Here is a 57,671-nt window from a genome sequence, read left to right on the forward strand (position 1 = left end):
CGCTGGCGGAATCGCTCGGCCTTGGTGTCCGAACCGATCAGACCGATGGAAGCGGCGTTGCCCGCTTCCAGGAGGGTCCGGCACAGGTCGAAGTCCAGTTGATGGTTGTGGGTGAGTATCACCACATGGGCACCGTCGCAAAGTTTTGCGGCATCGCCCACCGGATCGTCCGTGTGATGGCGGAGCACATTGGCGGGCATCTCGGCCGGGAAGCTGTCTGCCCGGCTGTCCACCCAGGTAATCTGCCAGGGCAGCTCGCCCATGATGGTGATCAGCGACTTGGCGACGTGGCCGGCACCGAAGACTACCAGGCGACCGTCACCGCCGGCGTAGCCTTCCATCATGACGGCAACACTGCCCCCACAGCATTGGCCCAGGCTGGCGCCCAGGGGGAAGTGGCCCATTTCGTAAGTGTAGTCGCGGGCGGCCAGGCGTTCCCGGGCGCGGGCGATGATGCGGTATTCCAGGTGACCGCCGCCGATGGTGTCGTGACTATGCTCGCCGGTGACGACCATCTTGCTGGCGGGCTCCCGCGGGACCGAACCGGTCACACCCAGCACGGTCACCAGCACATAGGGCTCGCCGCGCTGCTCGCAATCGGCCACGGCTTCATACCAGGTCATGCGCTTTTGCATGCGTCACCTCCCGTCTTACCGGCCTTCGCCGCCCATTCGCGGGTAGCGGTGACGGCGCCAAGCACCCGTTCGGGCGTCGCTGGCGTATCCAGCGGCGGGCTGTAGGCATAATCCGCCAGGCTGGCCACTGCATCACGCAGCGCACTCCACACCGAGATGCCGAGCATCAGCGGCGGCTCGCCCACGGCCTTGGAGCGGAACACCGTGGCTTCCCGGTTGGGGCTATGGGCCAGCAGCGACACACGAAAATCCGGTGGTGCGTCGGATACGGCAGGGATCTTGTAAGTGGCCGGGCCGGTAGTCATCAACTGACCCTGGTCGCTGTACACCAGCTCCTCCATTGTCAGCCAACCCATGCCCTGGATGAAACCGCCCTCGATCTGGCCGATATCGATGGCCGGATTCAGGGACTGACCCACGTCATGCAGGATGTCGGTGCGCATCACACGGTATTCACCGGTGAGCGTGTCCACTACGACTTCCGAGCAGGCGGCGCCGTTGGCGTAGTAGAGGAACGGCCGACCGTTGCCATTCTCATGATCGTAGTAGATCTTGGGTGTCGCGTAAAAGCCGGTGGACGACAGGGAAACGCGGCTCATGTAGGCCTGCTGGACGAACTCCGCCCAGTCGAAGGTCTGGCCACCTACACGCACCTGGTTATTGGCGAACTCCACGTCACCGGCGTTCACGCCATAGGTGGTTACGGCGAAATCCACCAGCCGCTGCTTGATTTTTTCGCAGGCATCCAGCGCCGCCATGCCGTTCAGGTCCGTGCCGGACGAGGCTGCGGTGGGTGAGGTGTTGGGCACCTTGTCGGTCCGGGTGGCGGACACCTTGATGCGATCCAGATCCACCTGAAAAGCTGCCGCCACGACCTGGGCGACCTTGATGTATAGCCCCTGGCCCATTTCCGTGCCGCCGTGGTTCAGATGAATGCTACCGTCGGTGTATACATGCACCAGCGCGCCGGCCTGGTTCAGGTGTTTGGCGGTGAAGGAAATGCCGAATTTCACCGGCGTCAGCGCCAGGCCGCGCTTCACCACCGGGCTTTTCCGGTTGTACTCGGCAATCTCCTCGCGCCGCTGACGATAGTCGGACGTGGCCTCGAGCTGCTCGATCAGCTCCGGTAGCACGTGCTGCTCGACGGTCTGGCCGTAGTGGGTCGTATCCCGGCCCGGGCCGTAGACATTGCGCTTACGGACGTCCAGCGGGTCCAGGCCCAGATGGCGGGCAATATCGTCCATGGCCCGTTCGATGATCATCATGCCCTGGGGGCCGCCAAAGCCGCGGAAAGCGGTATTGGATACCGTATGGGTCTTGCACCGATGGCCGACAACCCGGGCCTGATTCAGATAGTAGGCGTTGTCCGAGTGGAACATGGCGCGGTCGACAATGGCGTCGGACAGGTCCGGCGAGAAACCGCAGCGGCCGGCGACCATGATATCGGCGCCCTTGAGAGTGCCGTCATCGTCGAAGCCGATGTCGTAGGTGTTGTAGAAGTCGTGGCGCTTGCCGGTGCCGACCATGTCGTCGGGACGCGCCATACGGTACTTGACCGGGTATCCAGTGGCGCGGGCCAGCAGCGCGGAAATACAGGCCAGTGGCGCGGCTTGGGTTTCCTTACCGCCAAAACCGCCGCCCATCCGACGCACTTCCACCTGCACCTCGTGAATTTGCAGGCCAAGTACTTCCGCGACGAGTTTCTGAACTTCGGACGGGTGCTGGCTGGAGGTGTGGACAAATACCCCGGCGTCTTCCGTCGGTTCGACCAAACATACCTGGCCTTCCAGATAGAAATGCTCTTGGCCGCCCACATGCATCTCGGCTTGCAACCGGTGCGGGGCCTCGGCCAGGGCCTTGTCCGGTTCGCCGCGCAACTGCGTATGGGATGGGCGCACGAACAACTGTTTTTCCAGAGCGGCTTCGGCGGTGAAAACGCCTTCCAGCGGCTCGTAGTCGACCCGTGCCAGCTTGGCGGCCTGGCGGGCGGCACGCAGGGAAGTGGCCGCGACGGCGAAAATCGGCTGACCCACGTATTCCACCAGCTCGCCGGCCAGTACCGGGTCGCCGGGGAAGACCGGGCCGATATCGGTGTGGCCGGGTACATCGTCCACGGTGATCACCGCAACGACGCCGGGGAAATCCCGGACCGCGCTCAGGTCCATGGACTTGATGCGGGCATGAGCGACCGTGCTTTGGCCGACCGCCGCATGCAGCAGACCTTCCGATTCGATCAGATCGTCGATATAGCGGGCCTGACCGCTGACGTGTTTCCAGGCGCTGTCATGGGCAATGCCCAGGCCTGCCGTGCCACGTACGGTGGCGGGCGGTTTGAGCGGATTGTCGGGGAGTTTACGCATAGTCGGTCACCGTAAGCGGATAAGTGGACGGGGTCGGCGTTGCGGTGGCGGTTTCCAGCAGGGCGCGTTGCAGCAGATTGCCTGCGACTTGCAGACGATAGCTGGCGGATGCCCGCACATCGGAGAGGGGCTGGAAATCCTGGCTCAGGGCTGCGACGGCGGCCTCGATTGTAGCCTGATTCCATGGCTGGCCACGCAGGGCCTTCTCGGTAGCTGCGGCGCGTTTGGGGATAGCGGCCATGCCACCGAAAGCCAGGCGGCAATCCTCGACCTGGCCGTCGTTGAGTTTGATCCAGAAGGCGCCCAGGACGGCAGAGATGTCATCGTCCAGACGTTTGGAAATTTTGTACAGCAACAGGTGCTCGTCCGATTGCGGCAGCGGTACACGCACGCCGCGAACGAATTCGTGAGGAGCCAGCGCCGTCTGTTTGTAGTTCAGGAAGAAGTCTTCCAGCGGCAACGTGCGCACGCCGTCGACGCTATCCAGCTCGACTTCGGCGCCGAGCGCGATCAGCGCCGGCGGCATGTCCCCGATGGGAGAAGCGTTGCCGATATTGCCACCCAGAGTGCCGCGGTTGCGGATCTGCAAGGAACCCAGACGGTCCAGCATGGGTCTGAAATGCGGCCAGTACTCGGGCAACAGAGCGTTGAGCTGACGGTAGGTCATGCCTGCGCCGAGATACAGTTCGCCGTCGCCGGTTTCATGGTGTTGTAACTCCGTCACCCGGTCGAGCTGGATCAAGTGCTCCAGGTCTTTCAGTTGCTGGGTGATCTCCAGTACCAGATCGGTGCCGCCAGCAATCAAACGGGCCTCGGGGAAGTCGGCTTTGAGCGTGCGCAATTCCTCCAGGGTGGAGGGGGCATCGCTGCGCCGGGTCTGGTCATTCAGACCGGCGGCCTGTTCATTGATCGTCTTGAGTGCAGTCAGCATCTCCGGATGCTGCAACCACTCCGGGCCCGCCCGGTGGCTTTGCGGGCCGGACAGCGGCGCACCGGCGTCGCTCGGGGACCAGCTCTCGACACAGGCCTGGCGGCCAGCCTCGACGATGGGCCGGTAGCCGGTGCAGCGGCATAGGTTGCCCGCCAGAGCTTCGAGAATTTCGTGGTCACTGGGTGGTTTCTTGAGCCGTTCCGGATCACCGTAGCGCTCGGTGTGGAGGGTAAATAGCGACATGATAAAGCCAGGCGTGCAGAAGCCGCATTGGGCGCCATGGCACTCGATCATCGCTTTCTGGACCGGATGGACAGGCGCCTCTTCCTTCAGGGCGTCCACCGTAACCAAATGTTTGCCGTGCAGGCTGCCGATCAGGGCGATACAGCCGTTGACGCTTTCGTAGCGCAGGCGTGTCTCATCGTCGTCCAGCACGCCGATACTCACTGTGCAGGCCCCGCAATCGCCGGACGCACACCCTTCCTTGGTGCCGGTAAGGCGTTTTTTAGTGCGCAACCATTCTAGGATGCTCAGGTTCGGGTCGATTTGCTCCAGCGCCTGGGGGCTGCCGTTTAGAAAGAACTCGATCACAGGTCTCACCACAGTTGTTGTTGTGTTTCCGGTCCAAATGACGCCGACGCTCCCGTGGTCTCGATAGAACGCCGTTGACGGACGGGCCAGGGTAATCGGGTTGATAAAGCCTTTGTCTCTCACGTGACTCGTTGCCGTCAAGATTCTTTTACAATTTTCTGACCAGTTAGTCCAGTTTTTGGTTGGGTTAGTAATGTAACGTATTTAACTAACAGTCGCGCATATTATAATAATTGATTATTTGGTCAGCTTATTTCGAGTCAGTCGGCCTGTGCGGCGGGTATGAGCCAGGCGGCGCGGCGGGAATATCCGCGACGGAGATCCAAGGTCGCGTTCAGCCTTATGATCGAATGGCGTTCTGCCTTTGATCAGGTCAGGGTGTTCGGCTACTGTTGACGTTTGCCAACCATAGAATCGTCGGAAACCATGACCCTTCAGTCAGAAATCAAGATAAGTCGGACAGCGGAAGCGCCCGCCAAAGGCCGGGCACGCCGATACCGCCCGGGCCGGATTCGCGCGCGCAACCGGGAGCGTATCGTCGCCGCCGCCGAGCAGGAGTTTGCCCAGCACGGGTTTCGTGGCGCGACGATCCAGAACATTGCCGAGCGCGCGGAGCTGCCCAAGTCCAACGTGCTGTACTACTTCAGCAACAAGAAGCGCATCTATCACGCGCTGCTGGACGAGATCATGGTGCGCTGGAATGCCGTGTTCTCCGAGATCAAGCCCGAAGACGACCCGGCTCAGGCGCTGGAGGCGTTCATCCGCACCAAGGTAGAGTTATCCCGCCGCTACCCGGTGGCTTCACGGCTGTTCGCCCAGGAAGTGATTCAGGGCGCGCCTTTTCTCAAGGATCACCTGCGCACCGACATGCGTGAATGGGTGCGGGACCGGGCCGGCGTGATCCAGCATTGGGTCGATGAAGGCCGCATGGCACAGGTTGATCCCGTCAAGCTGATTTTCCTGATCTGGTCCTCGACGCAGCATTATGCGGACTTCGAGACCCAAATTTTGATGGTCGAGAACAAGGCGGAATACGAACAGCGCGATTTCGATCACGCGGCGGATTTCCTCTCCGGGGTGATCTTGCGCGGCTGTGGATTGGAGCCCAGCAAACCATGACTATCGGTAACGACTATTCTGGTAACGACTATTCTGGTAACGACTATCCTCGCGATCTGATCGGCTACGGCGCATCGGCACCCCAGGCCAACTGGCCGGGCAAGGCGCGCATTGCCGTTCAGTTCGTGCTGAACTACGAGGAGGGGGCCGAGAACAATGTTCTGCACGGGGACAGCCACTCCGAGATTTTCCTGTCCGAGATTGCCGGCGCCGAGCCCTATCCCGACCGGCACATGAGCATTGAGTCGATCTACGAATACGGCTCCCGCGCAGGGGTCTGGCGCGTGCTGCGGGAATTCCGCAAGCGGGAGCTGCCGCTGACCGTCTTCGGCGTCGCCATGGCGCTGCAGCGTAATCCGGAGGTGACCCAGGCCTTTCTGGAAGATCGGCACGAAATCGCCTGTCACGGTCTGCGCTGGATTCATTACCAGGCCATGGACGAAGCCCGCGAACGCGAGCACATGGAAAAGGCCATCGCCATCCAGACCGAATTGACCGGCAGCCGTCCGCTGGGCTGGTACACCGGCCGCGACAGCCCCAACACCCGCCGGCTGGTGGTGGAAACCGGGGGCTTCGAGTACGACAGTGACTACTACGGCGACGACCTGCCGTTCTGGAGCACCGTGGAAACCCGCGACGGCGAGCGCAAGCCCCATCTGGTGGTGCCCTACACCCTGGATACCAACGATATGCGCTTCGCCAGCAGTCAGGGCTTCAATTCCGGCGAGCAGTTCTTCCAGTACCTGAAGGATGCCTTCGACGTGCTTTACGAGGAGGGTGCCGAGACGCCCAAGATGCTGTCCATCGGACTGCACGGCCGGCTGGTTGGGCGTCCGGGACGTTTCCGGGCGTTGCAGCGGTTCCTCGACTATATCGAACAGCATGACCGGGTTTGGGTGTGCCGCAGGCTGGATATCGCACGCCACTGGAAAGCAGAACATCCGTATAAATCCGGCTGAGCCCGAGAGGGGTTAGTCAACCAGAGGGCCAAACCAACATGAGTGATGTCCAAGTCGCCCCACCGGTCGAAGGGCCGGCCTTCACCCGCGACTACCTCAACCTGGCGGATGGCAGCCTGGGCGCTGAAGTCACCTGGGTGACCGACGAGTTCTTTGCGCCCCGGGCACGAATGCTCGACCCGGAGCCGGCGCGCTTCTACCCCGACAAGTACGATGACCACGGCAAGTGGATGGACGGCTGGGAAACCCACCGCCGCCGGGATACCGGCCACGACTGGTGTATCCTGCGTCTGGCCATGCCCGGTGTGCTGCACGGGGTGGATTTCGATACCAGTTTCTTCACCGGCAACTTTGCCCCGGCCGCCTCGCTGGAGGCCTGCTGGTCGCCCGACGGCGACCCGGACAACGACGCCGAGTGGCAGGAAATCCTGCCCGCGGTGTCCCTCTCCGGCAACACCCATCGCTTCGAGGCGCTGGCCGCCTCCGGCCCCTGGACTCACCTTCGTCTGCATATCTGGCCGGACGGCGGCATGGCCCGCCTGCGAGTTTACGGCCAGCCGTTCCGCGATTGGGATAGCCCTGACCTCAATGAGCGTCTGGATCTGGCTGCGCTGGCTAACGGTGGCGACCAGGTGGCCTGGAGCGACGCGCACTATGGCGAGCCGCGCAAGCTGCTGCGCCCAGGCCGTGGCTTCAATATGGGCGATGGCTGGGAAACCCGCCGGCGCCGTGAACCGGGTAATGAATGGTGCATCCTGCGCCTGGGACACAAAGGCGTGGTGGACGAGATCGAAATCGACACCGCCCACTTCAAGGGTAATTTCCCGGCGCGCTTTTCCATCCAGGCGGCCTGCGTGGAGAAAGGCACGACCCAGTCCGTCATTACCCAGAGCATGTTCTGGAAGACGCTGATCGACGAGCAGCCGCTGACGGCCGATGCGATCCACACCTTTACTGAGCTGAACGACCTTGGTGGGATCACCCATATCCGGCTCAACAGCATCCCCGACGGCGGGATCAGCCGGGTTCGCCTGCGGGGTACACCGGTCAAATGAGTACGCCCCGGATTATCGAAAGCCAGCCGCTAACCCGCGAGGCCTTTGCACCGTTCGGCGATGTGATCTGCACCGAGGGCGCGGCCTCTTTCCCCATAAATGCCGGCCGCACAGAGCGCTTTCATGCGCTGGCAGCAGTGGAAACGCTGGGTCAGGGTGCGGATGCGATCATCTCCATCTTCCGCGGGCAGCCGCTGGAACCGTTGATCGTCGAGTTGATGGAGCGGCATCCCCAGGGTAGTCAGGCGTTTATGCCGTTAGGAGAGGTGGCGTACTGGGTGGTGGTCGCGCCCGCTGGGGCGTTCGATCCCGCGCTCATTCAGGTCTTTCGGGCCGGCCCGGGCCAGGGCGTGAACTACCACGCCGGCACCTGGCATGCGCCGTTGCTGCCCATTGGCCGTGACGCGGATTTCCTGGTGGTAGACCGTCGTGGCCCCGGTGACAACTGCGACACCGTTAACCTCGATCCCCCGGTTCAGCTGGCGTGATTTTACTAGGGGGCTGATCTGCGAATTAGCCCTAAAGTCGCGGTCGGGTGCGATCTTCGAGTACCGGGCGGCGAGACAGCTTAACGCACTTCACAGGCAGGGCCGCCGTGAGGCGGCCTAACCCCTTGTCTTAGCCGTTCTTCTTCCAGGCAAACGGTTTGGCCGCATCGTCTAGCGGCGTATCCGCGATGTGGTTGATGTAATTACTCAACACTTTCTGCGATAGACCAAGAATCACCTCCAGCACGTGCCGCTTTTCGTAGCCGGCGTCGAAGAACGCGGACAGATCCTCGTCGTTCACATTCCCGCGCTTGCGTACCACCGCAAGGGTAAAGGTGCGCAGGGCTTCGAGCTTGCTGTCCGGCAGCGCCGTCTCGTCGCGAAGTGCGTTGCTAATGTCGTCCGATACGTTCATTTTTTTGGCGATACCGGTGTGCGCCGGAACGCAGTAGTGGCAGGCATGCTCAACGTTGATCGTCTGCCAGATCACCGTCTTCTCGTCGTTATCGAAGCTGGTCTCAAGGAATAACTGGTGCAGCTGCTGGTAGCCGTCCAACACGCCCGGCGCCTCGGCCATAATGGCATGCAGGCCGGGAATCCTGCCAAATCCTTTCTCGGACTTCTCCAGAAGCGACTTTGAAGCTTCCGGTGCGGATTGCTTGTCGTGCATCTTGAAGTCAGTCATGCAGTGCTCCCTTATCGTTGCAATTTGAAGATCGTAAAGCTCAAAGTGCAGTGTCGTTTGGTTGAGTGATCGCTCAACTATGAGTTGAATCTATCTGTTATTGAGCGATCATTCAAGTTAAAATTGAGCGAACGATCAATAATGGTTTCCTATATAGCTGGAGGTCGCTTATGCCCCGTAAAGCTCGCTACAGTCGAGAAGAGGCTCTGGATAGGGCTGTGATCCTGTTCTGGTCGCGGGGCTACCACGCGTCTTCGCTGAAGGACATCGAGCAGGCACTGGATATGCGCCCAGGGAGTCTATATGCCACTTTCGGGTCCAAACAGGGGTTGTTCATCGAAGCCCTTGAGGTTTATTCCCGGCGGATGAGCGACGACCTTGAGACGGCGATGACCGGCGCCAGCGGCCCACTGGATGGTCTATGCCGCTACCTGAAAAACCTTGCCAGCGCGTGTATCGACATGGATAGCCACGGCATGGCTGCGCCCGCCTGCATGATCGTCAAGACATTGCTGGAGTCGACCGGGCAGGACACAGAACTCTCCGTGGTGGCGAACCGGCTGCTGGATAACGTGGAAAACCGGCTGGCCCGGCTACTGGAAGACGCCCGCGATGCGGGAGAACTGCGGCCAGAGACTAACTGCGTCCGGCTGGCTCGTTTGCTTCAAGCCCAGATGATGGGGATGCGGGTCTTCGCACAGCGCCAGGTGGACGCCGATAAGGTTGCCGACTTGGCCGACGACGTGGTGGCGATGCTCGACGCCTATCGCGCGGGCGAGGTATCGGCGATACGGTAGGTTGGAGGTCGGGGGATCTGGCGCTACCTCGACAGCTTTCTCTGTAAAATACGCGGACTCTTTGAAGCACTCGTACTCTACCAAGCACTCCTGCCAAGTACTCGTAGAAGCGCTCTTGGTGAGTGGTTTGCTCATGGGGTACGGCATGGACCACAGGCTCCGCTCGGTTGAGCGGAGCCTGTGTTTGATGGGCCTATATCGTCAATGTCCCAGCAATGGGTCATCTGCGTCTGGCTTATCATGCACGCCAAACCGGTCAACGATGGTTGCGCTGGCTTCGTTTAGCCCAATCACTTCCACCTGCGACCCCTCCCGGCGGAACTTGATCACGGCCTTGTCCAGTGAGCCCACCGCAGTGATGTCCCAGAAATGAGCCCGGCTGAGGTCGATGACGACGTGGTCGACGACTTCCCTGAAATCGAAGGACGCCAGGAATTTCTCCGATGAGCTAAAGAACACCTGGCCCAGTACGCGGTAAGTGCGGGTGCTGGTTGCTTCATCCAGTTCCGAATCCACCCGCATGTAGTGTCCGACTTTATTGGCGAAGAATAGCGCCGCCAGCAGCACACCGGCGAGCACGCCGAAGGCTAGGTTGTGGGTGGCGACGACGACCACCACGGTCACCAGCATGACGATGTTGGTGGAGAGCGGGTGATGTTTCAGGTTACGGATGGAGTCCCAGCTGAAGGTGCCGATGGACACCATGATCATGACCGCTACCAGCGCCGCCATGGGAATTTGCACCAGCCAGGCATCGAGCACCAGGACCATGATCAACAGGAATACACCGGCGGTTAGGGTAGACAGGCGCGTACGTCCGCCGGACTTCACGTTGATGATGGACTGGCCGATCATGGCGCAGCCCGCCATGCCGCCGAGCAAACCCGAGCCGATGTTGGCGATACCCTGGCCACGACATTCACGATTACGGTCGCTGGGGGTGTCGGTCAATTCATCGACGATGGTGGCGGTCATCATCGATTCCAGCAGGCCCACGACGGCCAGGCCTAAGGAATACGGCAGGATGATCAGCAGGGTTTCCAGGTTCAGCGGCACATCCGGCCAAAGGAAGATCGGCAGGGTATCCGGCAGCTCGCCCATATCGCCGACGGTGCGGATATCCAGACCCAGGATAATCGACACGATGGTCAGTGAGACGATACAGACCAGCGGTGACGGAAGCAGGCGCCCCACCACCGGAAGCAATGGAAACAGGTAGATGATGCCCAGACCGGCCGCGGTCATCGCGTAGACATGCCAGGTGACGTTAGTCAGCTCCGGCAATTGCGCCATAAAGATCAAAATGGCCAGGGCGTTGACGAAGCCGGTGACCACCGAGCGGGAGACAAAGCGCATCAGCCCGCCCAGCCTCAGATAGCCAGCGATGATCTGGAGCACGCCGGTCAGCAACGTGGCCGCCAGCAGATACTGGAGGCCGTGATCTTTAACCAGCGTCACCATTAACAGCGCCATGGCGCCAGTCGCTGCCGAGATCATCCCGGGTCGACCACCGACGAAGGCGATAATCACCGCGATACAGAAAGAGGCGTAAAGGCCGATTTTGGGGTCGACACCCGCAATGATCGAGAAGGCGATGGCCTCGGGGATCAGGGCCAGGGCGACCACGACGCCGGACAGTAAATCGCCCCGTAGGTTCGAGAACCAATTGGCTTTGATTGAATTCAGCATGTTATTCCAGTGAGTCGAGAGTGTTCCAGTCAGTCGAGCGCTTGTCGTGCCCATTTCCGCCTTTGAAAAGGCCTCGTTGCTGGGCGTTCTGACGAGGGGATTGGGGATGATCGCGGTTACGCGTTAAACGGCGGTGTAACCCGGGCGTCCCGGTGATACAGCGATCCTCAGGCCGAACTCGGCTAGGGTGGAGTCATCGTCAACGTACTTTGAAAGGCAGGCATGGAAATGCTTCTGGGCTGCAACGTTATCGGGGCGGCGGAGCTTAGCAGAAATAGCGGATAAACGTAAGGCGACTGCGGCAATTCCCAGCCCGGAGGGCGCGACGCCTCCGGGTTGGGAAGAGTATTAACGGGGTCGGGAAAAAGTATCGACGATGGCTGTATCTACCAGGACGGCCCGCTCGTGAGACTCGGCAGCCACAACACGGCCGGCTCGTAGAACAGCACCACCGCCAGAATCACCAGTTGAATCACGATAAACGGAACGACCCCCAAGTACATATGTTTGAGCGTGATTTCCGGCGGTGTGATCGCCCGCAGGTAGAAGATGGACGGCGCCAGGGGAGGTGTGAGGTAGCTGGTTTGCAGTACCACCAGGAAAGCGACGCAGAACCAGACGTCATCGAAGCCGAGCGAACGCACCACAGGCATGGCGACCGGGATAACAATCAGCACGACCGACATCATATCCAGCACGAAGCCGGCCAGGAACGCGATGAGCAGGATCAGGCCGATAATGGCCCAGGGTTCGAGTCCCGTGGCCATGAGCATGGACTGCACCGTGGCCATGCCACCGGCAGCGAAGAACACACCGGCAAACATGTGTCCACCGAGTAGAATCAGCAGAATCATGGCGGTGATGTTGACCGTGCGGCCACAGGAATCCCAGAACACCTTCAGATTCAGGTTGCGGTACAGCGCTGACAAAACCAGAGCACCGGCGGCGCCGCAGGCGGCTGCTTCGGTTGGCGTGGCCAGACCCAGCAGGATGGTACCCAATACGGTAAAGATCAGAGCCGCCGTGGGCAGCAGGGCGTACAGCGTCACCTTGAGCTTCTGGCTTAGGGAGTAATGCACGGCTTCGTCTTCCACGCGTGGAGCCATCGCCGGTTTGAGGTAGGACACACCGATCACGTAGATGATGAACAGTACGGCCATCAGCAAGCCTGGAATCAGCAGGCCGCTAAATAGCGAACCTACGGACACGCTGGCCACAGGCCCCAGCACCACAACGGTGATCGAGGGCGGTATCGCCGTGCCCAACGAGCCGGAGGCACAGATGACACCGGACATCAGGCTTTTGTCGTAGGCGTGCTTCATCATTACCGGAATGGCCAGCATACCGATCACGGCTTCAGTGGCGCCGACAACGCCGCTAGAGGCGGCGAAGATGGTGCCTAGAATAATGGCGCCGACACCCAGCCCGCCGGGCAGGCGAACGGTCCACATGTGAACGGCCTTGAACAGGCGCTCGGCAATGCCGGATTTTTCCAGCATGGCGCCCATGAAGATAAACAGGGGCACTGCCGCGAGGATAGCGTTGGAGGCCGTATCCTCGATCTTGGTCAGCAACTGGTAGGGCGCGGTGCCGCCAAACAGCATCAGGCCGAAAACGGCCGCCACCAGAATCATCGAGAAAGCAATCTGGAATCCCGCAAAGATCAGCAGCATCAACAGCGGGAACATCAGCAACGACAGGTAATCACTCATACCAGCGGCTCCTCGTGGCGTGCGTCTACGTTCTCACCCCGGATCAGGGTCTTGACGGACTTGAGGAGCTCTGCCAGCAATTGCAGGCACAGCAGGGAGAAACCGACACACCAGACGAGGTACACAGGCCACACGATCGGATTCCAGGCGGATCGGCCGGATCGCTCACCGCTTTCCAGGGCATCGTGGAAGTATTTGAACACTTCCCAAGTGAGCCAGACGATCAGCGGCAAGAAGAACAGGTAGCAGAGGGTGCGGATAGCCGCGTTGGCGCGCGGTGGCAGCTTTAGGGTAATCACGTCGACACTAACATGCTGGCCGATCCGCAAGGCGTTAGACATACCCAGCATGAAGATGGCGCCCATGACCATATAACTTGTTTCAAACGCCCAGAGCGTGGGTGAGCCGAGTACATAACGACTAAAGACTTCGTAAACCAGGGCGGCAATCAGCGGCAGTATCAGCACGGCTGCCAAATGCCCGGCATACCGGGTGAGTGTTTCAATCAGTGCGATCAGTTTCATGAGAATGTTCCGGACAAATAAAAAGCCGGGATAGCCGCCCGTAGGTAGCTATCCCGGTTGCAAGCGGGAAGATCAGCGTTCAGATTTGCCGATGTTCAGGCGGTACTGAGGCCAGCTTTCCATGTCCTTCTTGAACTGACGCTGGGATTCGAGAACCTTGGCGAACCACTCGTTATCCTTTGCCTTTTCGTCTTCCCAGGCTGCGGTTTCCTCGTAGATTTTCTCGATGAAGGCCGGGTCCAGGCGAACGATTTCGTTCGGGCCATTCTCCAGTTCGCGGTAGGCTTCCAGGTCGGCGTAGGTTGCGGCCAGCCAGGAGTCGAAGAGTGCGAGTTTGGCGGAGTCACGGATGAGGGTCTTTTCCTGATCGTCCAGCTTGCTCCACACGTCCTTGTTGACCTGGCACTCCAGCACGCCGCCGGACTGATGCACGCCTGGAACGATGACGTACTGGGCCACATTCTGGAAGCCGGTAGGCTTGTTCATTTCCGGGCTGCCCCACTCGGCGGCATCGATAACGCCGCGTTCCAGCGCCGTGTAAATATCGGAACCGGCCATGACCACGGTAGATGCCCCCAGGCGGGAAGCGATTTCAGCCCAAGCGCCGGAGGTGCGCAGACGCAGCCCCTTGAAGTCTTCCAGAGTCTGGACCTTCTTGTTCGAGTGGAGGAAGATTTCCGTGCCCAGGATGGAACAGGGGAAAGCCACTACGCCGAATTCTTCCATACGGAACTGCTCGTACAGATCGGCACCGCCGCCCTGGTACATCCACAGCATGAATTCTTCCGGGGTCAGACCACTGGAATGACCGGCCAGCAGTGCGGCGGTGGGATCCTTACCGTAGTCGTAGGCGAGGTAGTTGTGGCTCACCTGCGCCACGCCGCTTTCCACGGTTTCGGTCACTTTTAGCGCGCTGCCCAGGGTGCCGCCGGGGAAAACCTGAATGCTAATTTCGCCGTCGCTGAGTTCCTTGACGTGGTCGGCGAAGTCTTGGGCGTCCCGCTCGAGCCATGGGCCGCCGCTCCAGGGTGTTGCCATACGCCAGGATTTCTCCTCGGCCTGGGCGGTAGTAATACTGCTACTAATAGCTGCGGTAAGGAGCGCTGCAGAAGCCAGCTTGTACATTGATTTCATCTGAGATACCTGTCTTTTTTTTGGTTGGGGAAGAGCCCACGAAAAGCCTCACGGCTGTTCGTCAGGTTGAGAACTCGAGTTGCATCTGGCGCGCGCGTTCGGCGCAAGCGGTCATGGCCTGTTTGAAAATGTCGTTGAAGCCAGCGTTCTCAAAGCTGGCGATAGCTCGCTCGGTGGAGCCTTTGGGCGACATCACGTTGCGCTTGAGCTGACCTGGCGCATACTCGCTGGCCAGGGCCATACAGGCCGCGCCAAAGCCGGTTTGCAACGCCAGGCGGCGGGCTGTGCCGCGAGGCAGGCCAAGCTCGACGCCGGCGTCCTCCATCGCCTCGAAGATCTGAAAGAAATAGGCTGGCCCGCTGCCGGATACGGCGGTGGCCGCGTCCATCAGGTTTTCCTCGGCAATCCATTCCACTTGGCCGACGGCGGCGAGCAGATCCTGTGCGACAGCGCGCTGGGCTTCGGAAACGCGACCGTTGGGCCAGAGTACCGAGGCGCCGGCCCGGACCAGCGCCGGAGTATTGGGCATACAGCGAACGATAGGCATGTTGCCGCCCAGCCAGCTGTCGATGTTGTCTGCCAGCACTCCAGCCGCAACGGAGATCATCAGCGGCTTATCGGTACGGGCTTGGAGTGTCTCGGCCATGGGACGGCAGACATCGGCCAGGATCTGGGGTTTAACCGCCAGGACAATGACGTCCGCCCGGGCTGCGGCGTCGTTATTGTCTGCCGAAGTGTGGATGCCGTATTTTTCGCGAACAGCGGCCTGTGCTTCGGAATCCGGTGTGGTAGCGATAATGCTGGCGGCGGGCAGCCCGCTGTCGATCAGCCCGCCGATGATGGCGCTGGCCATGTTGCCCGCGCCAATGAAGGCGACAGTCTGGTTCATGTCGTTGGTTCTCTTTTGTAAGAGCCTGCTTTCACCGGTGGCTTATACCTGTGAATAGGTTGAGGCTTCGATGGGCGGTGTCCGTCATGAACTCGCGTTCATTTGATTGTCGTAATGAGGAGGGCGGAAGGTCTTGCGCCAGCATCATAGGTTTTTGCGCAAGACTCCGAAGTTGATGTGAGGCGTTTTAGGAAAACGTAAAGACGTGATAATTACAGGTTTTCTGGTTTGCATTTTGCATAGGAATTAGCTATAAATGAATGTGCCCATTTCCGGTGAAATGATAATCAATCATGGCTACGCGTATTCGGACATTTCCACTCCCCAACAACTGCCATCACCACGATCATGACTACCATCAACTGGTCATTGCCATGCGTGGCCAGGCCGAGTTCGAGATTGCCGGTCGCGGCGGCCGGGTGGACGTGTTGCACGGGTGTCTGGTGCCGGGCGGCGACGTGCACTTCTATGAAGGGATTGGCGAGAACGCCCATATCGTAATCGATGTGCCCAACGAGGATGTGAGCACCAATATGGAGCGTCTATTCGACGCTCCGCGCTATTTTGAGGCGGATGCGGGGTTGCGGTTGCTGCTGGCCTACATTCAGCGAGAAGCGAGTACCTGGAGCCTATATCCGGAAGCGGCAACCGGTCTCACTCAGGGATTGATGGGTGCTCTGCACCATCGAATGTTCGACCGGCCGTGCGCACCGGTTCGGGGTAAGCTCGATCTGGCGCTGCTCGAAGCCTACGTGCACAAGCACCTGAACGAACCTTTACCGGTCTCTCGGCTGGCCGCGGTGGCTCACGTCAGCGTCGGCCATTTTCACCTGCTGTTTCGTGACGCGACGGGGATGACCCCCTACCAGTACCTGCTGGAAGCACGCTTGCGCCGTGCGCGGGAGCTGTTGGTGCAGACGCCCATGCCGCTGGCAGAGATTGCCGGCCAGGTCGGTTTCTCCAGTCAAAGCGCTCTAACGCACGCCTTCCGGCGCTTCTATGGTGAACCACCCGGGCGTCTGAGGCGACTGCACTAAGGTCTTTTTCGGTCGCTGCGTTTCAACTGTACTGGTTACAGCTTGTCGTCAGCCAACTCTGTATTGCCCATTTTCCAAACCTGCTGTGTCTGCCCCATTTCCGGCCTTTTTGTGACCATAAGCAAACGGGAACGGCCCTGTCCAAGTGCGCTCGACCCGTGACCTTCTCTCACAGACCAAAGCGGGGTAATGACCATGCACATCAGGGTTCGCCAGGCCCTCAGAGTCTGGCAGCATCGAGCAACCTCCCGGAAATCATTGCGTCAGCACATGCTGTGGAGCGATACGGCCGTGATCGAACGCGATCTGGGAATGATTCCAGGCAGCCTTAAACGCGAGGCCCACAAGTTCTTCTGGCAGGCGTAGAAATTCATAGACCATCGAAAAGACGGGCCCCTGGATGCCCTCAGGCCGTCAAAATCGATGTCCTAAAACTGTCCAATGCGAGGGCCGGGCCTAATGACCGGCCTAATGAACAGTCTAATGAGAGAACCCGGCACTCAGGCCCAGCATCTGGTAGCAGGGCTTCGGCTTGGCAAAGAAATAGCCCTGGCCCATGTCACAGTTCATGGAGCACAGAACCTGGGCCTGCTCTTCCTCCTCGATACCTTCGGCAATGATGCGTAGGCCGCTGGCCTTGCCAATGGCGATGATCGAGCGCATCAGCGTGGCGCCGCGGGTACTTGTCAAATCGTCGACGAAGATCTTGTCGATCTTGAGCTCGTCCACCGGCAATTGCTGCAGGTAGCTGAGAGAGGAATAGCCGGTTCCGAAGTCGTCGAGGCTGATCTGGATGCCCAGGCCCCGAAGTTCATCCAGCAGACGCGTGGTGGTCTTGCGCATTTTCATCACGATGCCTTCGGTAATCTCGAGCTGCAGCTTGTGTCCGGGCACGTTATGCGTGTTTAGCAGTTCCTTGATGAAAACCGGCAAGGTGGTATCCGAGAAATGCTTGGCGGTCATGTTGACCGCGATCACGGGCGTTTCCAGCCCCTGTTCCCGGCATTTGGCGATCAGTTTTACGACCTCCGCCAGCATGTAGCGATCCAGTTTTTGCCCGAGCGTCGTGCGTTCTGCGATAGGAATAAAATCGGCCGGAGGAATAAGGCCGTGTTCCGGATGGTTCCAGCGCACCAGTGCCTCATAGCTGTCTATCCGGTGGCTCGCGAGGCAGAGTTTGGGTTGCAGGTAGATTTCCAGGGACTGGCAGTCGAGCGCATGCTTCAGACCTTGTTCGATATCGAGCTGCCAGCTGACCCCGGCATGAAACTGGGGGCTAAAAAAAGCCACCGCCTGATCGTGCGTCTTGGCGTATTGCAGTGCCGAGGCCGCGATCTGGATCAGTGTCTCGGGTTGGTCGCTATTGCCCGGGTAAAGTGCGATGCCACAGGCCGTATCCAGTCTAATGCTGTCGCCGTCGATGGCGATCGGCTGCTCCAGGGCCTCCACCAGACGCCGCGCCATGCCGTGGGCGTCAGCGTGGTTCCTAACGGGTAAGGCGATCAAAATACCACTGCCCCCTTCCCGCGCGCACAGGCAAGGTCGATCCAGCGTACGGTTGATGCGCGCCGCCGTTTCCGCCAGAACCTCGTCACCCACGGTGTAGCCATATTTCTGGTTAATGAGGGTGAAGCGTTTGCTGTCCAGGTGCATTAACGCGTAGGTGTATCTGGAGCTGATCCAAGGTTTCAGTGCGCCGCTGAATGCGCGTTTATTGAGAAAGCCGGTCAGCAGATCGTAATTTTCCAGATAAAGGGCATGCTGGAGTGCAGCTTCCTTGTCGGACACGTCGATACCCAACCCCTGAAGCTCGATGGGTTGGTCTTTTCTCGCACCCTCCACACGCTTGAAGGACCAGTCCACCAAGGCGCCATCGCCGCGGGATCTCATGGTCACGGTGATGTTGACCTCGTCCAGGTCGCTGTTTTGCTGAAACATTTTGCACAGGCGTGACGCCAGTTGATGTTCGCCATCCAGTGCGATGTCGGTTAGTTCCACACCTAACAGGTTATCTTGCTGAATGCCGATTACCTGGGAAAAGGACGCGTTGACGAAGGTGATGCGCAACTTGCTGTCGACCCGGCAGATCAGTTGCTTCTGGCTCTCGACGATGTCCCGGTAACGCTCTTCGGCGGCTTCGAGTTGTCGTAAAGCCTGGTGGTAGTGAGTCAGATCGTGGCAAATGCCAATGAAGCTCCGGGCGCCTTCATGCATGGCCTCGCCAACCGCCAAATGCATGGGGAAGACCGAGCCGTCCTTGTGCTTGCCCTCTACTTCGCGGCCAATGCCGATAATTTTGGCTTCGCCGCCTTCCATATAGTTGTTGATGTAGCCGTCGTGTTCGCGAGCGATGGCAGCGGGCATCAGATGATTGACTTTCTCGCCGATCACCTCCTCGCGGCCGTAGCCGAACAGGCGTTCGGCACTGCTGTTAAAGCTGGTTATGACGCCTTGTTCGTCAATAGTGATGATGCCGTCCACGGCGGCTTCGAGCAGTGTGGAATACAGATCGTCAACCTTCGACAATGCCATGACGAACCTCGCCTGTGACTGGAACTGGCGAACCAGTTCATGTAGCTCCCTGGCGACAAAAAGCGCCGTTTCCCTAGATGACCGTCTTTTGCCCGTAAGCAAAGTCTAGCCATTGAACACTCAGTTTACTTACACCTACATTAATGAAGTTAGCGTTCACTGACCAGTCATAGCTTGTCCATCAACGTTTAAGCAAAGACAGGCGAGTGTTAACGTTTCATCAGGGATAGGGTGCAGGTGGGGCGGAGCGATGCAGCTTGGCCGCTTATTCGGTGACCGCGACCTCGTCGATTTTGCCGGATTCGGGCTGCCAGGGTTCCAGCAGCCCCAACTGGCCAACGCCCGGCAGTTTGATGGCCAGTGCCAGTGGATCGACCCCGAAGGAAAGGCCCAGCACGTTGAGTTCCAGACCTTCGCGTACGCTGGCTAATACGCCCACGTAGCCGAGAATCGATAACTGGTAGCCCGAATCGCTAGGGCTAGCGGCGACGAAAGGCGCTTCCAGGTAGTCCTTGCCAATCGCCGTGTTGGGTAGGGCGACATCCAGGGCTGGCACCTGGCGGATAATCCAGGCGGTGAAGGTATTGCTGTTCGGACCCGGCCAGGCCTCGTAGGTACGCTGGAACGGGTAGTCCTCGATGGCCTGTTGGATTTGGGGAATCAATGGGGCCGCTTGCTCGCCCCGGATGTCGGCGATCAGCACAGGTTCGCTGCCATACCAGGCGGTATCCGGTTCGGCGGGCCGTGAGCGCACCTTCTGGCTACCCCAGCCGGTCACTTCATGAACCCAGTAAGTCGACGCGCCTTCTTCTTTGGTGGCAATCCAGGTGTGCACCGCAAAGTAACCGCGCCAACCGAATGCACGGGCATGGTAAACCTGAACGATCGCGCCTGGCTCTTTATCCGGCAAAGGGGCGATCCCGGCGCTGGAGCGGTCGGCGTTATACCAGGTGTCTTGGGTATCGAAGCCGCTGCAGGCCGCGACTAGGAGTGGCCCGGCGAGGAGCACGGCAAGCAACAGCACGAAGCGGATCGTTAAGCGGAGTGTGAATAGGGCGTGCTTCTTCATGGGTCCATGGCGATTATGGCGGATAGGCCGTTCTATGCGAGACGTGTTCCGGATTGACGTAAGACGGACAGAAATCGATTGGACCGGCGCGGCAGACAATGGTTCCGCGGATCGTCTGTGCGGAGTGAGCCGAGACGCGCTGCCTGGAAAGTCGCGATGCGCTAGACGAAACGATCGATTGCTACAACACTGAAGCAGGAGAAGTGAGCGCCGCAGACTCTATGCAGGAGCGATTCTTAATGAAAGAGACAGGGAGCTTCATCGCGCGGGCGGCGTGGTGCGTTGCCGGTATGCTCATGCCTGTTTTCGCAAGCTCGCAGCCGAGCGAGAGGGATGAACACGCGTCTTCCGAGTCCGCGGCCGAATCGCAGAGGGAGTCCCCCTGGGTGGTTGCGCCGAAATTCAGCAGTGACCCCAAAGTCGGCACGTCATTGGGCTTTCTGGCGGGATACTTGTTCAAGCTTGACCCTGAATCCACCTCCTCGATGGCCGGTGCGATGGCGTCTTACAGCAATACCGATTCCGTTATTGGAACGGCCTTTCTGCGCACCTACTGGGACGAAGACAGCAAGCGCTTCACCGCCGCCCTCGGCGGTGGCCGGATCAAGAACGACTACTCTGATTTCTTGGGCTCGGGGCTGCCCGCGTCCACGACCGACGAAATGAAAGTGGCGTATGCCCGCTATCTACAGGAAGTCGGCTCGAACTGGTTTATCGGTGGGCAAGGGGTGTACACCAACTATCTCGCGGTAGGGGACGACTTTCGCACGGACGAAGTTTTGAAAGCGCTGGGACTCACCGGTATCGATTCCGGGGCGCTGGGCGTGGTGCTCATGTACGACGATCGCAATAATCAGAATGCCCCGACCGCCGGCAAACTCTTCAACCTCAACAATTTTGCCTACCGGGAAGCGCTGGGTGGCGATGAAAACTTCGATACCCTTAACCTGGAGTTCAAACACTATGTGACGCACGCCGAGGGCGCGGTGTTTGCCTATCACGTATCGGGACGCTGGACCCACGATGCTCCGAGCAGTGGTTACTCCAGCGTCAATCTGCGGGGCTACACTCGCGGCCAGTACCTGGCGCCTCACTCCCTGGCTGTCGAGGTGGAAGAACGTCTGCATATCCGCGGCCGCTTCGGCCTCAACCTCTTTGCCGGCGTGGCCTGCCTGTATGGCGACGGCGACGAATGCGATGAGCGCGACAGCCTCTATCCCAGCGTGGGGCTGGGCGGCGAGTATGTGATCAAGCCGTCCGAACAGATGGTGATTACGGTCGACTACGCAAAAGGCGAGGGCGAGAATAGCGGTTTCTATGTGCGGTTCGGGCAGGCCTTCTAAAATAAACAGCATTTAACGTCGGGAAGCCAGCATGCAAATAGTCAAAATGACCGGTCCTGATTTCGAGCTCTTCTGGCCGATTTTCCGCGAGATCGTCCGGGCAGAAGATACCTACGCCTTCGATCCGGATATCAGCTACGAACAGGCCCGATCACTTTGGCTGGAGACGCCCACGGCGACCTACGTGGCGAGGGAGGGCGATACGGTGCTTGGCTCCTATTACCTCAAGCCCAACGCGGCGGGTCCCGGTTCTCATGTCTGTAACTGTGGCTACATGGTTAGCCGATCTGCCAGGGGAAAAGGCGTCGCCAGACGTCTTTGCCTGCATTCGCAGGATATCGCGAAGACCCATGGGTATACCGCCATGCAGTTCAATTCGGTGGTTTCGACAAACGAAGCGGCTGTGGCGCTTTGGAAGAAGCTGGACTTCGAGGTCGTGGGCACGCTTCCGGGAGCATTCAAACACAAGCAGCTTGGGTTTGTGGATTCCTTGGTGATGTTTAAGGCACTTGTTTAGCCTGTCCTAACCAGAGGCAATGACCGGTCGTAAATGATTGAGTTTATATACGGCAATGCCGTATATTTAGTTAATGTTATTCATCGAAACTTCAACGTTCACCAATTTATTGCCTGATTACTTATCGGATGAGGAATATCGTGGTCTTCAAACGTATCTCATGCAAAAGCCGGATGCGGGAGACTTGATAAAAGGCTCCGGAGGTGTGCGCAAGGTTCGGTGGGCGCCGACAGGTTCAGGGAAGAGCGGTGGCTTCAGGGCGATTTACTACTGGAAAAAGTCCGACCACGAGATATGGATGCTCACGCTGTATAGTAAATCAGAGCGTGCCTCGATTCAGGGGCATATGCTCAAACACATAGCGGAGGCAATCAAAAATGGCTGATAGAGATCTTGGTTCCGAGATCCTGGATGGCCTGAACGAAATTAAACAGTTCAAGAAAGGGAAGCTGAGTTTACGTACCCATCAGCTTTCCAGGCCCTCTTCACCGAAAGTTATCCGCTTAAGACTTAAGATGTCTCAGTCTGATTTTGCCGGCTTAATGGGCGTGAGCGTACGGACGCTGCAGGACTGGGAACAGGGGCGCCGAGAGCCCCAGGGCCCGGCGGTGGCGTTATTGCGTATTGCAGAACAACATCCCGAGGTCTTTGGCCAATTACATTGAAAATGGAGAGCGTTTTTTGGGCTGGCGGTCATGGGGTGATTTTTCGTGGTGCGGTCCGCCAACCTTTGGGAGGAGGACGTCTGGGCAGAATCACTCCAGCGAATTAACCGCACGGCACACTAGAATCGGCGCTCTCTATGTTTCAATAGGATAAGTGATGGACGACGCTCTGGATCGACTCAAGCGGGAATTGGAAATCTTCGGTCAGCAGAACGATCGCACCGTCACCGGACGGGAAGGGCGCATGCTCAATATCACTCGTGACACCGGCGAGTTTCTCTCCGTACTGGTGCGGGCGACAGGTGCTCGGGACCTTCTCGAAATTGGCACCTCGAACGGCTACTCCACACTCTGGCTGGCGGAAGCCGCCAAAGTGACCGGCGGACGGGTCACTACCGTTGAATATCTGGAAAGCAAGTACCGGCTGGCCGCTGAGAGCTTTGCCAAAGCCGGACTCGCTCAGCACATCGAGTTACTTCACGCCGATGCGGCCGATATCCTCAAGCGCACACCGGACGCCTCGGTGGATTTCCTCTTCCTTGATTCCGACCGCGCCGAGTACGTGGCCTGGTTTGCGGATATCAAACGGGTACTCCGAAACCGCGGTCTGCTGGTGGTCGACAACGCTGTTTCCCATGAACAGCAGATGATGCCGTTTATCGAGTTGCTACAATCGGACGCGGCATTCACCACCAGCTTGGTGCCTGTGGGTAAGGGCGAGTTCCTGGCGACGAAAGCCGCCAGTGGCTGATCGCCCAGCCCGTCTGGACCTGCTTTTCGAGCGTCGCTAATCTGGTTGCCTTTTGTAAACCCGTCTGCAACCCCGACTGCACACCCGATGCCAGCCCTACCAGGAGATCTCTATGTCCAGCCTCAATATCCGCAAAGCCACCGCCGACGATGCTGCCTTGATCCTCCGGTTTATCCGCGAACTGGCGATCTACGAAAAGGCAGAGCACGAAGTGGTGGCCACCGAGGCGACCGTCGCCGAGTCCATTTTCGGGCCTGATTCGACCGTCCACGCGGTGATCTGCGAGAAGGACGCCAAACCGATCGGTTTTGCCGTCTATTTCTACAACTACTCCACCTGGCTGGGCAAGAATGGTTTGTTCCTTGAAGATCTGTTCGTCACACCTTCGGAACGGGGCAGCGGTGCCGGAAAAGCGCTGCTGAGATACTTGGCCCAAGTGGCGGTGGCCAAGGGCTGCGGTCGGTTCGAGTGGAACGTGCTCGACTGGAACGAGCCGGCAATCCAGTTCTACACGTCCATCGGTGCGCGTCCGCAAAGCGAATGGATCGGTTACCGGCTGACGGGCCAGGCACTGCTGGATTTGGCAGAAAGCCATGCCTGAACTGAAAACCCTCGGCCTGTTCCTGATAACGGCCGTCGCAGAGATTGTCGGCTGCTACCTGCCGTATCTCTGGCTAAGGGAAGGCAAAAGTATCTGGTTGCTTGTTCCCGGCGCGCTCAGTCTGGCGCTGTTCGCCTGGCTACTATCCCTGCACCCCACTGCCGCCGGGCGTGTCTATGCGGCTTACGGCGGCGTGTATATCTTCGTTGCCATTTTCTGGTTGTGGACGGTTGACGGAATACGCCCGACAATCTGGGATTTTGTCGGGTCTGCCGTTGCGCTTACCGGCATGGCGATCATCATGTTTGCGCCGCGCTCCACCTGAATATTCGCCGCAACCGGTCTCGCGTTACACCCAGGCAATAGACTCACCCAGGTTGTTTTATTATCCCGCCCCGGACGCGTAACTTAGTAAGAAATAGCGCGAAAGGAGGCGGGAATCATGTCCGACTATGCTCAACGCATCGCGCGGGTATCACCGTCGATGACACTGCAGATCAACGCCGAGGCGGCGGCAATGCAGGATGGCGGTGAGGATGTGGCGCGTCTCGGCGCCGGCGAACCCGACTTCGATACGCCGGAGCCGATCAAGGCAGCCGCGAAGCGGGCCATCGACGAGGGATTTACGCACTACACGGCAGCGGCGGGGACCCAGTCCCTGAAACGGGCGGTCTGCGACAAGTTCCGGCGCGAAAACAACCTGACCTATGCACCGGAAAACATTATGGTCACCTGCGGCGCCAAGCAGAGTTTGTATAACCTGTGCCAGACCCTGCTCCAACCCGGCGATGAAGCTATCGTCCCGCAGCCTTACTGGGTGTCCTATCCGGCGCAAGTGACGATGGCCGAAGGCGAGCCGGTCTTCGTACAGTGTGATCCGGATGAGGGCTTTACGTTAAAGCCCACCGCTCTGGAAGCCGCCATTTCCGAACGTACTCGCCTGGTTTTCCTCAATTCCCCCAACAACCCTACCGGCCGGATCTACGACCGTGCGGAGCTGGCAGCCATTGGCGAGGTACTGCGCAAGTATCCGGGCATCCTGATCGTCTGCGACGAAATCTACGAACACTTACGTTGGGTCGACGGCCCTTACCAGAATTTCCTCAACGTCAATCCGGACCTCAAGAATCGCTGCGTGGTGGTCAACGGCGTATCCAAGGCTTATGCGATGACCGGCTGGCGCGTGGGCTACATGGCGGGACCGAAAGACCTGATAGAGACGATGGATAAGTTGCAGGGCCAGAGCACCGCGGGAACCTGCTCTATCAGCCAGCATGCTGCCGAGCAAGCGCTGCGTGGCGATCAGGGGATCGTGACCGAGATGACGCAGGCTTTCCGGCGTCGCCATGACCGCATTCTGCCCGAGGTAAAAGCGTTACCAAACGTGAGCTGCCAGCCCGCCGAAGGGGCCTTTTACCTATTGCCGGATTTCCGCACAATCATTGCCGAACGAGACGATATCGAGGATGACATTCAGCTTGCCCACCGCCTGTTGCAGGAGGCCAAGGTGGCCCTGGTCCCTGGCAGTGCATTTGGCGCGCCCGGCCACCTGCGACTCTCGTTTGCGGCCGATCTGGACACCAATCTAGAGGGCATCCGGCGGATCGAGCAGTTTCTGGCAGCGTGACGACGAAGCGGATTCAAGGAGGACGGCATGAGCAAACAGACGGTGGGCGATTTTATTATTGGCCGGCTTGAGCAGTGGGGTATCGAGCGGGTTTTTGGCTATTCCGGCGATGGTATTAATGGCGTGATGAGTGCACTGCGACGAGCTGAGGACCGGGTGCGTATGATCCAGACCCGGCACGAGGAGCTGGCAGCATTCATGGCCTGTGGCCATGCCAAGTACACGGGGCAGCCTGGTGTGGTAGTGACGACCTCGGGGCCCGGAGCCATCCATGCACTCAACGGACTCTACGATGCCGCCAAGGATCACATGCCGGTGGTCGCTATTCTTGGACAGCAAGCGCGTTCGAGCCTGGGGTCCGATTTCCAGCAGGAAGTCGGGCTGGATAAAGTGTTGCAAGATGTGTCGGCCTATACCCAGACGCTGATGACGCCATCCCAGACACGTCATGTGGTGGATCGCGCCATGCGCATTGCCATCGCCGAGCGTACGGTGACCTGCGTCATCGTGCCCAACGATCTCCAGGATGCCGAAATGAGTATGCCCGCGGCCGGTCACGGAAGCACGTTCTCGGGCACCGGTTATCGGGCGCCAGCGAAGCTCATGCCGGCGGAGGAAGATCTGGACGCCGCTGCAGAGGTACTCAATGCCGGTGAAAAAACAGCCATACTTGTCGGCGCAGGCGTGAAGGGCGCCGTCGAACCGTTGATGGCCCTGCGGGAAAAGCTGGGTGCGGGCGTCGCGAAGGCGATCCTTGCCAAAACCATGATTGCCGACAACCGCGAAGGGGTGACCGGTACCCTCGGCTTGCTCGGTACCGAGCCCAGCGACTGGATGATGAGCGAGTGCGACACGCTTCTACTGGTAGGCACCAGCTTTCCCTATGCCGAGTTCCTGCCGCATTCGGACAAGGTGCGGGCCGTGCAGATCGATATCGACGCCTCCAAGCTGGGCCTGCGTTTTCCCACGGAAGTGAACCTTCACGGCAGTGCCGGGGACACTCTCGAAGCCCTCTTGCCCCGGATCAACCGCAAGGACAATTCCAAGTGGCGTGACAAATTGGCCGACCATATCGATCGCTGGAACGGCGTTATCGCCAAGCGTGCGGAGGTGAAGGCCAAGCCTCTCAATCCACAGAAACTGTTCTGGGAACTTTCTCCCAAATTGCCGGAAAACGCGTTGCTGGCTGCCGATGTGGGCACCGCCACTGACTGGTACGCGCGCTTTCTGCCTATCCATCATGAGGGCATCAGCGGCTCCACCTCTGGTGGTCTTGCCTCGATGGGTAACGCCGTGCCCTATGCCATTGCCGCCAAATTCGCCTATCCGGACCGACCGGTGATCGCCATGGTCGGCGACGGCGCCATGCAGATGCTGGGCAACAATGGATTGATCACCGTGAGCCAGCACTGGAAGGAATGGGCGGACCCGCGCCTGATCGTACTGGTGCTCAATAATCGCGACCTTAATCAGGTGACTTGGGAGCAGCGGGTGATGGAAGGCGATCCCAAGTATGAAACCTCTCAGGCGCTACCGGATTTCGAGTACGACCGTTATGCCGAAATGCTCGGGCTAAAAGGCTTGAAAATCGACAAGCCGAAGCGGGTCAAGTCGGTTTGGGACGCAGCCCTCCGTAGCGATCGTCCCGTGGTGATCAATGCCATCGTCGATCCCAATGTCCCACCGCTGCCGACGCACCTGGAGATGGAACAGGTGAAGGGCTATCTCGGCGCCATCGTCAAGGGCGATGAGGAGTCCGGCTCGATGCTGCGTCAGTCGCTGAAGAGTATGGCGGCGTCTTATCTGCGGCGATAGAGAGCGTGACGGTTGGCTCACCGATAAACCCGCTCCATCACCCCGCGCCAACCGATAGGCAGGCGCGTTTCCAGGCTTTTCAGCGCCGGATGGGAGGGCAGCAGTAGGTCGACCGGCTGCTTGCTGGCATAGATCACGTAATTGTTGGTGCGGGTACGGTAGACCATCACGTCGGCAAACAACCGGTTGAGGTGGCCCATTAACGGGCCGCCCCGCTCGGGTGCGACGTGGAAGTTCATCGCCAGCCAACCCTGGTCGCTGAGGGCGTGATTGCAGTAATCGATAAAGCGGCGATGGGCCTGGGCCGGGCTCATGTGGTCCGGCCCGTACAGGTCCGCCAGTATCAGGTCGGTGCTACCTGCGGCCATCTCCCGCAGTACGGGGCGGGCATCCGATACCGTGATGTCGATGTTGGGGTGTTCCGGCACGCCGAAGAATGACCGCGCTACCTTCACTACCTCCTCGCGTAATTCAACGGCATGCACCCGGCAACACGGCATCAAGTAATGCAGGGCGTTGACCATCACCCCGCCGCCGAGGCCAAGCACCGTGGCGTGTGCCGGTTCGGCATAGACTAACGGCAGTAGCATCGCCCGGTTGTATTCATGCACCGGCAGCCAGGGTTTGCCCAGGGCGATCTTGCTCTGCTCGAACACCGAGTCGAAGGTGAGTACCCGGTGCTTGCGATAGTCGAGCACGCGAATCTTACCGAGAGCATCCTCGGTTTCGTGGGTGATAACGCCACCGAGGCGCAGCATCATGAACGTATCCTATCCTATTGTTGAGCGTCGCTTCCGCCCAGGTAGCGGTCGATGATCGCTTCCCACGCCGGCGATTCGGTAATTTCCAGCAATGTCTCCGATACCGGGCCGCGCAATGGGCTGTCTTCCGGTAGGGCGAGCGCATAGAGCTGCCGGTCGAACACGCCGGGCAGGATCTTCAGGGGATTGCCTTCCTGCTGGTTGCGAAACTGCATCAGTGCGCGATCGTAAACCACGGCATCGGTTTCACCTTCGGCCGTCGAGCGCATGGCGCTGGTCAGGTCTGGATAGGTCTGGCGACGAATGCGCCGATCCTGCAGGTAGGCTTCGCTCGCGGTATTGGCAATCGTCGCCACGGTCACGCCGGGCAGATCCGTCGGGCCGTTGATCTGATTTTGCAGGTTGCTGACCGTCAACGATGTGGTAATCGCTGCGGTGAAGCTGGCAACCATGATCAAGCCGGCAAACATCCAAATCAGGGCGATGATACGACCGGCGAAGGATACCGGCGCCTTGTCACCGTAGCCGACAGTGGTCATGGTAACCGCTGCCCACCAAAAACTGGAACCCAGACCCTGAGCCGTCGATCCGCCGAATTGCTCCGGATTATGTCTGCGCTCGAACAACCAAAGTACAAACCCCACCGCAAACAGCAGCGCCGCCAGAGCGACGACCACGCTAAAGAACTCCCAGCTCAGCAATCCCTTCAGGCTGGTCAGGATGCTCTGTTCAGGTCCCGGTGGAATGCCAATGGACAGCCCGGTCTGGTAGAACGGATGGCTGAAGTCGAAAAGGGCCTCGCGCTCGGCGGTCATGGTCAGCGCGCCAACCGCGATATCGATTTCGCCGCTTTCTACGCCGGACAGCAGGTCGTTGAAGGATAACGGAACCAGCGTATAGTCCTGCCCCATCTCTTCGGCAATCTGGCGCCAGAGGTCCACGCTGATGCCCTCCCACTGCCCGTCATCGGTTTCGATGACAAAGGGCGGGACGGAGGTGATACCGACCTTGAGTGGCTCTGTCTGAGACTGGGCCAGAACCTGAAAGCTGAGAAAGAACAGGAGAGTGACAGTAAAAAGACGTTTTAAATTGGGCATATTGGGTGGCGCTGCCGTTAGACAGACTCCTTGTCGATTGTCTTTAGTGCTTTAAAAGTCTGATTCAGGCATTAATGGTTTGGCAGCCTGCGGCTCACTGGTCTTCAAGGCTATCATGACCAGTTCTCAGATATACGTGTTAACCGCGGTTCGGATTGCTGTCATGTGTGGCGTTGTATCGTTCAAAGTACGTATAACTATCCGAAATTTAACCCGTTACCGCGAGCGGGGTGTTGACGCGATGTCGGCCTCGCCCCCAATCTGCATATTTTCCCGTCAGGAAGAGACGTTATGTCGCAGGATGCTCCGAAGAAGTCATCTAATGCTCAGAGCGTGCCCGAGGCGCCACAAAAACAGGCGCTGGATTCGAACGAAAAACGCGATGCGCGCCGGCGTGAGGCACCCAGCGCCGCTGTGGTTTACGAGGCCATTCGGGCGGAGGCCGAATCCGAACTCAGCCGTCCACTGCTTGGCCTGGGCTGGTCTGCTTTGGCGGCCGGGCTGTCCATGGGCTTTTCGCTGATCTCTCAGGCGCTGCTCTACAGCTATACGCCGGATGCACAATGGACACCCATTATCAGCAGCTTCGGTTATTCCATTGGCTTCCTGTTCGTGATTCTCGGGCGCCAGCAGCTTTTTACCGAAAATACCCTGACGCCCGTCCTGGAAGTGTTCCGGGTCAAGAACCTGAAGGTCGTTATCAATACCCTCAAGCTCTGGATCGTGGTGCTGCTATGCAACATGGTGGGCGTGGCGATCTTTGCCTTCGCCTTGTCGTACTTCGATGTGCTCGACCCAAAAATCGACGAGGCACTTAAAACCATTTCCACACGCGAGTACGGGCATCCCTTCGGCACGGTGTTCGTGCGGGCCATTTTTGCCGGCTGGCTGGTGGCGTTGATGCTCTGGCTATTGCCGTTTGCCGAATCCGCACGGGTGGGCGTGATTATCCTGGTCAGCTACGTGATTGGCCTGGCGCATTTCCCCCATATCATTGCCGGGTCGGTGTCGGCGCTTTATGCCGTATTCAACAGTTCCCACAGCTTTTCGGAGTTTCTGACCGGTTTCTTCACGCCCACGCTGCTTGGGAATACCATCGGCGGCGTCATGATGGTGGCGGCGGTGAACTATGCGCAAGTGGCGTACAGCTCCAACAACAATGGCAACGGCCAGAAACGTAATGGGAAGAGCGGGAGCGAACGTTAGTCAACAAACATAGCGCGGTTGTGACTTGTAATCCGACTGACTCTTTCCATACTTAACCTGAATTAATCAGTGTTGATCAGGCTGCAAAGGGAGTTGGCGGTGGCAAGACAGACAATCGGACGATGGGGCGCAGTTGAGGCCCGCTTCGGGTGGTTCGGCTGGCGTATCAGCCGTTGACTCGTTCTCTTTCTCTGGTGCTCGCCCTGCTATGGACGCTCTCGCTCCAGGCGGCCCCATCCGCAGTTTCCGGCGGCTACGTTGGCGCTACGACCTGCGAGGGCTGCCATGCGGCCGAATATGAACAGTGGCAGGACTCGCACCACGACCTGGCCATGGAACCCGCCAACGGGGACACCGTACTCGGGGACTTCAGCGACGCGACGTTCGACTATTTCGGCACTGTCTCCACGTTCTCTCGTAAAGATGAACGCTATATCGTTCGCACCGACGGTCCCGACGGCAAACTGACCGATTTTCCCATCGCCTACACCTTTGGCGTCTACCCCCTCCAGCAGTATCTGATCGAGCTCCCCGGGGGTCGCTTGCAGGCCCTGAGCATCGTGTGGGATTCCCGCCCCGAGGCTGAAGGCGGGCAGCGCTGGTATCACCTGTATCCCGAAGAGCCGATTCGCGCTGGCGACGAGCTGCACTGGACCGGGCTCAACCAGAACTGGAACTTCATGTGTGCGGATTGCCACTCCACCAATCTGCAGAAAAACTACGACCTGGACACAGCGACGTACGATACCACCTGGAGCGAGATCGACGTGGCCTGCGAAGCCTGTCACGGCCCCGGGAAAACGCATGTGGTCGCGGTGCAGAACGACAACCGGGGCCTGCAACATGGAGGCTTCAAGGGGTCCCTCTCCAGAGCGGAGCCCAGGGCCTGGGCGATAGATCCGAAAACCGGAAATCCACAGCCGTGGTCCCACGGTCCCGAAGCCCAGCCGGAGCTGGAGGTCTGCGCCCAATGCCATTCCCGCCGGGCGACCCAGTTCCATGGGGCGCGGCCTCAAGACGGGCTATTCAATCACTTCATGCCGTCGCTGCTGGAAGAGGGGCTGTATCATGTCGATGGCCAGATCGACGGCGAAGTCTTCGTCTATGGCTCCTTCGTGCAAAGCAAGATGTACCACGCCGGCGTAACCTGCTCGGACTGCCATAATCCCCACAGTCTTGACTTGAAGGCCGAAGGCAACGCGGTGTGCGGCCAGTGCCATCAGGCGTCGAAATACGATGCCGAGACACACCACGGCCATCCACAAGACAGCGCAGGGGCTCAGTGCGTCAACTGCCATATGCCTGAAAAGACGTACATGGGTGTGGACGACCGGCGCGACCATAGCTTCCGTATTCCGCGGCCGGACTTATCGGTAGCGCTCGGCGTGCCGAATACCTGTAACCAGTGTCACACCGAGAAAGAGGCCCAATGGGCCGCCGCCGCGTTGGAAAAGCGCCACGGGCCTCCGCCCACCGGCCACTTTGCCAAAGCCCTCCAGGCTGGCCGCTACGGCGGCAATCAGGCGGAGACCTTGCTGTCCGAGTTGATCCTCGATACCACGCAGCCGGCCATTGCCCGTGCCACGGCCGTCTCGTTGCTACCGCGCTACCTGTCGGGCCAGTCAGCCGCCGTGTTGCAACAGGCGAGCCGTTCCGAAGAGCCACTGGTGGCGCTGGGCGCGGCCCAGGCACTGAACGGTATCCCCGAACGGTATCGGCCGATGTTCGGGCTCCCCGGCCTGTACGATCAGCATCGCGTAATCCGCAGTCTGGTGGCCAGCAATCTGCCGCCGAATGCGGTTCCGGCTAATCCTCCCGAACTGAGCCAGCGCTACGATGCGGCGTTGGCGGATTACATCCAGTCCCAGCTCAACAACGCCGACCGTCCTGAATCGCTGGTCAATCTGGGCGGGATTTACTGGCAATTGGGTGAGCCCGACAACGTTGAAGCGTACTACCGTAAAGCCATCGAACAGGCGCCTTACTACACGCCAGCTTACGTGAATCTCGCCGACTTCCTGCGCTCCCAGGGCGACGACGTCGGGGGTAGGAAGGTGCTGGAGCAGGCACTGCCAGCCGTAACCGATCCAGCCCCGATCCAGCATTCTTTGGGTTTGCTGCTGGTGCGCCAGCAGCAAACCGGCGACGCCATGCCTTATCTACGCAAGGCCGCCGAAAGCCCCTCTGCGACAGCGCGTTATGTCTACGTCTATGCCGTCGCGCTGAACTCCTCAGGTCAAACGCGGCAGGCAATCGATGTGCTGGAATCGGCCTACCCGCGTTTCCCCGGCAACGCGGAAATCCTATCGGCCCTGGCGAGTTTCTATCGTTCGTTGGGGCTGGATGACGAGGCCCAGCGTTACGAAAAACTATTGAGAGGGTGATGCCTAGAGCTAAAGGCTTGGAAAATCCGTAAACCTTTTTCCGTCATGCTCGCAATGAACTGGAAATGTCATAAATTGCTTCTACGATAAAACGAGACGTTGCATTACGTTTTGGGTTTTTATATCGCCGGAACTGAGTAGTCGACGACATACCGCTGTAGAAACGTACGGATTGGATTTTGTTCGTTTGCGTGTGGACGGAGTGGCAGGTATGCCCGTCGGTTGCTCGATTATGGATGTCGTTGACCCATTGCCCCTGTTAATGGATCAGCCCCCCTTTATCCAGTATCCCCTGACATCATCCTGGCTTTGCGCCTCTAGCGTGACGTTGCGGTTTGCAACGCTACGTGGCCTCTCTTCGTCTGTCGCTTTTAGCTCGTTCCCGGATTGGTTCGAGTCTTTGGTGTGGAAATCTGATGGAGAGTAAGCATGACCTTCAAAAGGCTGCATTCGGCCTGTGCCGGATTGTCGTTGAGAACACGGATTCTCGCTGCTTCAGCAAGCGTTTTTGTCAGCACCGGCGCAGTTGCCCAGGATGCATCTGACCTGGCCAAGCAATTGGCCAATCCCATTGCAAGCCTGATTTCGCTGCCATTCCAGGCCAATTTCGACTGGAATATCGGTCCGGAAGACGACGGCGAACGGTTAACGGTAAACGTTCAACCGGTGGTGCCGATCTCTCTTAACGAGGACTGGAACCTGATCAGCCGCACCATCCTGCCCATCATCGATCAGAGCGATATCTTCCCCGGTGCCGGGAGTCAGTCGGGTTTGGGTGACACGGTCCAGAGCCTGTTCTTCTCGCCGGTGGAGCCGACGGCCAATGGCTGGATCTGGGGCGCTGGCCCCGTATTCCTGTTGCCTACGGGCACGGACGACCTGCTGAGCGCCGACAAGTGGGGCGTCGGCCCGACAGCGGTAGCACTGAAGCAGACCGGCCCGTGGACGATGGGCGGGCTGGCCAACCACATCTGGTCCGTCGCCGGCGACGACGACCGGCAAGACATCAGCCAATCCTTCGTCCAGCCCTTCTTTACCTACACCACACCGTCGGCGATGAGCGTCACCCTCACGGCGGATTCCACCTACAACTGGAAAACCAACGACTGGACGATTCCCATCGGCCTTTTTGCCGCTCAGGTATTCAAGGTCGGCTCGCAGACGCTACAGGTTCAGGCGGGGCCCCGTTATTACGCGCAGAGCCCCGATAGCGGGCCGGATGGCTGGGGGGCTAGGTTCAACTTTGTGCTCTTGTTTCCGAAGTGATGGAGCACTGAGAAGTACAGCATGTGCGAAGTCGCCCTTGCTGTACTTCTCAGTGTAAACCAAGCGTCGAACTGCGATGCCACCTCGACGTCCCACCCTTATTTGATTGCCGGGGCGAGAAATCGAGGTGGCTATCGGCCTACTTCATTTCAATGACGACATTCTCTATCTTGCCGGTAAAGGGAAACGGCGGCTTGTAGTCCTGGATTACGGGTTGCCCGGTGTCGGCGCCGACGCCGAAGGAATCGATACCGAAAGCGCCGGGCACGGTGGCTGCCATCTTCTGCTGCGCGACTTGTTTGCCATCGATCGACAGGGTCAGGTTTGCACCCGCTCCGGGTTTTTCGCCGCCTTCGTAGGCGAAATCGACGGTGATGGCCGAGTCGCCATTAATGGGCTCCTTGCCTTTCAATGTGGTGTTGTCGTGGAAGTAGTTGTAGGTAAACACGGGGACGCCCGCGTCGAGATAAAGCGTCATACCGGCTCCCAGACCACCGAACGCCATGAGAACGCCCTCGGTATCGGCGCCTTCTCCGGTAAACTTCGCCGTCATGGTCCATGATCTGTTCTTCATCGGCGGCGCGGCCGTCTCGGGGATACGCGTAGCGCCTGCAGGAAAGGTATAGGTGCTGGCGCCCTCAACGCTGCCAGGCAGGTCCGGTTTGGGAACAGCCAGGCGTGCCGAACCGCGGTCATCCAGGGGGTAGACACCAAATTCTTCGGCGGCCTGGTCAAACTTGGTCTTCAGCTCAGCCAGTTTCTCAGGATGCTCGTCGGCAAGGTCATTGGCCTCGGAGAAGTCGTCGGGAAGATAATAAAGCTCCCACTGGTCTTCCTCCCAATTTCCTGGAGCGATATCCATGCGCCATGGGCGCGTGTGCTGGGCATTCGCCTTCCAGCCATCCTCATAGTAAGAACGATTGGACAGAATCTCGAAGTACTGCGAGTTGCGGCCTTCGAAGCTGGGGTCCGTGAAGCTGGCGAGGAAAGAGGCGCCTTCCAGGGGTTTCTGTTCAATGCCGTCCACGGTTTCGGGCATTGGCACGCCTGCCGCTTCGAGCACCGTTGGCATGACGTCAATCACATGGAGGAACGCGTCGCGCGGCTTATCATCAGGCTCGATCCGTGCAGGCCAGCTGACCACCATCGGGTTGCGACTACCGCCCAAATGCGACGCCACCTGCTTGACCCACTGGAAGGGGGCGTTGCCGGCCCATGCCCAACCCATCGGGTAATGTGGCTCTGTGCCGGGTTGGCCGACGTCGTCAAGCTGCGGCAGCAGTTCCTCCAGAGGTGTCTGGATACCATTCAGCGCAGCGATTTCATTAAAGGTTCCATTAGGGCCGCCTTCGGAGGATGCACCGTTGTCGCCAACGATGTAGACCACCATGGTATTTTCGGCATCTGGCAGTTTTTTCACCGACTCGAGGAGGCGCCCGATCTCGTGATCGGTGAAGGCCATATAGGCGGCATAGTTCTCCATCAGAGTGGTGTAGACCTTTGTTTGGGTGTCATTGAGTGAAGACCACTCACGCACCCAATCCGGGCGCGGTGTAAGCTGGGTGCCCTCGGGAAGCAAGCCCATCTCCATCTGCTTTTTAAAGGCCTTTTCGCGGTAGGCTTCCCACCCGTCATCGAAGGCGCCCTTAAAGGGCTCACGCCACTTAGCGGGTGCCTGATGAGGCGCGTGCATGGCGCCAGGTGCAAAGTACATCAAGAAGGGCTTCTCGGGGGCAAGCGCCTTTGACACTTCCATTCTCTCAATGGCGCGGTCAGTCATGTCCGTCAGCAAGTGATAACCTTCTTCGGGTGACGCGGGGGGCTCGACCGGGACCGTGTTCTCGTAAAGAACCGGGTAGTACTGATCTGTTTCACCGCCGATAAAGCCATAGAAATAATCAAAACCGAGCCCGGTGGGCCAGCGATCGTAGGGCCCCGCAATAGTGGACTCCCAGCCGGGCGTATTGTGGTTTTTGCCATACCACCAGGTCGAATAACCGTTTTCCTTGAGGACTTTGCCCAATGTGGCCGTTTCTTTCGGAATCATGGTGGAATAGCTTGGGTAACCGGTGGCCCATTCCATCAGAAAACCGTTTGCGGCCACATGGTGATTCCGGCCTGTCAGCAAGGCGGCCCGGGTCGGACCGCAGATTGAGGTGGTGTGAAAACGTGTGTACTTCAGCCCTTCGGACGCCAGTTCATCCAGCTCGGGTGTCGGGATCAAACCGCCGAAGGTGCCGGTCTGACCAAAGCCGACATCGTCGAGCATAATGATGATGACATTGGGCGCATCGTTCGGCGCTGATATGGATTTCGGCCAGTCAGGGGACGAGTTTTTATAGGTTTGGCCAATCTCACCTTCGAAGGGTGACAGCGGTTGCGGCAGTTGCGACCTGTCTGGCCAGTCTTGTGCGGAGGTGGCGCTGGAAAATGTGCCCAGTATCAGCGCCAGGCCAAAGGTTTGTCGTAGGGTTCCAGTCCGCGTCTTTTGATGGAGCGTCTCCATGGTACAGTCTTCCTTCCTTGTCAACGATTGGAGCGCGTTGCCAGTAGGCATTCACGTTACTTCGAGACATCAAAATTCGAAGACTGCCACGCGTGCGTGACTAGCTCGCAAAGAGGTTAATCTTTCGAAATGAGAGAATAGTTTGCCCTCGTAAGACTGTCCAGAAAGGTTCCGTGACAGTTTTGTTGACGCGCTTGCTTGGCGCTGAAAGGCTCCAATATCGCCACAGGCAGAATCGACGAAGCGATCGTCCTGTAATTAACCCGCAGCTTGCTTGGTTCAGTTCAGCTTGACGAGATCGTCTGGTTTCCAGCTTCGGTCGAAATAGGGTTGCTCGGGGCCATAGAGTCGGAACAGGAAGAACCAGCCTTTTCCGGGAACCGTTTTTACCCAGTTCGCGGCCTCGCCGTCTGGCTCCTCCGGCCCGAAATACAGGTCGTAGCTGCCATCTTCATTCTGCTTCGGTTCGGTGAAGGTCGAGATACGCGCAAACTCCGACCCGTTATCCAGCTGAGAACGGGTCTCGGTGTCATAGACCGTTACCGACCAGTAGAGTTTTGCCGGGATATCCGCAGGCAGGTGCATCCTGTAACTCTGGCCACCATCAAGCTGCTCGCCATCGGCATCGCGTGTACCCCATGGATACGCTTGCCCGACACCCGGTGTCGTTGAGCTCATCAGCTGGCTGGTCCCACAGGCGAGATAGAAGAAATAGGTCCGCGCGTCGTGATTGGTGTGACCGTCGATCTCGAACGTGGGGCTGCCGCCCATAAAGGCTTCAGCGTAGTAGCGGTCAGGCCAGTGCCAGCGCTCCGCCGGCCCGTCGCTCTTGAAGGCGATCGAGCGGGCCATCGCCTGGCCGGTGACCGCCGCGCGTTCGAGGAGCTTTTTCATGCGATCATCCGGCGCGAAGGCCTCTCCGGGTTCGATGCCGATTGCCTTCATCAAACCCATCGCAAAGGCATCGGTCTGAGTGAGTGGCTCGCTCTCAACCACCTCGGCCAGTCGCTCGAAATAGGCCAGGCCTTCCGGTGGAATGCGATTCAGAACCTTGTCGCTCATGTTGAAGTATTGAAGCGTCGGTCGCTCCGATGGGGCATCCATCGCGCTCAATGGGTAGATCTTCAGCCCCGTTTTCATCAGCTCGACCGCTGCGCTGGTGTCGGGGCCGTCATCGGTCTGTTCGACATTGCCGCGCAGAAGCATCCAACTGACATAGGTTGCCGGGCGCACGACGACGAAATCCTCGGGCGCATCGCCTTCCCATTCCGGCGGCACGATCAGGTATTTCCCGCTTTCGGAAACGGATGGAATGATATCAATCACCGGCTTCTCCCACATGTCGTCAATCATGCCGGTCAGCTTCGGGGGCACCTCCATCGCAATCGGGCCCTCATGGGTGTCGAAGAAGTAGTCGATATACATCGAGTCCGGGTTGCCGGTCAGATGCTTGATATTGACCTTCATCAAGTCGCCCAGATAGCCGAGCTTCCATGCATCCGACCCGCCGCCCATACCCTCGGCGTTTGCGATACGGTACTGCTGCATTCCGACCGCCGGCAGCCCCCAGAGGTAGACCTGGACCGCACGCTGATAGGCGAGCTCGTCGAACATCTTCTGCGCAGTGTCGTCGGTCGGCACGCCGAGTTCGTATTGCGGCACGAAATCCGCCGGAAGCGCCTCCTGGGCTGCTACGGGCTGCGCGAGGCTACCCATGGCTAATGCAATCGCCAGTATCCGTGGTTTATTAATCTTCATACGTTTCTTTCCCTGCACTCCGGTGCCCATGCGTTTGTCGTCAAATTTGCCAGAACGCCTGCATAGCAAGCTACTTCTGGACGACCTCGAAGTCCGGCATCTTGAACGTTTTCTTGTAGAAAGCGTCCGTCGGACCATAGAACCGGATCGTCGGCAGCGGTCGCTTGCCTGACGTGGGAATCCAGTTCGATTCGAGCCCATCAGGGGCCTTCGGACCCACATAGAGCGTGACGCTGCCGTCGGTGTTCTTTTCCATCGTGTCGATGTCGTAGGAAGAGAGCGTGGTGCGATTGCTGGCGCTGTAGATGAAGGCAAACGTGGCGCGGTCGTACACCGTGAGTGCCCAGAACTGCTTCACCGGCATGTCGGCGGGCACATTCACCTTGTAGAGTTTGCCGGCCTCCAGCTGCTTGCCGTCGTTGTCCGCCATTGCTGCCATATAGGCTGTGGGCGGCGTGTCGGAGGCCTTTTTGGGGAAGTACGTGGCCCAGAAGTACTGGGCTGCGCGCTCGATCAGATCGATTCGACCGGCATAGGTGAAATTGAACTCCCGGTTGTCATCGGGCTGCAGAAGAGAGACGTAATGGCGATCCGGCCAGTAGACGCGCTCCGCCATCTCCGTGTCCATCCACTGCTGCAGGAAGTGCCAGGCGTCAATCGCGGCCTGCCGCATGGCGCGTTTGGTGGTCTCGTCCGGCGCGAACGGCTTGCCCTTTTCGATACCGAGCGACTTCAGCATGCCCATCATTACCTTGTCCTGCTCCTTGACGGGCTCGACGCTCACGATGGCGTGCATATCTTCGAAGTGGCGTTCGTCGTAGAAGGGGAGCGTCGGGTAGCGGTCTTCGCTGGGATCGATGAACGTCTGCTGCGGTGGATTTTCCGCCTCCGAAAGGTAATACATCCGCAACCGCTTCGCGTAGTTGTATGCGTCCGTTGCGGTCTTGCCCGACGCGGGCACCGAACGAAACGCCAGCGCGATGCGGTAGTTCGGCGATGCGATGTGGATATAACCCGGTGGGATCGTCGCCTCATAGTCCGGCGGCGTGAACAGGTATTTGCCTCCCTTGCCTTTGTCGACGCCTGCCGGCCCGACGTCGGCAATCGTGTATTGCCAGGCGTCAACAACCTGGCCATAGAGACTGCCATCCGCTCCCGCTGGGGGAACCTCCAGTACGACGGGGCCCTCTCGCAGATCGGTGTAGGCCGCGATATACGGCGTGGAGCTGTTCGCAGTCAGCGCCTCGAGTCGCGGCGAAGCCGTCTTGGAATAAGCGATGATGTCGTTGTCCTTGTAGCCAAGTTCATCGACAGCCCCTCTGCGAAAGGAATAGATGGCCATTGCCGGCATGTTCCACAGCACGGCCTCGAATGCGCGCTGGTATTTGGTCTGGTAGTCGAAGTCCTCGACCGAGGGTTTTGCGCCCTCTGGCGGTTGGCCGCCCTGTGGCTCTTGCCCACTCTGGGCCAAAGCGCTACCACTCATAGCAAAGAGCGCCGTGACGAACAGAATGAATAGGGCGGCTATCGAGCGCAGACTCAGCGTACCCGTCCGCCGACCGATCAAGAGCGCATACGTCGTTCTCATAGGGTGTCCCTTCCGTTCTATGGTTAATCATTCACTTACTTCGAACTGCCAGGCATGGAAACCTTGATGTTCGGTGGGTATTTCTTCAGAAACTCTGCAAACGTCCTGCATTCATGGTCATGCGCGCGAGTAGTAGCGGTTCTTGAGGTCCGGTGCGTTAACGGGTAGCGGGAAGTGGCTGGGTCGGAATCCTTTAGATGGTCCCGGTAAGGCAGACGAATATCTGTAGCGCGGAGTGCAGGGCGGCTCGCTTGTGGGTGCAAGCCGCGAGGGCTCTGGAAAATATCTGAAACGAGCGCAGCGGCTGTCGTCGGCGCCGTTTGGTGGGAGGTCTTCACGGGGCGGCTTCCTTTCCTTGTCAACGATCGAAAACGTTTCAGCAGTGGGCACTCACGTTACTTCGAGACATCAGAATTCGAAGACCGCCACGTGTCAGTGACTAGCTCACAAAGAGATTAATCTTTCGAAAGAAAAGAGTAGTCCGCCTTCGAACCTCTGTCGAGAAAGGTTCCGTGACAATTTCGTTGACGCACTAGAAGCTCGCCACACGCTCAAACACCCAGAACGAGGCAAGCGAACCGATCAGGTAGGCTGGCGCACGGAGTGCCCAGGAGGGGTAGGTGGAGAGGGTCTGACCGAGCACGCGCCATAGCGCGAGGATGGCGAAGACGAACAGCAATTGTCCCGCTTCCACTCCAACGTTGAATACCACTAATGCGGTTGGAATTGCGTTCTGTGGCAGGCCGATTTCGCCTAAAGCGGCGGCAAACCCGAGACCGTGCAGGAGTCCGAACGAGAACGCGACGATCCAGGGCGATTGAGCCGTCAGCCCCGGTTTGCCTTGCTGGCCGCGAATAATCTCGGTGGCGACAAAAACAATGCTCAAAGCAATGCAGGCTTCCACGGGTGGGACCGGCACGACCACCACCTCCAGCGAGGCGAGAATCAGCGTGATGCTATGGGCCACAGTAAAGGCGGTGATAGCGACAATCAGCTTGCGCATGCCCCGGATCAACAGCAGCAGTACCAGCACGAACAGCAGGTGGTCCGGCCCCAGCAGGATGTGCTCCACGCCCAGCATGAAATAGGTGACCACGGTGTCCGCCCAGGTGGGTTTCGCGGCGATAACATGATCCGGCGCGTCCGGAGTGAAGCGATGAGTGGTGGTCGTGCCGTCCCGGTATTCAATGCGCATCAGGGCTTCGGTGGTGGTTTTCTCCAGTCCCTCGATGCGGACCGGGGTGTCGGCCAGCCCGTGATCGCTGCCAACGGACCAGCGTTGGACATGGGCGCCGCCGACAAACCCGCCCTGACGTTCGGTGACGTCCTGAATCGAGGGATCGAACCGGACGTTCAGGGACAGCCGGGCGTAATTACCCCGGGCCGGCACTTTCCAGAACACGTCGAAGCGGTTGGCCGACGTCTCGCTGATTTGCAGGTAAGCGGGACGCAGGTTGTCGGCCCCGGCAAACGAGCTGGCGAGCAGCAGTAGCAGCGTGCAAAGGGCACGAGTCATGAGCTGGGCACCTCGACATCGTTCCAGCGCACAACCACGTCGTAGTCCTCAAGCAGCTTATCGTGCATGGATTGTCTGAGTGCTGCGTTGCGGGCATGGCGCCAGTCCCGCTCCACAGCGGCGGCAACGTCTTCCAGCGCGGGGGTGAACGCCGGTTGGTAGGCGCTGATGTACACAAAGTGCATGCCCAGTCCGGAGCGGACCGGGCCTGACCAGGTGTTCGCCGGGGCCTGTATCAGTGCGTCAGCAAAGCCGCTGCCGAAGGCCCGGTCGAGTTCCCGGCTGGAAGCAGCTTCAAACCGCGTGGGTATCATTCCCGAATCACCGGTTACGGATTGGCCGGCTGCAAGTCGCTCGGCGACGGTGTCCAGCCGGGCCTTGAGTTGTTTATCCGGCCGGCTGGTATGGATGAAGACCTGTTCGAATGCAAACACGGCCGGCTGCTGGTAGCGCGCGGCGTTTTCGGTCAGGTATTGCTGTAGTTCCTGTGGGGCCGGCTCGGTCAACTCGGCCACGTCGTCGGTGTAGAACTCCATCTTCTGCCGCAGGCGCCGGCGAATCACGGTGTCGTTCTTGTCGATGCCCAGTTCCAGTGCCTGCCGGTAGAGCACTTCCTCGACGATGTAGTTATCCACAAGTCCTTGCAGCTCCTCTTGTGAAGGAGAGCGCTGCCAGGTTTTTCGAAAATTCACTGCGAGCTGCTCGATACGGCCGGGTTCCACGACGATACGCCGATCCGACTCGAGGCTCGCCGGGTTGAGGTACAGGTAAAGGGCGAAGAACCCGGCGCCGATCAGAAGGAAATGCAGTAGCGGTTCTTTCAGCAGTCGGATCATCCGGCAGGTCCTTCCTCGGGGCTATACCAAATGGGCGAACTGAAGCCCCGCTCCTGGTGGACCAGTGGCACGTCGTCATCCATCTTGGCACCGAGGCGAACCTTGTCGTAGAGGGTCCAGCGCGGCGTGGGGATTTCCAGAACGCGGACGTAGTAGAACGCCTTCTCTTTGGGATTGAAATCCGGGTCCTCGAAGAAGCCGATCAATTCTGCGGCGCCGATGCTGTTGCTGTATTTGGCGGTTTCCACGTTGACCGTATTACCGACGGGCGGCACTTTGCCATATTTGTCCGGTGTGCGGTCGCCGGACCATTCAACATCGAAAATGCGCTCCTGGGTCTGGCCGTCGCTGTCCACCCAACCCTTGATGATCTGGACTCGGTCCAGGTTGGCGCCCTCGGGATCTTTCATGGCCGCGACGAGGAAACGCGGTTTGCTGTCAGGGCCGGCTTTCGTGAGGTGGCCACCCATTGGCACGCCTTTGCTGTAGCCGGTGGCTACCCAGTCCGCCTCGAGATCCGACTCGTCCAGCTCGAAGCCGGCGAAGAAGCGAACGACCAACCGGGGGCCGGTAGTGGCAAAGGTTTCTTTCCGGTACATGGCGTCCCAGATCGCTTCCCGGGTGTTCTCGGTGGACCAGACGCCCATAACGCCTGAGGCAGATTGTTCCCAGCCCATATAATCGCCGGAAACGCCCTCGATCAGGGGGAAATTCCAGCGATCCGGACGAGGCTCGACAGTCTTGAATTTGCCGAAAAAATTGTCCTCTTCGGTGGACGACAGACCCGTATGAGTATCGGTGCCGGCGTTGGCGCCGTACAGGAATGGGTTGGCGCCCAGCTCATTGGAAATGCGCAGGCCGCTCTTGAGGGCCTCGCGCCAGTATTCATACTTCAACGCGCCGTCGGGTTTGGGCTTGAGGATCAGGTTGCCCCGGTCCCACAGATCCCAGTCGGCGAATGCGTCCGCCGGCGACAGGCTCGGGTGGGTTTCGCTTTGGCCCTTGATCTGGGTGACTTCGAACAGCGGCTCGTAGCGGGCTCGCATCTCTGCCCATTCGCGGGTCATGGGTGAGCCGTCAAACTGCTGTTCCTCGAACATCCTGCCGTTGGACATGTTGCCGTTGTGGGGAATGGCCAACACCTGACCGCCGGTTTCTTTCTCGTAGTTGGCCATCCATTCCCAGAGCTTGGCCGGGTCCTGGGTTTCGAAGGTGGTCAGGGGTAGCAGGTCGCGAGTGCGGTCGGCGCCATCCCGGAAGATCACGTTGCGATGCAGGTTGTCTCCCCCGCCGGCGTTCACGGTCCACTCATAGGCGATGAAGGTCGTGAACTCGCCGGGCTTGTAGTATTTCTCGGCGGCGTCGACAGTTTTCTGCCAGGCGGATTTCATCCATTTCGGGTCAGTCACCTGGGGCGGTAGCTCTTCGTTGGACTGCATCCGGATCAGTTCACTCTTTGCTGCGGCTGCGGCATCCTCGCCCTCCTGCAACGCATCGCGCCAGCGCCTGAGCGTCTCGTTCTCCATCATCTCCGGGTTGCCCGCGACAATCTCGTTGATGACGCCCATGCCGTCAGAGTGGTCGGTCACCATGAACCAGTCGTAGGGGCGCCCCAGTTGCGCTTTCTGACCGGTATTGGAGTCCACCACCATACCGAGGGCGAAGCGGTAGGCATCGTCCGGGGTGAGAATCGCGCCATCCATGCCCGCGTCTGCAGACCAGCCGGTATGGACGTGGGTGTCACCGAAGTAGGCGGTGGTCGGGTAGCCATCGGCGTTTGATTGGGCTTGGGCCGAAATGGAGAAGAGGGGACCCGCCGCCAGGAATAGGGCGGCGCCCAAGGGAAGGGCAAGTCTCATAACGAGATCTCCGTAATTGTCAGGGCGTTGGGTCCTCTGACATCTGATGCCATGAAAACGGATGGCGTCACGGAGGAATGATTCGGCAATCTTGTCTTAAGAAGCGCTAGCGGCGCTGCCTTTTAGGTTTAGCAAAAACAGGGCGGTTGTAAAGGCAAGGACCAACTGAATTCATCAAAGCCCTGACGGCAGGCCCCGTGACGCTTCCGCGTCATGGGGCCGGGCTAACACAATCTCGTCCCCCGAGTTCCTTGGCCTTGTAGAGCTCGCGGTCGGCCTGTTCTATGAGGTTTGTTTGGGTCACGGTTTGGTTGGGAATAACGCTGGCGCAGCCAATGGATAGGGTAAAGTGAGGGCACCCGTCGGTGTCTGCCGAAGCATTCTCCAGAAGCGTTTTCAGGGTAGTCTGTAGCCGGTTCGCCACCAGGACCGCATCATTGAGTTTGGTGTTTGGCAATAGGACGGCAAACTCATCGCCCCCCAGTCGCGCTATCACGTCACCAGCGCGCGCTATCGTGCGCTGCATGGTGTGGGCCAGTGTTATCAGGCATGTATCGCCTACCGGGTGGCCGTGGGTATCGTTGATTTGTTTAAATTTGTCGAGATCGACCAGAAACAGGCTAAGTTGGGTTTGGTGGCGTAAGGCGCGCCGCCACTCAGTGCCCAACTGCTCTTCGAACAGTCTGCGGTTAGCGGTACCGGTAAGGGGATCGGTATAGGCTGCCGAGGCGAGTTTGTCTGTTTTTTTCTTGAGATCGATAAAGGTAGAGGCCTTCGCGCCTAGAATGACTTGATTGAATGGTTTCAAAACATAATCGACTGCCCCTATCTCGAATGCGCTCTCGATGTCGCTTTCCCGATGCGAGCCCGAGATGACGATGATAGGTAAGTATGCGAATTGACGATAGCTCTTGATGTGCCGCAAGAAATCGAGGCCGGACTCGTCCTTCAGGTAAAGATCCAGCAGTATCAAGTCGATGTCGGGCGAAATAAGACGTTTCGCTTCGTCGACCGTGCGGGCGATCACCAGATCGAACCGCTCCCCCAGAATGCCCTCCAGACTGGTTATGCCGACGGCGTCGTCCTCAATAATTAGAATTGTCGATAGGGCGCCGGGAGGCGACAGCTCAACCATCTAATGGCAACTCCTGCTTGATTTCCGAGATCACTTGTCGTGTGGCGCTAAAGTCAAACCTAGCTACCGCCTTCTGGAAACGATCCGCGAGTGTGTAGAAGTTCTTTGCCAAAAGAAAGCTGACGACTTGCTTGGTGTCGTTGCTGTTTACCAAGCGGTTGGTACTTGCTTTCTCCTCAATGCGCGAAAGTGTCTTCAAGAACGCGTCCTCACTGGGCTGATCGCCCTCTGGCGCCGCTGGAATTTCGTCTAGAAAAGCGTCGATGGCCGATAGATGCTGTAGTAACTGTTCTTTCAGCGCTTGGGCAGAATCGAGTGCCCGTCGATCGTCCGAGTCGTCTTCGATCTCGCCCGCAGTGCGCTGAAGGTCGACATCGGCAATGTTGCCTGCAGCGCCTCTAAGGCGATGGGCAACAAGCCTCATCCTGTTCGCATCTGCGTTCTCGAGGCTGGCGGAGATTTCAGCCTCAATTTCTTTTCCGCTCACAGCAAAGCTGCGCAGACAGGGTATGAATATCGCCGGCACCTTACCGAACAACTCCGCATGTCGCTGTGACGAAATACACTCAGGCATGTCTTTGGGCCGCGGACTAACAGCCTCCGCAGGGAGTGTCGTAGCGTTCCTTGTCTTAAAGAACGTCTGCAGAATCCGTTGGATGTCTGCGGGCAACACTGGTTTGGTCAGGTACTCATCCATACCGCTTTTTCTTGCACTCTCCCGGTCGTGTTCGCTGACCGAGGCGGAAAGCGCAACGATCACGGGCTGGTGCTCAAGTGGGGCGCTACGGATGCTTTCGGTGATCTGCTGGCCTGTTTCGCCTTCGAGATGCAGGTCCATGAACACCAGGTCGCACGGCTGCGTTTGTAGGTGCCTAAGGGCATCTTCACCGCAGTGCACCGACGTTGCTGTGGCATTGAATGCCTTCAGATAGCTTGCGACGATTTCGCAGTTCAGTGGCAGGTCATCAACCACTAACACCTTTAGACCGGTATAAGAGGGGCGTTCCGTCACATCGAGAGTGGGATTGGGGTAATGAGTCTTGCGGCTGGTGAGGCTGTCGTAAAGCTTGGATGGCGTGAACGGTTCTGAAATCACCGTTCCGCCAAGTTCAACAACAGCCGAGAGCCAACCGGCCATGAAGCCTGGTGGCGCCAGAATGACGATGCGCTCGATCACCGCACGGTTCCCGGCTTTTATCAGGTCTGAGATCCCGCTCTCCAGCGAAACCATGTCGGCGCTCTCAGTATCGATCAGAAAAACCGGCGGCGCTTTGCTGGTGTCGGGATCCGAAATCATATGTAGGCCTGTGGAGAAATCAGCTACAGGATTACACGGGACCTGCCACTGCGTGGTGTACTCTCTCAAAACAGGCAGGTTACGGTTGAAGCCGTAGTGAAATAGCCGGGGCTGGTTTGCGAGTTCCCGCTGGCCGAAGGTTAGGAACACCGAGGGTGTCTGCACGGGTATCTCTACCACGAAAGAGCTTCCCTTACCGAAGGTGCTGGACAGCGATAGTGTCCCCCCCATGAGTTCAGTCAGTTTTTTGCTGATAGCCAGTCCAAGTCCTGTACCGCCGTAGTTTCGGCTGGTGGATTCATCCGCTTGCTTGAAGTTGTCGAAGATCCGCCTTTGGTCCTCGGGTTTGATGCCAATGCCGGTGTCTTTTACAGACACGTTGAGATGTCCGCCGTTGCCTACTTGGGTTTCAAAGGAAAAATGTATGGATATTTCCCCCTCGGAGGTGAACTTGACCGCATTTCCTATCAGATTGATCAGTATTTGGGATAAACGAAGCAGGTCACCTTGTAGGGTGCTGGGCACATCCGGGTTCACGACGACGCGAAGACGGAGACCCTTCTCCTCGGCAGCCAAGGCAAATAGCTCAGCGGTGCGCTGGATCAGCGTATCGATTTCGAACGGTCGCTTTTCTATTTCAATGGTTTCGGATTCGATTTTGGACAGGTCTAGAATGTCGTTCAGAAGCTGTAGCAGAATTTCAGACGCGGAGAAGGCTTTTCTTGCCAGTACGCGGGAATAGTCAGTCAGGTTGGTTTCCAGCAATAGCACCAGCATGCCAATGATGGCGTTCATGGGCGTTCTGATTTCATGACTCATGTTGGCGAGAAAAGCAGCCTTCGCCTCTGCGGCTTCCTGGGCTTGTCTGCTTTGGATTTCCAGTTCCCGGTTCAGTTGCTGTAGTTCGATTTCCCGCTGCTTGAGCTCGGTAATATCGTGCGCAATTGAGACAAAGCAGGGCTGATGGTTCTGCGTAATCGGCACATAGCTCACCGTGAGCGTGCGACGTTTGCCCGTGTAATCTTCAAACTGCGTTGTTGATTCCAGCGTTTCCCCCGCTAAGGCACGTTCATGGAAGGGGCGTCTTTTTTCGGCCATATCGGGGCCGAGAAACTCGGTTATAGACCTGTCGATGGCCGTGTTTTTCTCGATGCCGGTAATTTTCGCGCCTTGGGTGTTCAGGAAACGGCAGTTCAGATTTTCATCCCATACGCCGATGGCTACAGGAAGATTGTCGGTTAGGCTCTCGACAAAGTTCAGACTTTCCCGGAGTTCGGCCGTTTTTTCGCTGACCTTCCTTTCGGCACGGCGTTTGGCGTTCGATAGCAGAACAAAAACCAGGATGATGAGTGCGTCGATGGCAATGCCCGCCGCAAGGATGATGGCGGGCTGCTTACTGGCATTGAACGCTTCGAACAGCCGGGTGGTTTGTACGTCAAAATGCCACTCCCGCCCGTAAAGGCCGAGGGTGTACGACTTGCTGAACATAGGGCTTGTGTCGACGTTGTCATCAGTCGCCTGTAATTCATCATATAAAACTTCGCGCTGGTCGCTAATCCTGAACTGAATCAGACGGTTGACGTTGGCTAACGCGCCTTCCATCAGCTTGGACACAATGAACGGCGCATAGACCAGTCCCTCGAATTGCGCCTCACGCTGACCTTCTGGGGGGATTGAACTACTCGCGTAAAAGGGATGGAAAAACAGAAATCCGGGTGTCTGTGCCTGGTCCTGAACCAGCACGATGGGCCCGGTGATCTGGGTTTTGCCACTCAACATGGCGCGACGCGCAGCCTGGTAACGATTGGCTTCATGCGCCATATCGAGGCCGATCGCCGCCTTGTTCGTCACCTCGGGCTCGATATAAAGAATGGGCCAGTAATCGTTCTGATTATGGGGCGGGTGAATGCTATAACCCGGGCGCTTCTCCTGCTGCTCATCGACGAAATTGGCCCTTTCGCCAGGTGCAACCCGATAAATAACACCAATACCATTAATACCGGGCAAACGTTCCGGCATTGCCAGGGATTCGCTATACGCCCGCCATTCTTCCCAAGACATGTCTCCATTTTGCGAGTGAATCGCACCGGCGCCCGAAACCAGCGCGAACGCATAATTTCTCATGCGGTCGAGGAGCACTTCGTTCAATTGCTCGACCTGATAATTGAACTGTACTTCCGCTTTGTCCAGCGCGATACGGGACGAGATGTGCCAGGCGACGAATGTGAGCGAGAGCGAGAGCACGACAACGATCCAGTGGAGCAAGGATAGTGAAGTTATCCAGCGGAATCGTTGATGGGTTCTGAATGACACTGCGAAGATCCTCAGCCGGTTTACCGCAATAGGTGACCCTGCTAGATAGAGTAATCGACACTGTTTCCAGAACAAGAGAGATATGTGTCTTTTTGGGAGGGGTGTGTAATGGGGCCGTTGATCGCAAAAAAAATCGAAGCCGCTTCGGACGCGGCATGGGCGGCGACCATTTCTACGTGGCGGCAAGGTGGCGTATTCCCGCAGATAAAGCTTAGCGGTAAAAGCGTAGGCTACGGTGGCAGGGTTGTGTTTGGGGCGCTCACTAAATGGCAGGTGCTACAAAGTCTGGTTGGATACCGGAACGCTCCATACAAGCACGGACGTCCAGTCCCTTCAGCGAACCGTGCTCGGTGACCAGCATCGTGCGCATGCCGGCGCTTTGGCCGCCGAGGATGTCGGTATGCAGAGTATCGCCGATCATCAGCGTGCGGGACGGTTCGATGCCTTCCAGCCGGGCCAGGGCTTCCTGGAATGCGGGGCCATAGGGCTTGCCGTAGAACACCGGTGTAATGCCGGTATGGTCGATCAGGCGGTGGGCGTAGAAGCCCGGCTCCAGAGTGAGTGTGTCGTCCCTGGGTGCGACCAAGTCCGGGTTGGCCACTTCCACGGGGCGAGGATAGCTGCCGAGGCTGGCTTCCAGTTGCGCCTGATGGTTGCTGGTCCAGCCGTGGGTGCTGAGGAAGATAAACCCGTCGCAGCGATCCATACGATCGCGCAGGTTATCGTTCGGTTCGCCGTGAATGCTGACGTAGTTCAATGGCAAGGTCTGGGGGTTGGCCTCCAGCGGGGCGATGACGCCCCACAGACCCTGCCTATGGCCAGCATGCAGCGCTCGCTCCAGTAGCCAGCGGCTGGAGATAAGCTGATCTTCGTCGAGGGCAAAGCCGAATGAGCGGTACTTCGACAACAACCGGTCGGAGCTGGCGGTGGCCGCGTTGGACAGAATCAGGCAGCGCTTGCCCGCCCGTTGAAGCTCGGCGAAGCGCATGACGGCATTGGTCAGCGGCCGGTCGCCGGTGTTAAGTACGCCGTAAGCATCGAAAACAAAAGCGTCGAACTGATCGGCGAGAAGCCCGAGGTTGGGCTGGGCCGTCACTTCCGCTGGACGATCCGGCCGAATGCTGGCGGGCAGGCGGTGCCGGATACGTTCATACTCGGAAAAAGCCCACCGGGGCGTCGGCAGCATCAGTTGATGAACCGGATTGACCACATTTTGGGAGTTCATTTTTAGCGTACCGCTGTCTAATCCGGGCGAAAACCCATCCGATAGGGTAGAGCACTAGAATCACGATAAATACCATGGTCCCTGGGGCTCAGCCAGCACAATTGATCACTAATCATGACTGCAACTGTAGCCCTAAACCACTGGCTCCGGCCAGTCCGGGAATGATGGATTCGCAAATATCGATAACTGCGCGTCGTTGCCGCTAGATGATAGGTAGAGACGCCGGACTATCGGAGGCGTGGGACGGTCATTATTACCCTCATAGTTTTTGATAATTGATCATTTTCTGGACGAATCACCAATTTGCAACAATTATCAATAGTGGTGCTGAGAGCGTCGTGCCGATGCTGTATGGGGTCCGGGAAAGCCGGCCCAAGTGTGCGAACTCGCTGACTCCAGAAGTAATCCACAACAACAATGACAGTGGGGACAGCTAAAAATGGAGTTTCCAATCGATCGTCGAAACAGCGGTGCCGTCCAACAGGCCGCGCGTACGCGGCTTGTTTTTAAAAAAAGTTCGAACAGAGGATTAGAGAGAGGTTTGAAGCAAGGCCCCATTAAAGGGCTGACGAAGTCTCTTACCTTCGTCGCCATACTTGCCGCTTTTTCCATTAGCACACCGGCTTCCGCCGCCACGACCTGGAAGATCCAGTCCGTATGGGACGCGGGTACGGTGGGGTATGACCTCTTCGAGGAATGGTGCAACTCGATGGAGGAGAAAAGCGGTGGCGAACTGAGCTTCCGCTGCTTCCCGGCCAAGGCCGTGGCGGCGGATAACAACGCCCTGTTCGATGCGGTGCGCAACGGCGTACTGCAAGGGATGAACCCGTTCACTCTCTATTGGTCCGGGAAGATTCCGGCCTCGGTATTCCTGTCGTCCTACCCGGCCGGCCCTGACCAGCCGCACCAGTGGGATACGATGTTCTACGCCCTGGGCATGCTGGAAAAGACCCGGGAAATCTACAAGAAGTTCGGTCTGTTTTATGTTGGCCCGATCCAGCACGACGCCAATATCATCCATTCCAAGAAACCAGTCAGCAACCTCGCGGACCTTAAGGGCATGAAAATTCGGGTACCCGGCGGCATGGTGGCGGAAGTGTTTCAGCAGTTTGGCGTATCCACGGTGAGCCTGCCCGGTTCGGACATCTTCCCGGCCTTGGAGAAAGGCACCATCGACGCTGCCGACTACGTTGGGCCAGCGGTGAACTACGAGCTGGGCTTCTCCCAGGTGACAGACTACATCCTATTCGGCCCGCCGGGCGTGATGTCCATCTACCAGCCGGTGGATCTGATGGATCTGACGGTCAATATGCGGGCCTGGAACAGTATTTCTCCCGAGCTTCAGCAACTGGTCGAGGACGAAGTGCGCAACTACTCGATGAAGCACTACCTCACCATCCAGAAACGGAACATTGAGGCCATGGAGAAATTCAAATCCGAAGGCGACACCGTCTCCCGTCTGAGCCAGCAGGATTTGATGGAGTTCCGCCGTGCCGCAATTCCCATCTGGTACAAGTGGGCCAACAAGGACGAGGACGCCCGTGCGATCTTCGACATGCAGCTCGAATACATGATGAACGACACCGTCGGCTATGTGAGCCCGGAAGACATCAAGGGCATGGAATAGGCCCCTCAACATGACGTGAACAGGGAGAGCTTCGGCTCTCCCGAATTGTTACCTGAGGGGTAAAGTATGTCCGATCTCGAAGGCTTTGGTTTTGTCCTGCCCCACTGGTTTTACTGGGGCTGGCTGGCGGTAATGCCGCTGATCATGATGGCGCTGGATCGCTGGCAGCAAAAGCGTAAAGGCCCGGTTGAAGACGAGCCGACACCGGTGCCCGGTGAAGTACAGAAACCCACGCCGCTGGAACGCCATCCGGATGCCGGGGTGAATGTGTTTACTCGCGCCATCGACTGGATCAGCGAGCACTCCGGTGTGTTCGTGGCATTCTGGACCGTCAATGCCGTGTGCTTCTACTTCTTCGAAGTGGTGATGCGCTACATCTTCAATATGCCCACCATCTGGGTGCACGAGGCCAGCTTCCTGCTGCTGGGGATGCAGTATTTACTGGCCGGCGCATTCGCCATGCTGCACGGCGCTCATGTGCGGGTGGACGTGCTCTACAACCTGCTGCCGGAACGCGGGCGGGTGGGCATGGATATCTTTACCTCCATGTTCTTCTTCATCTTCGCCCTGGCCCTGGCGATCACCTCCTGGACCTTCTTCCAGAACTCTTTCTCGATGCACGAGACCACCGTGGAAACCTGGGGCATCCAGTATTACCCGGTGAAGGCCATGATGCTGCTGGGCGCCATCCTGATTCTGCTGGCGGGCGTGTCGAAATTGATCAAGGACATTGCCCTGTTTATCCGTCTGGGTAAGGAGGGCACGGCATGAGCGTCAATACCGCGAAATCCAATACAGCAGCCAATGCGACCCGCTCGGTGATAGGCCAGTTGGGCACCTGGCTGATGATCATTTCGACCGTGGTGCTGGCTTTCATTATCTGCGTCGAAGTCATCAATATCCTGTTCTACGACCCCTACAGCGACGAATATTTCCTGTTCCGCCTGGCCGGCAGTCTCTACGGTATTGGCATCGGGCCGCTGACCTACCTGATGTTCGGCTCGCTGCTGGTGGCGTTGATGATGGGCCTGCCGCTGGCGTTCGTGACCGGTGGGCTGGGTGTCGTCTTCATTTATCTGGTGGGCGATGCGCTGATGCTCAATATCGTGCCCAGCCGCATCTTCCCGATGATGACCAACTCGGATCTGGCGGCGATTCCGCTGTTTATTTTCATGGCGGCGATGCTGGAGCGGGCTGGGCTGATCGAGGAAATGTTCAATGTGGTCTACAAATGGATGGGTGGCCTGAGCGGCGGTCTGGCCTCGGCCACGATCCTGGCCTCGACGATTCTCGCAGCGATGGTGGGCGTGATCGGGGCGGCAGTGGTGACCATGGGCATTATCGCCCTGCCGGCGATGCTCAAGCGGGGCTACGATCACCAGATCGCCCTGGGTTCGATCATGGCTGGCGGCACCCTGGGTATTTTGATCCCTCCATCGATCCTGGCGATCCTGTACGCGGTGGTGGCCCAGCAGTCGGTGGGCGAGCTGTATCTGGGGTCGGTGGTGCCGGGGCTGCTGCTGTCGGGCATGTATATCGCCTATGTGCTGATTCGCACCGCCATCAATCCGAAGCTGGGTCCACCGGTGGCCAAGGACGAGCGCGTTTCATTTAAGGGCAAGCTGCTGTTGCTCAAGGATCTGATTGCACCGCTGATTCTGGTGGCGTTAGTGCTGGGACTGCTGTTCGGCGGCATCGCCACGCCCGTGGAAGCGGCGGGGATCGGTTCTTTCGGCGCGATCCTGGTGGCCTGGATGCACAAGGCATTCTCCATCCAGACCCTCAAGGAAGCCTCGATCACTACCGCCAAGGCGTCGGCGATGGTGCTGTGGATCATGTTCGGGGCCTCGGTATTCGTCGGCTTCTACATCCTCCAGGGCGGGCAGGAATTCATCACCAATGCCATTCTGGGCACTGGCATGTCGCCCTACGGCATCCTGTTCCTGCTGATGCTGCTGTTGGTGGTGCTGGGCATGTTCCTGGACTGGGTGGGCATTCTGCTGCTGGCGGTGCCTATCTTCATTCCCATTGTTGAAGCGCTGACCTTCGACGGGCTGTTCGGCATGCCGGCGGTGCCGGGGGAGGATGTGGTGCTGTGGTTCGGCGTGCTCTACCTGGTGAACATGCAGATGTCGTTCCTCAGCCCGCCGTTCGGCTATGCGTTGTTCTATATCCGTGGCGTCTGCCCGCCGGAAATTTCCATGGGCACGATCTTCAAGTCGTCGCTGGTGTTCCTGGCCCTCCAGTCGGTTGGTCTGTTCGTCTGTGTCGTCTTCCCGACGGTCATTACCTGGTTGCCCAGCGTCGTGTACGGTTGAGGGTGATCGCTGAAAGTCGCATGGCGTTTGGGTGGCCATCACCGTTATAGAGGGGGTTGGGTTCACAGACGAACACATACACTTAGGAGAGAAACATGCTAACGGTAAAACGCCTCGACATCGAAGACGCCCGCATCCTGATCAAGGGTGCTTCCGAGAAAGCCAATGAAATCGGCATTCCCATGTGTATCGCCATCACCGACGAGTCCGGTAATCTGGTGGCCTTCGAACGCATGGACGGCGGCAAGGTGTCCAGCGCTTTCGTGGCTCAGGATAAGGCCTTTACCGCCGCCGCGGCACGCAAGGCGACCCATGAGTACAATGCGGCCAACGTGCCGGGTAATCTGGCTTTCGGCATCCACACCGAAGTCGGTGGCAAGCTCAGCACCGTTGGTGGCGGCCTGCCCGTCGTGGTCGATGGCGAGGTGGTTGGCGGTATCGGCCTCAGTTCCGGAACCCCGCAACAGGACATGGACTGCGCCCAGGCCGGGATCGACTATTTCCTGCAGAACCGGGGCTGAACTCGAGGCGGGTTTGCTGCTCTAAACATATCGATAAAAAACGGACGCCGTGTCCTGATAAGGGCGCAGCGTTCCGAAGAGAGAGGCCTATGTCAGCAGCACCGAAGATAGACCGGGCCGGGCTGGCGCGTCAGCTGCGGTCCTTCATCGATCCCCAATTCGTGATCGATGACGACGAAACCATGAAGCCCTACGAGTGCGACGGCATGTCGATGTATTGCGAGATGCCAATGCTCGTCGTTCTGCCGGAAACCGTGGAGCAGGTGCAAGAAGTGATGCGTCTGTGTCACGCCAACGAGGTGCCGGTGGTAGCCCGTGGTGCGGGTACGGGCCTCAGCGCCGGCGCCATGCCCAGCTCGGATGGCGTTCTGCTCTCCCTGGCCAAGTTCAATCGCATCCTTCAGATCGATCCTTTGGCTCGCACCGCGCGCCTGCAGCCGGGCGTGCGCAACCTCGCCATCAGCGAGGAGGCCGCTCAATACGGGCTCTATTACGGGCCGGATCCATCCTCTCAAATTGCCTGCACCATCGGCGGCAACGTGGCCGAAAACTCAGGCGGCGTGCATTGCCTCAAATACGGACTGACCGTTCACAATATCTTCAGCGTCGAGATGGTCACCGTCGAGGGTGAACGTATCGTCGTCGGCAGCGACGGTCTGGACAGCTGCGGCATGGACCTGTTGGCGCTGAGCACCGGCTCCGAAGGCATGCTGGGCATCATCACCGAAGTGAAAGTAAAGCTACTGCCCAAGCCGGAAAAGGCCCAAGTGGTGATGGCAGGGTTCGACTCGATACAGAATGCCGGCGACGCGGTGGGCGGTATTATTGCCCATGGCATTATTCCCGGCGGTCTGGAAATGATGGACGGTTACGCCATTACGGCTGCCGAAGACTTCGCCCATGCCGGCTACCCACGGGATGCAGAGGCGTTGCTGCTGTGCGAAGTGGACGGCACCGCCGAGGAAGTGCAGGAGCATATCGAGCAGGCCGAAAACCTGTTCCGCTCCTACGGTGCCACGTCGGTGCGAACCTCCCAAAGCGAGGAAGAGCGGGCGCTGCTGTGGAAAGGTCGCAAGTCCGCTTTTCCCGCCGTTGGCCGTATCTCGCCGGATTACTACTGCATGGACGGCACCATACCGCGTGGCCAACTGGCCCACGTGCTGACGGAAATGCAGAAAATGTCCGAGCGCTTCAAGCTGCGCGTGGCCAATGTATTCCATGCCGGTGATGGCAACCTGCACCCGCTGATCCTGTTCGATGCCAACGTGCCCGGCGAGTTCGAGCGCACCGAGGCATTCGGCAGCGCGATCCTGGAGCTGTGCGTGGCGGTCGGCGGCTGCATTACCGGCGAACATGGCGTGGGCATCGAAAAGATCCGACAGATGGCGGTGCAGTTCCGCGATGACGAGCTGACTCAGTTCCACGCCCTCAAGGCGGCGTTCGATCCCAAGGGCCTGCTGAATCCGGGCAAGGGCGTGCCGACCCTGCGCCAGTGCCAGGAATACCGGGCGCTGCAACCCAGAAAACAGGCGGCGGAGGCGTAATGGCGGATCAGGCAGAAGCGCTTCAGACCCAAGTAAAGACGGCTCGTGACGCCGGACAAAAACTGACCATCGTTGGTGGTGGCAGCAAAACATTCATGGGGAGGGACGCGGGTATCCCCACTACGCCCCTGGATGTCAGCGAACACACCGGCATCGTCAACTACCAGCCGGTGGAGCTGGTGCTGACGGCTCGTGCCGGTACACCGCTGAGCGAAATCGAGGCTACCCTGGCCGAGAACAATCAGATGCTTTCCTTCGAACCGCCGCGTTTCAGGGATACCGCGACGATTGGCGGCACGCTGGCGTGCAACCAGTCCGGTCCTGGCCGGCCCTGGACCAACTCGGTGCGCGACCAGGTGCTCGGTATCTGGTTGATCAACGGCACAGGAGAGCACCTCAAGTTTGGCGGCCAGGTGATGAAAAACGTCGCGGGCTACGACGTCTCCCGCCTGCAGGCCGGTGCTATGGGGTGTCTGGGGGTGATCACCGAGGTCAGTCTGAAGGTCTTGCCCCGGCCGGCGGCGACGTTGACCCTGGTGCAGCCGATGGGGCTGGACGACGCCATCCGTTTCATGAACGAGCGGGCCGGGGAAGCCAAGCCGCTCACCGGCGCCTGCTGGATGGGGGGCGAACTCTACCTGCGCCTGTCCGGCGCCCAGTCCGCGGTCGAGGCGACCGCCCATCAATGGCCAGGGGAGGTGACCGAGGACGCGGACGGCTTCTGGCGGGGGCTGCGGGATCACCAGCTGGCCTATTTCGATGGGCCGGAACCGCTCTGGCGCTTTTCCGTCAACTCAACTGCAGCGAACCCGGACCTGGACGGCGACTGGCTCGTCGACTGGGGCGGCGCCCAGCGTTGGTATCGGGGCGATGCCATTATGTCCGATATGGAACATCAGGCTCAGGCGGCCGGCGGGCAGGTCAGCCTGTTCCGTGGCGGCGATCGCAGCGGCGAGGTCATGCATCGCCAACCCGAACCTCTCAAGCGCATCCAGCAACGGCTGAAAGCGGCCTTTGATCCCCACGGATTGTTCAATCCCGGACGCCTTTACAGCTGGCTTTAGGACGTTTCTTATGCAGACCAATCTCGTTCAGGAATTTAGTAATACCGCCGAAGGACAGGAAGCTGAAGCGATCCTGCGGTCCTGTGTTCACTGTGGCTTCTGCACGGCGACCTGTCCGACCTATCAGGAACTCAACGACGAACGTGACGGCCCGCGCGGGCGCATCTACCTGATGAAGGAGTTTCTGGAAGGCCAGCCCGTCAGCGAAAAGACCCAGACCCACCTGGATCGCTGCCTGACCTGCCGTAGCTGCGAGACCACCTGTCCGTCGGGTGTCCAGTATGGACGCCTGGTGGATATTACCCGCGGCTTTATCGATGAGCGA

General features: G+C 58.8%; 48 protein-coding genes (2 of these 48 running past the window's edge). 26 read left to right on the top strand and 22 right to left on the bottom strand.

Features of this window, described 5'->3' with window-relative positions; genetic code table 11:
- The 3 genes in view from xdhC to xdhA are tightly spaced (each overlapping or abutting the next) and all read right to left on the bottom strand, a layout consistent with a single transcriptional unit that may run on beyond the window.
- Positions 1-635: the 5' portion of a xanthine dehydrogenase accessory protein XdhC gene (xdhC, locus tag FXO11_RS01830; protein WP_148861302.1), read on the bottom strand. The gene continues 241 nt to the left of window position 1, outside the view; the window shows 635 of its 876 coding nt (coding positions 1-635); it begins with the start codon at positions 633-635; its stop codon lies off the left edge, out of view.
- Entirely contained in the window at positions 620-2,995 is a 2,376-nt protein-coding gene (xdhB, locus tag FXO11_RS01835) for a xanthine dehydrogenase molybdopterin binding subunit (RefSeq protein WP_148861303.1), read from the bottom strand. Before xdhB ends, xdhC begins: the two co-directional genes overlap by 16 nt.
- The gene (xdhA, locus tag FXO11_RS01840) at positions 2,988-4,517 is read right to left on the bottom strand and encodes a xanthine dehydrogenase small subunit (RefSeq protein ID WP_148861304.1); all 1,530 of its coding nucleotides are present in this window, start codon (positions 4,515-4,517) and stop codon (positions 2,988-2,990) included. Before xdhA ends, xdhB begins: the two co-directional genes overlap by 8 nt.
- A gap of 426 nt (positions 4,518-4,943) precedes the next feature.
- Here xdhA and FXO11_RS01845 point away from each other — a divergent pair, with 426 nt between their 5' ends.
- The 4 genes from FXO11_RS01845 to FXO11_RS01860 are packed head-to-tail and all read left to right on the top strand — an operon-like array spanning position 4,944 to position 8,138.
- A complete protein-coding gene (locus tag FXO11_RS01845; RefSeq protein WP_148861305.1) occupies positions 4,944-5,636 on the top strand; it encodes a TetR/AcrR family transcriptional regulator in 693 nt (230 codons plus the stop codon).
- Complete coding sequence (puuE, locus tag FXO11_RS01850; protein WP_148861306.1) at positions 5,633-6,595, top strand: allantoinase PuuE; 963 nt, start codon at positions 5,633-5,635, stop codon at positions 6,593-6,595. Before FXO11_RS01845 ends, puuE begins: the two co-directional genes overlap by 4 nt.
- Positions 6,596-6,633: 38 nt before the next feature.
- Entirely contained in the window at positions 6,634-7,650 is a 1,017-nt protein-coding gene (gene alc, locus FXO11_RS01855) for an allantoicase (protein WP_148861307.1), read from the top strand.
- Entirely contained in the window at positions 7,647-8,138 is a 492-nt protein-coding gene (locus tag FXO11_RS01860; protein WP_148861308.1) for an ureidoglycolate lyase, read from the top strand. Before alc ends, FXO11_RS01860 begins: the two co-directional genes overlap by 4 nt.
- A gap of 130 nt (positions 8,139-8,268) precedes the next feature.
- On the opposite strand, the gene FXO11_RS01865 is transcribed toward FXO11_RS01860, so the two are convergent.
- Positions 8,269-8,823: a carboxymuconolactone decarboxylase family protein gene (locus FXO11_RS01865; protein ID WP_148861309.1), complete on the bottom strand. Its 555-nt coding sequence runs from the start codon at positions 8,821-8,823 to the stop codon at positions 8,269-8,271.
- 170 nt (positions 8,824-8,993) lie between these two features.
- Between FXO11_RS01865 and FXO11_RS01870 the strand changes: the two genes are divergently transcribed.
- On the top strand, positions 8,994-9,620 hold the full coding sequence (locus tag FXO11_RS01870) for a TetR/AcrR family transcriptional regulator (RefSeq protein WP_148861310.1): 627 nt from the start codon (positions 8,994-8,996) through the stop codon (positions 9,618-9,620).
- Between the two features lie 201 nt (positions 9,621-9,821).
- Here the strand turns inward: FXO11_RS01870 and FXO11_RS01875 are convergent, their stop codons facing one another.
- The 5 genes from FXO11_RS01875 to proC form a co-directional block, all read right to left on the bottom strand.
- On the bottom strand, positions 9,822-11,309 hold the full coding sequence (locus tag FXO11_RS01875; protein ID WP_148861311.1) for a SulP family inorganic anion transporter: 1,488 nt from the start codon (positions 11,307-11,309) through the stop codon (positions 9,822-9,824).
- A 386-nt stretch (positions 11,310-11,695) separates the two neighbouring features.
- Entirely contained in the window at positions 11,696-13,021 is a 1,326-nt protein-coding gene (locus FXO11_RS01880) for a TRAP transporter large permease (RefSeq protein WP_148861312.1), read from the bottom strand.
- Positions 13,018-13,545: a TRAP transporter small permease subunit gene (locus tag FXO11_RS01885; protein WP_148861313.1), complete on the bottom strand. Its 528-nt coding sequence runs from the start codon at positions 13,543-13,545 to the stop codon at positions 13,018-13,020. Before FXO11_RS01885 ends, FXO11_RS01880 begins: the two co-directional genes overlap by 4 nt.
- Before the next feature lie 72 nt (positions 13,546-13,617).
- Positions 13,618-14,679 (bottom strand): TRAP transporter substrate-binding protein DctP, encoded by a 1,062-nt coding sequence (gene dctP / locus FXO11_RS01890; protein WP_148861314.1) that lies wholly within the window; start codon positions 14,677-14,679, stop codon positions 13,618-13,620.
- 61 nt (positions 14,680-14,740) lie between these two features.
- The gene (gene proC, locus FXO11_RS01895) at positions 14,741-15,568 is read right to left on the bottom strand and encodes a pyrroline-5-carboxylate reductase (RefSeq protein WP_148861315.1); all 828 of its coding nucleotides are present in this window, start codon (positions 15,566-15,568) and stop codon (positions 14,741-14,743) included.
- A gap of 293 nt (positions 15,569-15,861) precedes the next feature.
- On the opposite strand from proC, the gene FXO11_RS01900 reads away from it, so the two are divergent.
- Positions 15,862-16,605: an AraC family transcriptional regulator gene (locus FXO11_RS01900; protein ID WP_148861316.1), complete on the top strand. Its 744-nt coding sequence runs from the start codon at positions 15,862-15,864 to the stop codon at positions 16,603-16,605.
- Positions 16,606-16,800: 195 nt separating this feature from the next.
- Positions 16,801-16,971 carry a hypothetical protein gene (locus FXO11_RS20235; protein ID WP_168203109.1) on the top strand — a complete coding sequence of 57 codons (171 nt, stop codon included), beginning with the start codon at positions 16,801-16,803 and terminating at the stop codon, positions 16,969-16,971.
- 114 nt (positions 16,972-17,085) lie between these two features.
- Here the strand turns inward: FXO11_RS20235 and FXO11_RS01905 are convergent, their stop codons facing one another.
- Both FXO11_RS01905 and FXO11_RS01910 read right to left on the bottom strand, forming a co-directional pair.
- On the bottom strand, positions 17,086-19,137 hold the full coding sequence (locus FXO11_RS01905; protein ID WP_148861317.1) for a putative bifunctional diguanylate cyclase/phosphodiesterase: 2,052 nt from the start codon (positions 19,135-19,137) through the stop codon (positions 17,086-17,088).
- A 265-nt stretch (positions 19,138-19,402) separates the two neighbouring features.
- Positions 19,403-20,206: a DUF3750 domain-containing protein gene (locus FXO11_RS01910; RefSeq protein ID WP_148861318.1), complete on the bottom strand. Its 804-nt coding sequence runs from the start codon at positions 20,204-20,206 to the stop codon at positions 19,403-19,405.
- Positions 20,207-20,445: 239 nt separating this feature from the next.
- Between FXO11_RS01910 and FXO11_RS01915 the strand changes: the two genes are divergently transcribed.
- From FXO11_RS01915 to FXO11_RS01955, 9 genes are all read left to right on the top strand, one after another.
- Positions 20,446-21,549 (top strand): BamA/TamA family outer membrane protein, encoded by a 1,104-nt coding sequence (locus tag FXO11_RS01915; RefSeq protein ID WP_168203110.1) that lies wholly within the window; start codon positions 20,446-20,448, stop codon positions 21,547-21,549.
- 31 nt (positions 21,550-21,580) lie between these two features.
- Positions 21,581-22,066: a GNAT family N-acetyltransferase gene (locus FXO11_RS01920; protein WP_148861320.1), complete on the top strand. Its 486-nt coding sequence runs from the start codon at positions 21,581-21,583 to the stop codon at positions 22,064-22,066.
- Positions 22,067-22,139: 73 nt separating this feature from the next.
- Positions 22,140-22,451, top strand: a complete 312-nt coding sequence (locus FXO11_RS01925; RefSeq protein ID WP_148861321.1) for a type II toxin-antitoxin system RelE/ParE family toxin — start codon at positions 22,140-22,142, stop codon at positions 22,449-22,451.
- Entirely contained in the window at positions 22,444-22,731 is a 288-nt protein-coding gene (locus FXO11_RS01930) for a helix-turn-helix domain-containing protein (RefSeq protein ID WP_148861322.1), read from the top strand. Before FXO11_RS01925 ends, FXO11_RS01930 begins: the two co-directional genes overlap by 8 nt.
- Before the next feature lie 157 nt (positions 22,732-22,888).
- The gene (locus FXO11_RS01935; protein ID WP_148861323.1) at positions 22,889-23,482 is read left to right on the top strand and encodes an O-methyltransferase; all 594 of its coding nucleotides are present in this window, start codon (positions 22,889-22,891) and stop codon (positions 23,480-23,482) included.
- Positions 23,483-23,594: 112 nt separating this feature from the next.
- A complete protein-coding gene (locus tag FXO11_RS01940) occupies positions 23,595-24,083 on the top strand; it encodes a GNAT family N-acetyltransferase (RefSeq protein ID WP_148861324.1) in 489 nt (162 codons plus the stop codon).
- Positions 24,076-24,408, top strand: coding sequence for a YnfA family protein (locus FXO11_RS01945; protein ID WP_148861325.1), 333 nt, complete (start codon positions 24,076-24,078; stop codon positions 24,406-24,408). The genes FXO11_RS01940 and FXO11_RS01945 overlap by 8 nt, the downstream gene beginning before the upstream one ends.
- 117 nt (positions 24,409-24,525) lie before the next feature.
- Entirely contained in the window at positions 24,526-25,710 is a 1,185-nt protein-coding gene (locus FXO11_RS01950) for a pyridoxal phosphate-dependent aminotransferase (RefSeq protein WP_148861326.1), read from the top strand.
- A gap of 27 nt (positions 25,711-25,737) precedes the next feature.
- Positions 25,738-27,525 (top strand): thiamine pyrophosphate-requiring protein, encoded by a 1,788-nt coding sequence (locus FXO11_RS01955; protein ID WP_148861327.1) that lies wholly within the window; start codon positions 25,738-25,740, stop codon positions 27,523-27,525.
- Between the two features lie 17 nt (positions 27,526-27,542).
- Here the strand turns inward: FXO11_RS01955 and FXO11_RS01960 are convergent, their stop codons facing one another.
- On the bottom strand, positions 27,543-28,286 hold the full coding sequence (locus tag FXO11_RS01960; RefSeq protein ID WP_202980270.1) for a spermidine synthase: 744 nt from the start codon (positions 28,284-28,286) through the stop codon (positions 27,543-27,545).
- A 14-nt stretch (positions 28,287-28,300) separates the two neighbouring features.
- Positions 28,301-29,383, bottom strand: coding sequence for a transporter substrate-binding domain-containing protein (locus tag FXO11_RS01965; protein ID WP_148861328.1), 1,083 nt, complete (start codon positions 29,381-29,383; stop codon positions 28,301-28,303).
- 291 nt (positions 29,384-29,674) lie between these two features.
- Here FXO11_RS01965 and FXO11_RS01970 point away from each other — a divergent pair, with 291 nt between their 5' ends.
- The 3 genes from FXO11_RS01970 (at position 29,675) to FXO11_RS01980 (ending at position 34,239) form a co-directional block, all read left to right on the top strand.
- A complete protein-coding gene (locus FXO11_RS01970) occupies positions 29,675-30,589 on the top strand; it encodes a formate/nitrite transporter family protein (RefSeq protein ID WP_148861329.1) in 915 nt (304 codons plus the stop codon).
- A 173-nt stretch (positions 30,590-30,762) separates the two neighbouring features.
- A complete protein-coding gene (locus FXO11_RS01975) occupies positions 30,763-32,973 on the top strand; it encodes a tetratricopeptide repeat protein (protein ID WP_227546012.1) in 2,211 nt (736 codons plus the stop codon).
- A gap of 429 nt (positions 32,974-33,402) precedes the next feature.
- On the top strand, positions 33,403-34,239 hold the full coding sequence (locus tag FXO11_RS01980; RefSeq protein WP_168203111.1) for a transporter: 837 nt from the start codon (positions 33,403-33,405) through the stop codon (positions 34,237-34,239).
- Positions 34,240-34,378: 139 nt separating this feature from the next.
- Here the strand turns inward: FXO11_RS01980 and FXO11_RS01985 are convergent, their stop codons facing one another.
- The 9 genes from FXO11_RS01985 to FXO11_RS02025 all read right to left on the bottom strand — a co-directional run bounded on the left by FXO11_RS01985 (position 34,379) and on the right by FXO11_RS02025 (position 50,272).
- Entirely contained in the window at positions 34,379-36,745 is a 2,367-nt protein-coding gene (locus FXO11_RS01985; RefSeq protein WP_148861330.1) for an arylsulfatase, read from the bottom strand.
- Between the two features lie 279 nt (positions 36,746-37,024).
- A complete protein-coding gene (locus tag FXO11_RS01990; protein ID WP_168203112.1) occupies positions 37,025-38,503 on the bottom strand; it encodes a DUF1254 domain-containing protein in 1,479 nt (492 codons plus the stop codon).
- A 70-nt stretch (positions 38,504-38,573) separates the two neighbouring features.
- On the bottom strand, positions 38,574-40,091 hold the full coding sequence (locus tag FXO11_RS01995; RefSeq protein ID WP_148861332.1) for a DUF1254 domain-containing protein: 1,518 nt from the start codon (positions 40,089-40,091) through the stop codon (positions 38,574-38,576).
- A 532-nt stretch (positions 40,092-40,623) separates the two neighbouring features.
- A complete protein-coding gene (locus FXO11_RS02000) occupies positions 40,624-41,607 on the bottom strand; it encodes a HupE/UreJ family protein (RefSeq protein WP_148861333.1) in 984 nt (327 codons plus the stop codon).
- Positions 41,604-42,443 (bottom strand): peptidyl-prolyl cis-trans isomerase, encoded by an 840-nt coding sequence (locus FXO11_RS02005; RefSeq protein ID WP_148861334.1) that lies wholly within the window; start codon positions 42,441-42,443, stop codon positions 41,604-41,606. Before FXO11_RS02005 ends, FXO11_RS02000 begins: the two co-directional genes overlap by 4 nt.
- Positions 42,440-44,302 (bottom strand): DUF3604 domain-containing protein, encoded by a 1,863-nt coding sequence (locus FXO11_RS02010; protein WP_148861335.1) that lies wholly within the window; start codon positions 44,300-44,302, stop codon positions 42,440-42,442. Before FXO11_RS02010 ends, FXO11_RS02005 begins: the two co-directional genes overlap by 4 nt.
- Positions 44,303-44,513: 211 nt before the next feature.
- Positions 44,514-45,437 (bottom strand): GGDEF domain-containing response regulator, encoded by a 924-nt coding sequence (locus tag FXO11_RS02015; protein ID WP_148861336.1) that lies wholly within the window; start codon positions 45,435-45,437, stop codon positions 44,514-44,516.
- On the bottom strand, positions 45,430-48,999 hold the full coding sequence (locus FXO11_RS02020) for a CHASE domain-containing protein (RefSeq protein WP_148861337.1): 3,570 nt from the start codon (positions 48,997-48,999) through the stop codon (positions 45,430-45,432). Before FXO11_RS02020 ends, FXO11_RS02015 begins: the two co-directional genes overlap by 8 nt.
- A 310-nt stretch (positions 49,000-49,309) precedes the next feature.
- Positions 49,310-50,272, bottom strand: coding sequence for an HAD-IIA family hydrolase (locus tag FXO11_RS02025; RefSeq protein WP_148861338.1), 963 nt, complete (start codon positions 50,270-50,272; stop codon positions 49,310-49,312).
- A gap of 439 nt (positions 50,273-50,711) precedes the next feature.
- On the opposite strand from FXO11_RS02025, the gene dctP (FXO11_RS02030) reads away from it, so the two are divergent.
- The 7 genes from dctP (FXO11_RS02030) to glcF form a co-directional block, all read left to right on the top strand.
- Positions 50,712-51,899: a TRAP transporter substrate-binding protein DctP gene (gene dctP, locus FXO11_RS02030; RefSeq protein ID WP_264766192.1), complete on the top strand. Its 1,188-nt coding sequence runs from the start codon at positions 50,712-50,714 to the stop codon at positions 51,897-51,899.
- 66 nt (positions 51,900-51,965) lie between these two features.
- The gene (locus tag FXO11_RS02035) at positions 51,966-52,670 is read left to right on the top strand and encodes a TRAP transporter small permease subunit (protein WP_148861340.1); all 705 of its coding nucleotides are present in this window, start codon (positions 51,966-51,968) and stop codon (positions 52,668-52,670) included.
- Entirely contained in the window at positions 52,667-54,217 is a 1,551-nt protein-coding gene (locus tag FXO11_RS02040; RefSeq protein ID WP_148861341.1) for a TRAP transporter large permease, read from the top strand. The genes FXO11_RS02035 and FXO11_RS02040 overlap by 4 nt, the downstream gene beginning before the upstream one ends.
- 95 nt (positions 54,218-54,312) lie before the next feature.
- Positions 54,313-54,738: a GlcG/HbpS family heme-binding protein gene (locus tag FXO11_RS02045; protein ID WP_148861342.1), complete on the top strand. Its 426-nt coding sequence runs from the start codon at positions 54,313-54,315 to the stop codon at positions 54,736-54,738.
- Between the two features lie 89 nt (positions 54,739-54,827).
- Positions 54,828-56,282 carry an FAD-linked oxidase C-terminal domain-containing protein gene (locus FXO11_RS02050; protein ID WP_148861343.1) on the top strand — a complete coding sequence of 485 codons (1,455 nt, stop codon included), beginning with the start codon at positions 54,828-54,830 and terminating at the stop codon, positions 56,280-56,282.
- Positions 56,282-57,346, top strand: coding sequence for a glycolate oxidase subunit GlcE (gene glcE, locus FXO11_RS02055; protein WP_148861344.1), 1,065 nt, complete (start codon positions 56,282-56,284; stop codon positions 57,344-57,346). Before FXO11_RS02050 ends, glcE begins: the two co-directional genes overlap by 1 nt.
- A 10-nt stretch (positions 57,347-57,356) precedes the next feature.
- A protein-coding gene (gene glcF, locus FXO11_RS02060; protein WP_148861345.1) for a glycolate oxidase subunit GlcF crosses the window boundary here: on the top strand, positions 57,357-57,671 show its 5' end (the start). 897 nt of this gene lie beyond the right edge of the window; 315 of the gene's 1,212 nt are visible here — the first part of the coding sequence; it begins with the start codon at positions 57,357-57,359; the stop codon falls past the right edge of the window.

Source organism: Marinobacter fonticola (assembly GCF_008122265.1).
In the GTDB taxonomy this organism is placed as follows: Bacteria; Pseudomonadota; Gammaproteobacteria; order Pseudomonadales; family Oleiphilaceae; genus Marinobacter_A; species Marinobacter_A fonticola.

What these genes read in the sequence shown, in the direction of transcription:
- FXO11_RS02025 (WP_148861338.1), bottom strand. Translation starts at nt 50,272, where the DNA reads ATGAACTCCCAAAATGTGGTCAATCCGGTTCATCAACTGATGCTGCCG.
- proC (WP_148861315.1), bottom strand. Translation starts at nt 15,568, where the DNA reads ATGAACCAGACTGTCGCCTTCATTGGCGCGGGCAACATGGCCAGCGCC.
- FXO11_RS02010 (WP_148861335.1), bottom strand. Translation starts at nt 44,302, where the DNA reads ATGAGACTTGCCCTTCCCTTGGGCGCCGCCCTATTCCTGGCGGCGGGT.
- FXO11_RS01920 (WP_148861320.1), top strand. Translation starts at nt 21,581, where the DNA reads ATGCAAATAGTCAAAATGACCGGTCCTGATTTCGAGCTCTTCTGGCCG.
- FXO11_RS02005 (WP_148861334.1), bottom strand. Translation starts at nt 42,443, where the DNA reads ATGATCCGACTGCTGAAAGAACCGCTACTGCATTTCCTTCTGATCGGC.
- FXO11_RS01960 (WP_202980270.1), bottom strand. Translation starts at nt 28,286, where the DNA reads ATGATGCTGCGCCTCGGTGGCGTTATCACCCACGAAACCGAGGATGCT.
- FXO11_RS20235 (WP_168203109.1), top strand. Translation starts at nt 16,801, where the DNA reads ATGCACATCAGGGTTCGCCAGGCCCTCAGAGTCTGGCAGCATCGAGCA.
- FXO11_RS02045 (WP_148861342.1), top strand. Translation starts at nt 54,313, where the DNA reads ATGCTAACGGTAAAACGCCTCGACATCGAAGACGCCCGCATCCTGATC.
- FXO11_RS01995 (WP_148861332.1), bottom strand. Translation starts at nt 40,091, where the DNA reads ATGAGAACGACGTATGCGCTCTTGATCGGTCGGCGGACGGGTACGCTG.
- FXO11_RS01970 (WP_148861329.1), top strand. Translation starts at nt 29,675, where the DNA reads ATGTCGCAGGATGCTCCGAAGAAGTCATCTAATGCTCAGAGCGTGCCC.
- FXO11_RS01905 (WP_148861317.1), bottom strand. Translation starts at nt 19,137, where the DNA reads ATGGCATTGTCGAAGGTTGACGATCTGTATTCCACACTGCTCGAAGCC.
- FXO11_RS01935 (WP_148861323.1), top strand. Translation starts at nt 22,889, where the DNA reads ATGGACGACGCTCTGGATCGACTCAAGCGGGAATTGGAAATCTTCGGT.
- FXO11_RS01910 (WP_148861318.1), bottom strand. Translation starts at nt 20,206, where the DNA reads ATGAAGAAGCACGCCCTATTCACACTCCGCTTAACGATCCGCTTCGTG.
- FXO11_RS02050 (WP_148861343.1), top strand. Translation starts at nt 54,828, where the DNA reads ATGTCAGCAGCACCGAAGATAGACCGGGCCGGGCTGGCGCGTCAGCTG.
- FXO11_RS01985 (WP_148861330.1), bottom strand. Translation starts at nt 36,745, where the DNA reads ATGGAGACGCTCCATCAAAAGACGCGGACTGGAACCCTACGACAAACC.
- FXO11_RS01980 (WP_168203111.1), top strand. Translation starts at nt 33,403, where the DNA reads ATGACCTTCAAAAGGCTGCATTCGGCCTGTGCCGGATTGTCGTTGAGA.
- FXO11_RS01860 (WP_148861308.1), top strand. Translation starts at nt 7,647, where the DNA reads ATGAGTACGCCCCGGATTATCGAAAGCCAGCCGCTAACCCGCGAGGCC.
- FXO11_RS01945 (WP_148861325.1), top strand. Translation starts at nt 24,076, where the DNA reads ATGCCTGAACTGAAAACCCTCGGCCTGTTCCTGATAACGGCCGTCGCA.
- FXO11_RS01880 (WP_148861312.1), bottom strand. Translation starts at nt 13,021, where the DNA reads ATGAGTGATTACCTGTCGTTGCTGATGTTCCCGCTGTTGATGCTGCTG.
- FXO11_RS01965 (WP_148861328.1), bottom strand. Translation starts at nt 29,383, where the DNA reads ATGCCCAATTTAAAACGTCTTTTTACTGTCACTCTCCTGTTCTTTCTC.
- FXO11_RS01930 (WP_148861322.1), top strand. Translation starts at nt 22,444, where the DNA reads ATGGCTGATAGAGATCTTGGTTCCGAGATCCTGGATGGCCTGAACGAA.
- FXO11_RS01875 (WP_148861311.1), bottom strand. Translation starts at nt 11,309, where the DNA reads ATGCTGAATTCAATCAAAGCCAATTGGTTCTCGAACCTACGGGGCGAT.
- glcE (WP_148861344.1), top strand. Translation starts at nt 56,282, where the DNA reads ATGGCGGATCAGGCAGAAGCGCTTCAGACCCAAGTAAAGACGGCTCGT.
- FXO11_RS01950 (WP_148861326.1), top strand. Translation starts at nt 24,526, where the DNA reads ATGTCCGACTATGCTCAACGCATCGCGCGGGTATCACCGTCGATGACA.
- FXO11_RS01865 (WP_148861309.1), bottom strand. Translation starts at nt 8,823, where the DNA reads ATGACTGACTTCAAGATGCACGACAAGCAATCCGCACCGGAAGCTTCA.
- FXO11_RS02040 (WP_148861341.1), top strand. Translation starts at nt 52,667, where the DNA reads ATGAGCGTCAATACCGCGAAATCCAATACAGCAGCCAATGCGACCCGC.
- FXO11_RS01955 (WP_148861327.1), top strand. Translation starts at nt 25,738, where the DNA reads ATGAGCAAACAGACGGTGGGCGATTTTATTATTGGCCGGCTTGAGCAG.
- FXO11_RS02015 (WP_148861336.1), bottom strand. Translation starts at nt 45,437, where the DNA reads ATGGTTGAGCTGTCGCCTCCCGGCGCCCTATCGACAATTCTAATTATT.
- puuE (WP_148861306.1), top strand. Translation starts at nt 5,633, where the DNA reads ATGACTATCGGTAACGACTATTCTGGTAACGACTATTCTGGTAACGAC.
- FXO11_RS01870 (WP_148861310.1), top strand. Translation starts at nt 8,994, where the DNA reads ATGCCCCGTAAAGCTCGCTACAGTCGAGAAGAGGCTCTGGATAGGGCT.
- FXO11_RS01915 (WP_168203110.1), top strand. Translation starts at nt 20,446, where the DNA reads ATGAAAGAGACAGGGAGCTTCATCGCGCGGGCGGCGTGGTGCGTTGCC.
- FXO11_RS02000 (WP_148861333.1), bottom strand. Translation starts at nt 41,607, where the DNA reads ATGACTCGTGCCCTTTGCACGCTGCTACTGCTGCTCGCCAGCTCGTTT.
- FXO11_RS01940 (WP_148861324.1), top strand. Translation starts at nt 23,595, where the DNA reads ATGTCCAGCCTCAATATCCGCAAAGCCACCGCCGACGATGCTGCCTTG.
- FXO11_RS02035 (WP_148861340.1), top strand. Translation starts at nt 51,966, where the DNA reads ATGTCCGATCTCGAAGGCTTTGGTTTTGTCCTGCCCCACTGGTTTTAC.
- dctP (WP_264766192.1), top strand. Translation starts at nt 50,712, where the DNA reads ATGGAGTTTCCAATCGATCGTCGAAACAGCGGTGCCGTCCAACAGGCC.
- alc (WP_148861307.1), top strand. Translation starts at nt 6,634, where the DNA reads ATGAGTGATGTCCAAGTCGCCCCACCGGTCGAAGGGCCGGCCTTCACC.
- FXO11_RS01885 (WP_148861313.1), bottom strand. Translation starts at nt 13,545, where the DNA reads ATGAAACTGATCGCACTGATTGAAACACTCACCCGGTATGCCGGGCAT.
- FXO11_RS01845 (WP_148861305.1), top strand. Translation starts at nt 4,944, where the DNA reads ATGACCCTTCAGTCAGAAATCAAGATAAGTCGGACAGCGGAAGCGCCC.
- FXO11_RS01925 (WP_148861321.1), top strand. Translation starts at nt 22,140, where the DNA reads ATGTTATTCATCGAAACTTCAACGTTCACCAATTTATTGCCTGATTAC.
- dctP (WP_148861314.1), bottom strand. Translation starts at nt 14,679, where the DNA reads ATGAAATCAATGTACAAGCTGGCTTCTGCAGCGCTCCTTACCGCAGCT.
- FXO11_RS01900 (WP_148861316.1), top strand. Translation starts at nt 15,862, where the DNA reads ATGGCTACGCGTATTCGGACATTTCCACTCCCCAACAACTGCCATCAC.
- FXO11_RS01990 (WP_168203112.1), bottom strand. Translation starts at nt 38,503, where the DNA reads ATGAAGATTAATAAACCACGGATACTGGCGATTGCATTAGCCATGGGT.
- xdhB (WP_148861303.1), bottom strand. Translation starts at nt 2,995, where the DNA reads ATGCGTAAACTCCCCGACAATCCGCTCAAACCGCCCGCCACCGTACGT.